Source organism: Mucilaginibacter gossypii (genome assembly GCF_017569325.2).
GTDB classification, from domain to species: Bacteria; Bacteroidota; Bacteroidia; order Sphingobacteriales; family Sphingobacteriaceae; genus Mucilaginibacter; species Mucilaginibacter gossypii.
Window position 1 is genome coordinate 230687 of sequence record NZ_CP071878.2, and the last position, 57671, is coordinate 288357.

The 57671-nt window shown below is 43.9% G+C and carries 54 protein-coding genes (2 of these 54 running past the window's edge); 31 read left to right on the forward strand and 23 right to left on the reverse strand.

Annotated elements, in window-relative coordinates; all coding sequences use genetic code 11:
- From J3L18_RS01110 to J3L18_RS01155, 10 genes are all read left to right on the forward strand, one after another.
- Positions 1-154, forward strand: partial view of a penicillin acylase family protein gene (locus J3L18_RS01110; protein ID WP_129571401.1) — the 3' portion only. It extends 2084 nt beyond the left edge of the window; only the last 154 of its 2238 coding nucleotides appear in the window; its start codon lies beyond the left edge, outside the window; it ends in the stop codon at positions 152-154.
- A gap of 27 nt (positions 155-181) precedes the next feature.
- On the forward strand, positions 182-670 hold the full coding sequence (locus tag J3L18_RS01115) for a hypothetical protein (RefSeq protein WP_129571400.1): 489 nt from the start codon (positions 182-184) through the stop codon (positions 668-670).
- Positions 671-1005: 335 nt separating this feature from the next.
- On the forward strand, positions 1006-1338 hold the full coding sequence (locus J3L18_RS01120; RefSeq protein WP_129571399.1) for an L-rhamnose mutarotase: 333 nt from the start codon (positions 1006-1008) through the stop codon (positions 1336-1338).
- Between the two features lie 11 nt (positions 1339-1349).
- Positions 1350-2702, forward strand: a complete 1353-nt coding sequence (locus J3L18_RS01125; RefSeq protein WP_129571398.1) for an alpha-L-fucosidase — start codon at positions 1350-1352, stop codon at positions 2700-2702.
- A 49-nt stretch (positions 2703-2751) separates the two neighbouring features.
- Positions 2752-4413 (forward strand): UxaA family hydrolase, encoded by a 1662-nt coding sequence (locus J3L18_RS01130; RefSeq protein ID WP_129571397.1) that lies wholly within the window; start codon positions 2752-2754, stop codon positions 4411-4413.
- A gap of 375 nt (positions 4414-4788) precedes the next feature.
- Positions 4789-5553, forward strand: a complete 765-nt coding sequence (locus J3L18_RS01135; protein WP_129571396.1) for an SDR family NAD(P)-dependent oxidoreductase — start codon at positions 4789-4791, stop codon at positions 5551-5553.
- Between the two features lie 12 nt (positions 5554-5565).
- The gene (locus J3L18_RS01140) at positions 5566-6855 is read left to right on the forward strand and encodes an alpha-L-fucosidase (RefSeq protein WP_129571395.1); all 1290 of its coding nucleotides are present in this window, start codon (positions 5566-5568) and stop codon (positions 6853-6855) included.
- 12 nt (positions 6856-6867) lie between these two features.
- Complete coding sequence (locus J3L18_RS01145; protein WP_129571394.1) at positions 6868-7719, forward strand: fumarylacetoacetate hydrolase family protein; 852 nt, start codon at positions 6868-6870, stop codon at positions 7717-7719.
- Entirely contained in the window at positions 7706-8539 is an 834-nt protein-coding gene (locus tag J3L18_RS01150) for an amidohydrolase family protein (RefSeq protein WP_129571393.1), read from the forward strand. The genes J3L18_RS01145 and J3L18_RS01150 overlap by 14 nt, the downstream gene beginning before the upstream one ends.
- Before the next feature lie 522 nt (positions 8540-9061).
- Positions 9062-9268 (forward strand): hypothetical protein, encoded by a 207-nt coding sequence (locus J3L18_RS01155; RefSeq protein ID WP_090528232.1) that lies wholly within the window; start codon positions 9062-9064, stop codon positions 9266-9268.
- Positions 9269-9349: 81 nt separating this feature from the next.
- Here J3L18_RS01155 and J3L18_RS01160 read toward each other — a convergent pair whose 3' ends face one another.
- Positions 9350-9847 (reverse strand): DinB family protein, encoded by a 498-nt coding sequence (locus J3L18_RS01160; protein ID WP_129571392.1) that lies wholly within the window; start codon positions 9845-9847, stop codon positions 9350-9352.
- Positions 9848-10476: 629 nt separating this feature from the next.
- On the opposite strand from J3L18_RS01160, the gene J3L18_RS01165 reads away from it, so the two are divergent.
- The 6 genes from J3L18_RS01165 (at position 10477) to J3L18_RS01190 (ending at position 16183) form a co-directional block, all read left to right on the forward strand.
- On the forward strand, positions 10477-11274 hold the full coding sequence (locus tag J3L18_RS01165; RefSeq protein WP_129571391.1) for a HipA family kinase: 798 nt from the start codon (positions 10477-10479) through the stop codon (positions 11272-11274).
- The gene (locus tag J3L18_RS01170) at positions 11261-11635 is read left to right on the forward strand and encodes a DUF3037 domain-containing protein (RefSeq protein ID WP_129571390.1); all 375 of its coding nucleotides are present in this window, start codon (positions 11261-11263) and stop codon (positions 11633-11635) included. Before J3L18_RS01165 ends, J3L18_RS01170 begins: the two co-directional genes overlap by 14 nt.
- Before the next feature lie 183 nt (positions 11636-11818).
- Positions 11819-12313: an SMI1/KNR4 family protein gene (locus J3L18_RS01175; protein WP_129571389.1), complete on the forward strand. Its 495-nt coding sequence runs from the start codon at positions 11819-11821 to the stop codon at positions 12311-12313.
- 145 nt (positions 12314-12458) lie between these two features.
- Complete coding sequence (locus J3L18_RS01180; protein ID WP_208102525.1) at positions 12459-13307, forward strand: ThuA domain-containing protein; 849 nt, start codon at positions 12459-12461, stop codon at positions 13305-13307.
- 167 nt (positions 13308-13474) lie between these two features.
- Positions 13475-14365, forward strand: a complete 891-nt coding sequence (locus tag J3L18_RS01185; RefSeq protein ID WP_189549506.1) for an IS1595 family transposase — start codon at positions 13475-13477, stop codon at positions 14363-14365.
- 966 nt (positions 14366-15331) lie between these two features.
- Positions 15332-16183 carry an alpha/beta fold hydrolase gene (locus J3L18_RS01190; protein ID WP_129571383.1) on the forward strand — a complete coding sequence of 284 codons (852 nt, stop codon included), beginning with the start codon at positions 15332-15334 and terminating at the stop codon, positions 16181-16183.
- A gap of 60 nt (positions 16184-16243) precedes the next feature.
- Here J3L18_RS01190 and J3L18_RS01195 read toward each other — a convergent pair whose 3' ends face one another.
- The 5 genes from J3L18_RS01195 to rhaT all read right to left on the reverse strand — a co-directional run bounded on the left by J3L18_RS01195 (position 16244) and on the right by rhaT (position 23479).
- Positions 16244-17026 carry a polysaccharide deacetylase family protein gene (locus tag J3L18_RS01195; RefSeq protein ID WP_091175327.1) on the reverse strand — a complete coding sequence of 261 codons (783 nt, stop codon included), beginning with the start codon at positions 17024-17026 and terminating at the stop codon, positions 16244-16246.
- Positions 17027-17270: 244 nt separating this feature from the next.
- Complete coding sequence (locus tag J3L18_RS01200) at positions 17271-18659, reverse strand: FGGY-family carbohydrate kinase (protein WP_129571382.1); 1389 nt, start codon at positions 18657-18659, stop codon at positions 17271-17273.
- Positions 18660-18663: 4 nt separating this feature from the next.
- Positions 18664-19938: a sugar isomerase gene (locus J3L18_RS01205; RefSeq protein WP_091175323.1), complete on the reverse strand. Its 1275-nt coding sequence runs from the start codon at positions 19936-19938 to the stop codon at positions 18664-18666.
- A gap of 250 nt (positions 19939-20188) precedes the next feature.
- Positions 20189-22309, reverse strand: coding sequence for a bifunctional aldolase/short-chain dehydrogenase (locus J3L18_RS01210; RefSeq protein WP_129571381.1), 2121 nt, complete (start codon positions 22307-22309; stop codon positions 20189-20191).
- A gap of 33 nt (positions 22310-22342) precedes the next feature.
- Positions 22343-23479, reverse strand: coding sequence for an L-rhamnose/proton symporter RhaT (gene rhaT / locus J3L18_RS01215; protein WP_129571380.1), 1137 nt, complete (start codon positions 23477-23479; stop codon positions 22343-22345).
- Between the two features lie 234 nt (positions 23480-23713).
- On the opposite strand from rhaT, the gene J3L18_RS01220 reads away from it, so the two are divergent.
- Positions 23714-25207 carry a gluconokinase gene (locus tag J3L18_RS01220; RefSeq protein ID WP_129571379.1) on the forward strand — a complete coding sequence of 498 codons (1494 nt, stop codon included), beginning with the start codon at positions 23714-23716 and terminating at the stop codon, positions 25205-25207.
- Positions 25208-25226: 19 nt separating this feature from the next.
- On the opposite strand, the gene J3L18_RS01225 is transcribed toward J3L18_RS01220, so the two are convergent.
- On the reverse strand, positions 25227-25865 hold the full coding sequence (locus J3L18_RS01225; protein ID WP_223266279.1) for a phosphatase PAP2-related protein: 639 nt from the start codon (positions 25863-25865) through the stop codon (positions 25227-25229).
- Positions 25866-26010: 145 nt separating this feature from the next.
- Here J3L18_RS01225 and J3L18_RS01230 point away from each other — a divergent pair, with 145 nt between their 5' ends.
- The 3 genes from J3L18_RS01230 to J3L18_RS01240 all read left to right on the forward strand — a co-directional run bounded on the left by J3L18_RS01230 (position 26011) and on the right by J3L18_RS01240 (position 27897).
- A complete protein-coding gene (locus J3L18_RS01230; RefSeq protein WP_129571378.1) occupies positions 26011-26430 on the forward strand; it encodes a MerC domain-containing protein in 420 nt (139 codons plus the stop codon).
- Positions 26431-26644: 214 nt separating this feature from the next.
- Positions 26645-27091: a Fur family transcriptional regulator gene (locus tag J3L18_RS01235; RefSeq protein WP_090528187.1), complete on the forward strand. Its 447-nt coding sequence runs from the start codon at positions 26645-26647 to the stop codon at positions 27089-27091.
- Positions 27088-27897, forward strand: a complete 810-nt coding sequence (locus tag J3L18_RS01240; RefSeq protein ID WP_091175307.1) for an N-acetylmuramoyl-L-alanine amidase family protein — start codon at positions 27088-27090, stop codon at positions 27895-27897. The genes J3L18_RS01235 and J3L18_RS01240 overlap by 4 nt, the downstream gene beginning before the upstream one ends.
- 117 nt (positions 27898-28014) lie before the next feature.
- Here J3L18_RS01240 and J3L18_RS01245 read toward each other — a convergent pair whose 3' ends face one another.
- Positions 28015-28851, reverse strand: a complete 837-nt coding sequence (locus J3L18_RS01245) for an aminotransferase class IV (protein ID WP_129571377.1) — start codon at positions 28849-28851, stop codon at positions 28015-28017.
- Positions 28852-28926: 75 nt separating this feature from the next.
- A complete protein-coding gene (locus J3L18_RS01250; protein ID WP_129571376.1) occupies positions 28927-29961 on the reverse strand; it encodes an RluA family pseudouridine synthase in 1035 nt (344 codons plus the stop codon).
- Between the two features lie 75 nt (positions 29962-30036).
- On the opposite strand from J3L18_RS01250, the gene J3L18_RS01255 reads away from it, so the two are divergent.
- Positions 30037-30933 (forward strand): 1-aminocyclopropane-1-carboxylate deaminase/D-cysteine desulfhydrase, encoded by an 897-nt coding sequence (locus J3L18_RS01255; protein ID WP_129571375.1) that lies wholly within the window; start codon positions 30037-30039, stop codon positions 30931-30933.
- 155 nt (positions 30934-31088) lie between these two features.
- On the opposite strand, the gene J3L18_RS01260 is transcribed toward J3L18_RS01255, so the two are convergent.
- Positions 31089-33113 carry a PAS domain S-box protein gene (locus J3L18_RS01260; protein WP_129571374.1) on the reverse strand — a complete coding sequence of 675 codons (2025 nt, stop codon included), beginning with the start codon at positions 33111-33113 and terminating at the stop codon, positions 31089-31091.
- Between the two features lie 333 nt (positions 33114-33446).
- Between J3L18_RS01260 and lat the strand changes: the two genes are divergently transcribed.
- Both lat and J3L18_RS01270 read left to right on the forward strand, forming a co-directional pair.
- Positions 33447-34778, forward strand: coding sequence for an L-lysine 6-transaminase (gene lat / locus J3L18_RS01265; RefSeq protein WP_091175296.1), 1332 nt, complete (start codon positions 33447-33449; stop codon positions 34776-34778).
- A gap of 224 nt (positions 34779-35002) precedes the next feature.
- Positions 35003-35440, forward strand: a complete 438-nt coding sequence (locus J3L18_RS01270) for a hypothetical protein (protein WP_090528165.1) — start codon at positions 35003-35005, stop codon at positions 35438-35440.
- 102 nt (positions 35441-35542) lie between these two features.
- Here the strand turns inward: J3L18_RS01270 and bshB1 are convergent, their stop codons facing one another.
- The 3 genes from bshB1 to J3L18_RS01285 are packed head-to-tail and all read right to left on the reverse strand — an operon-like array spanning position 35543 to position 37407.
- Positions 35543-36268 (reverse strand): bacillithiol biosynthesis deacetylase BshB1, encoded by a 726-nt coding sequence (gene bshB1, locus J3L18_RS01275; protein WP_129571373.1) that lies wholly within the window; start codon positions 36266-36268, stop codon positions 35543-35545.
- Positions 36269-36281: 13 nt separating this feature from the next.
- Positions 36282-36788 carry a glutathione peroxidase gene (locus tag J3L18_RS01280; protein ID WP_129571372.1) on the reverse strand — a complete coding sequence of 169 codons (507 nt, stop codon included), beginning with the start codon at positions 36786-36788 and terminating at the stop codon, positions 36282-36284.
- Between the two features lie 4 nt (positions 36789-36792).
- On the reverse strand, positions 36793-37407 hold the full coding sequence (locus J3L18_RS01285; RefSeq protein ID WP_091175285.1) for a DUF4294 domain-containing protein: 615 nt from the start codon (positions 37405-37407) through the stop codon (positions 36793-36795).
- Between the two features lie 109 nt (positions 37408-37516).
- Between J3L18_RS01285 and J3L18_RS01290 the strand changes: the two genes are divergently transcribed.
- The 5 genes from J3L18_RS01290 to J3L18_RS01310 all read left to right on the forward strand — a co-directional run bounded on the left by J3L18_RS01290 (position 37517) and on the right by J3L18_RS01310 (position 45319).
- Positions 37517-39739 carry a RelA/SpoT family protein gene (locus tag J3L18_RS01290; protein ID WP_090529622.1) on the forward strand — a complete coding sequence of 741 codons (2223 nt, stop codon included), beginning with the start codon at positions 37517-37519 and terminating at the stop codon, positions 39737-39739.
- Between the two features lie 159 nt (positions 39740-39898).
- Complete coding sequence (locus J3L18_RS01295; protein ID WP_091175283.1) at positions 39899-40366, forward strand: Fur family transcriptional regulator; 468 nt, start codon at positions 39899-39901, stop codon at positions 40364-40366.
- Positions 40367-40412: 46 nt separating this feature from the next.
- Positions 40413-41690: an adenylosuccinate synthase gene (locus J3L18_RS01300; protein WP_129571371.1), complete on the forward strand. Its 1278-nt coding sequence runs from the start codon at positions 40413-40415 to the stop codon at positions 41688-41690.
- 90 nt (positions 41691-41780) lie between these two features.
- Positions 41781-43046, forward strand: a complete 1266-nt coding sequence (locus J3L18_RS01305) for an anthranilate synthase component I family protein (protein ID WP_223266278.1) — start codon at positions 41781-41783, stop codon at positions 43044-43046.
- A gap of 314 nt (positions 43047-43360) precedes the next feature.
- Positions 43361-45319: a M1 family metallopeptidase gene (locus J3L18_RS01310; RefSeq protein WP_129571370.1), complete on the forward strand. Its 1959-nt coding sequence runs from the start codon at positions 43361-43363 to the stop codon at positions 45317-45319.
- Between the two features lie 227 nt (positions 45320-45546).
- Here the strand turns inward: J3L18_RS01310 and fmt are convergent, their stop codons facing one another.
- On the reverse strand, positions 45547-46464 hold the full coding sequence (gene fmt, locus J3L18_RS01315) for a methionyl-tRNA formyltransferase (protein WP_176844577.1): 918 nt from the start codon (positions 46462-46464) through the stop codon (positions 45547-45549).
- A 33-nt stretch (positions 46465-46497) separates the two neighbouring features.
- Entirely contained in the window at positions 46498-47739 is a 1242-nt protein-coding gene (locus tag J3L18_RS01320) for an exo-beta-N-acetylmuramidase NamZ family protein (protein ID WP_129571369.1), read from the reverse strand.
- A 155-nt stretch (positions 47740-47894) separates the two neighbouring features.
- Here J3L18_RS01320 and J3L18_RS01325 point away from each other — a divergent pair, with 155 nt between their 5' ends.
- Positions 47895-49046, forward strand: coding sequence for an ABC transporter permease (locus J3L18_RS01325; RefSeq protein ID WP_311085185.1), 1152 nt, complete (start codon positions 47895-47897; stop codon positions 49044-49046).
- A gap of 2 nt (positions 49047-49048) precedes the next feature.
- Here the strand turns inward: J3L18_RS01325 and J3L18_RS01330 are convergent, their stop codons facing one another.
- From J3L18_RS01330 to mazG, 5 genes are all read right to left on the reverse strand, one after another.
- Positions 49049-49801, reverse strand: coding sequence for an outer membrane beta-barrel protein (locus J3L18_RS01330; RefSeq protein ID WP_129571368.1), 753 nt, complete (start codon positions 49799-49801; stop codon positions 49049-49051).
- Positions 49798-51315 carry a hypothetical protein gene (locus tag J3L18_RS01335; protein ID WP_129571367.1) on the reverse strand — a complete coding sequence of 506 codons (1518 nt, stop codon included), beginning with the start codon at positions 51313-51315 and terminating at the stop codon, positions 49798-49800. The genes J3L18_RS01330 and J3L18_RS01335 overlap by 4 nt, the downstream gene beginning before the upstream one ends.
- Positions 51308-51862, reverse strand: a complete 555-nt coding sequence (locus J3L18_RS01340; RefSeq protein ID WP_090528126.1) for an RNA polymerase sigma factor — start codon at positions 51860-51862, stop codon at positions 51308-51310. Before J3L18_RS01340 ends, J3L18_RS01335 begins: the two co-directional genes overlap by 8 nt.
- 166 nt (positions 51863-52028) lie before the next feature.
- Positions 52029-52454 (reverse strand): hypothetical protein, encoded by a 426-nt coding sequence (locus tag J3L18_RS01345; protein WP_091175261.1) that lies wholly within the window; start codon positions 52452-52454, stop codon positions 52029-52031.
- A 74-nt stretch (positions 52455-52528) separates the two neighbouring features.
- Positions 52529-53332, reverse strand: a complete 804-nt coding sequence (gene mazG, locus J3L18_RS01350; protein WP_129571366.1) for a nucleoside triphosphate pyrophosphohydrolase — start codon at positions 53330-53332, stop codon at positions 52529-52531.
- 138 nt (positions 53333-53470) lie between these two features.
- Here mazG and J3L18_RS01355 point away from each other — a divergent pair, with 138 nt between their 5' ends.
- On the forward strand, positions 53471-54301 hold the full coding sequence (locus J3L18_RS01355) for a hypothetical protein (protein ID WP_091175255.1): 831 nt from the start codon (positions 53471-53473) through the stop codon (positions 54299-54301).
- A 243-nt stretch (positions 54302-54544) separates the two neighbouring features.
- Here J3L18_RS01355 and mnmC2 read toward each other — a convergent pair whose 3' ends face one another.
- Both mnmC2 and J3L18_RS01365 read right to left on the reverse strand, forming a co-directional pair.
- Positions 54545-55222, reverse strand: a complete 678-nt coding sequence (gene mnmC2 / locus J3L18_RS01360) for a tRNA (5-methylaminomethyl-2-thiouridine)(34)-methyltransferase MnmC2 (RefSeq protein ID WP_129571365.1) — start codon at positions 55220-55222, stop codon at positions 54545-54547.
- Between the two features lie 112 nt (positions 55223-55334).
- On the reverse strand, positions 55335-56684 hold the full coding sequence (locus J3L18_RS01365) for an MBL fold metallo-hydrolase (RefSeq protein ID WP_129571364.1): 1350 nt from the start codon (positions 56682-56684) through the stop codon (positions 55335-55337).
- A 121-nt stretch (positions 56685-56805) separates the two neighbouring features.
- On the opposite strand from J3L18_RS01365, the gene J3L18_RS01370 reads away from it, so the two are divergent.
- On the forward strand, positions 56806-57228 hold the full coding sequence (locus J3L18_RS01370; protein WP_129571363.1) for a hypothetical protein: 423 nt from the start codon (positions 56806-56808) through the stop codon (positions 57226-57228).
- A 49-nt stretch (positions 57229-57277) separates the two neighbouring features.
- Here the strand turns inward: J3L18_RS01370 and J3L18_RS01375 are convergent, their stop codons facing one another.
- A protein-coding gene (locus J3L18_RS01375) for a DUF1569 domain-containing protein (RefSeq protein ID WP_129571362.1) crosses the window boundary here: on the reverse strand, positions 57278-57671 show its 3' portion. 53 nt of this gene lie beyond the right edge of the window; only the last 394 of its 447 coding nucleotides appear in the window; the start codon falls outside the window, past its right edge; it ends in the stop codon at positions 57278-57280.

The window sequence follows — 57671 nt, forward strand, 5'->3', positions numbered from 1 at the left end:
AAACGGCGGCAGCTCTTTTGACCCTGCATCAAAAAATTTCACCGATCAGGAGCAGGGTATTATTGACGGTAAATTTAAAGATGTGCTGTTTTACAAAAAAGATGTTTTAAAGCACGTGCAGCGCACCTATCATCCCGGCGACGGTTTTAAATAGTAAAAAGTATATTTGGTAAGTTAAAAAATGAAGAGAACCCTGTTAATTGCCTTATTGTTGTTTTGCAGCGCAACGTTGTTTGCCCAAAGCATAACCATTAATGATCTGGCAAATATCTCCAATCTTTCAAACGCCGAAGCACACAACTATCTTACCCTCGGGAAAAAATTCAAGCGCCGGTATCTCCAGGATGTTAACGGCAACAGCATTGAGCACCTGAACAGGATAGGGCCGGATAATAAGGAAGAAACCATTGTAATAGGCGTTAGTAGCAAGCTTAGCAGCGGAGCTGTACTGCGTACCGTTACCTATACCACTTCTACACCGCAACACATCATTAATTTAATAGGCCAGGCTAAACACATGGGTCTGATCATGAAACTCCACGGCTCTGATGTGAAAAACGATATCTATCTTTTTGATAATGATTTTTTCCATATCGTAATATTCCTTAATCACGATAATATCTCCGGCTCGGTAGAAGTGCACCAGAAGGAATATTTAGGTTTTGATTGATTCTGAACCATGATTTTAGGGACTTAAGGATTGCCGGGATGATAATCGAAATATCCCTGGCTATTTAAAGCCTGTCCATCTAACAAATTCAAAAAACAGTTCAGACAAAAATCCTGTCCATCTAATAGATTCCTTAAAAATCCCGTTTCAGAAAAAAAACTGACAATCCCCAATCTCTAAAAATCAAAGTTCAAAATCAACGCTATCAGCGTAATCAAAACACATCAACGGTCTATGCCAAAATAGTTGAACATTTTGTTTAATTCCCGATAACTATTTACCTGCAAACCTTATTTCTTTGTATTACCGATATAAACTTTTTTGAGAGCTATTCTATGAGTAAGCGATACTGTTTAACCCTCGATCTGAAAGACGACGCGGCACTCATTGCCGAATACGAAAAATATCACCAGGCTATTTGGCCCGAAATTCATGACAGTATTATCGCCAAAGGAATCACCAAAATGGAGATCTACCGTTTCGATACCCGCATGTTCATGATCATGGAGGTTGATGATACTTTCAGTTTCGAAAAATCGGCAGCTTTAGATGCGGCAAACCCTAAAGTAAAGGAATGGGAAGATTTGATGTGGGGATATCAGTCGCCGGTAAAAAATGCGCCCGCGGGTGCAAAATGGGTTTTAATGGACAAAATTTTCTCCTTATAAATAGAATAGTTATGCTAAAGAAACTACAATTACTGCTGATGTTTGTGTTGCTGATGGCCCCATCGGTATTTGCGCAAAAAATGATAGGCACCGAAACCGATGCCCAGAAAGAGAAACGCATGGAATGGTGGAAGGACGACCGTTTTGGTATGTTCATTCACTGGGGCCTATATTCGCAGGCTGCCCGCCACGAATGGGTAAAGCATAACGAAAAAATTGATAATGCAGGTTATCAGAAATATTTTGATCAGTTTAACCCTGATCTTTTTGACCCGCAGAAATGGGCAAAGCAGGCCAAAGCAGCGGGGATGAAATATGCTGTGCTAACCACCAAACACCACGAAGGATTTTGCCTGTTCGATTCAAAATTCACTGATTATAAAGCTCCCAATACCAAAGCCAAGCGCGATCTGGTACGCGAATATGTAAACGCTTTCAGGGCACAGGGTTTAAAGGTGGGCTTTTATTATTCGCTGTTAGACTGGCACCATCCGCAATATACTATTGACGAGATCCACCCGCAGTCACCTGCTGATAAAAGTGATGCCTCATACGCTAAACTGAACAAAGGACGCGATATGGCCAAATACCGCCAGTACATGCGCGATCAGATCACCGAACTGCTAACCAAATACGGCAAAATCGATATCCTTTGGCTTGATTTTTCTTTCCCCCGTAAGGATGGGCACGGTAAAGGTAAAGATGATTGGGGATCAGTTGAATTGCTTAAGCTGATCAGGAAGTTACAGCCGGGCATTATTGTAGATAACCGCCTTAACCTGGAAGAGTATAAGGACGGCGCTGATTTTGAAACCCCTGAGCAGGTAAGCACTGCCGAACTGGCTAAATACCGCGGTAAAACCTGGGAAACCTGCCAAACCTTTTCGGGCTCATGGGGGTACTACCGTGATGAAAATACCTGGAAAACCCATCGTCAACTGCTCGATCTGTTAATTACTTCGGTAAGCAATGGCGGCAACCTGATCCTGAATGTGGGGCCAACCGCCCGCGGCGAGTTTGACTATCGTGCTACCCGCGCGCTGGATAGCCTGGCTTACTGGATGCACGCCAACAGCAAATCGGTATATAACTGCACGTTTGCCCCAGACACCTATAAAATACCAGAGGGAAGCAAGCTTACTTATAACAAAGCGGCCGGTAAACTGTATATACATTTGTTTAACTATCCGCAAGGCAAACTGGTATTGCCCGGCTACAAAGGCAAGATTAAATACGCGCAGTTTTTAAATGACAGCTCGGAGCTTTTATATAAGGATGGCAGCGGTGACGACCTGGAGTTAACGCTCCCCGCACAAAAGCCGCCGTATGAAATTCCGGTAATTGAACTTACGCTTCAGCAATAAGCAAAAAAATATTGTCCTTACTAAAAAAAGGACCGATCATATACAAATAATGTCAACACAAAAGGAAACATATTTAAGGATCCATCCGCATGATAACGTACTGGTAGCCTTACAGGACCTGCCGCAAGGAACCGTTATCACGTTTGATGGACAAACTTTTACACTGGTAGATAAAGTAGCAGCAAAGCATAAATTCGCCATTAACGAACTGCCGGTAGGCAAGGAAATTTACATGTACGGCGTACTGGTAGGCAAAGCCTCGGCCGTCATACCGCAGGGTGGTTTGTTAACTACCGAAAATGTACACCACGCAGCCGAAGGATTTCATCTTGGCGAGCGTAAACTACAATGGCACCAGCCCGATACGACTAACTTTGAAGGCAAAACCTTTATGGGCTACCACCGTGCCGATGGTTCGGTAGGTACAGGTAACTACTGGATTGTGGTACCGATGGTTTTTTGCGAAAACAGGAATATCAACGTATTAAAGGAAGCACTGGTTGATAAGCTTGGCTACAAAAAAGCCAAAAGCTACGAGGGCGATGTGGAGCAGTTGATGGAACTTTACCAGGCCGGTAAATCTGTTGAGGAAATTTTGAATGCCGATATCCAGGCATCCGAGGATAAGCCAAACTCTAAACGCCTGTTCAAAAATATCGACGGCATTAAATTTTTGAGTCACAGCATGGGTTGCGGTGGCACCCGCGAAGATTCAGATACCCTTTGCGGACTCATTGCAGGCTATATTACCCACCCCAACGTGGCCGGAGCAACTATATTAAGCTTAGGCTGCCAGCATGCGCAGGTAAGCATTTTGCAAAATGAAATTGCTAAACGTGATGCGAATTTCAGTAAACCGCTGGTTGTACTGGAACAGCAAAAAGTAGGTACTGAAAGCGAATTGTTAAAACAAGCTTTGAAGCAAACCTTCGCCGGTTTGGTAAAAGCCAATGAAACTACCCGTCAACCTGCACCATTGTCAAAACTGTGTGTTGGCTTGGAGTGCGGCGGTTCGGATGGTTTTTCGGGCATTTCGGCTAACCCTGCATTGGGTTACCTGTCTGATCTACTGGTTACCATGGGCGGATCCGTGATCCTGTCGGAATTCCCTGAGCTTTGCGGTGTGGAGCAGGAACTGAGCGACCGTTGTATCGATGTAGAAACCGCTAACCGCTTCATGCACCTCATGACTACTTATAATGCGCGTGCAGAAGCCGACGGCTCAGGCTTTTACGCTAATCCATCGCCGGGTAATATCCGTGATGGATTGATCACAGATGCCATTAAATCGGCAGGTGCAGCAAAAAAAGGCGGTACATCTCCGGTAACAGCTGTTTTGGATTATCCTGAAAAAGTAACCAAACCTGGTTTGAATTTACTATGTACCCCCGGAAGCGATGTGGAAAGCACCACTGCCGAAGTAGGCGCAGGCGCAAACATCGTACTATTCACTACCGGTTTGGGGACGCCTACAGGCAACCCGGTTACGCCGGTTATCAAGCTGTCAACCAATACGGCTATGTTTGAGCGTATGCCTGATATTATAGATATTAACTGCGGTACCATCATTGAAGGTACTGAAACCATTCACCAGGCCGGCGAGCGGATCCTGGATTACGTAATAAAAGTAGCCAGCGGCGAAGCAGAACCTAAATCGGTAAAACTGGGCCAGGATGATTTTATTCCGTGGAAAAGAGGAGTGTCGTTATAGGCAGCCCCACCCAACCCTCCCCGAAGGGGGGAGGACTTTCGATTTGCGTGGAGGCATAAAGTTGTAGGTGACAACACCAACAACGGCGAAGAGGAGAGTGTCGTTATAACATCAATAAAAGCCGGGGCTCGTGCGATTCCCTCCCTCGGGGAGGGTGTAGGGAGGGGTTTCTTCGATATGCTTAATCGGCAAGCATGGTGTATAAACCCCTCCCTGCCACCGCATAGTCCAACCGCACCCCTCCCGAGGGAGGGAATTGAAAAAAGTTGTTGGTGACAATATCAACAACGGAATTGAGAGATAAATTAATAATAACCATAAAAACAAAAAGTCTCCCCTTCCGGGGGAGATTTAGAGGGGGCCCGGCCCATACTTATGTTCAAACTAACCAATAAATCAGTAATTGTAACCGGTGGCGGCAGCGGCATAGGCAAAGCTATGGCCGTGTTATTTGCACAGCAGGGTGCCGAAGTTCATATCATCGAATTAAATGACCAGGCGGCAGCCGATACCGTAACTGAAATAACTTCGGCAGGTGGCAAAGCAACCGGCTATGCGTGTGATGTTAGCAACCAGCAACAAGTGGTTGATACTTTTACCAAAATAGGTAAGATAGATATCCTGATCAATAACGCGGGCATAGCGCATATTGGCAGGGCAGATAATACCAGTACCGAAGATTTTGAGCGTGTGTTTAACGTGAATGTTAAAGGCGCTTACAACTGCCTTTACGCGGCCCTTCCGGCAATGAAAGCCAATGGCGGCGGCGTGATCCTCAACACGGCTTCCATAGCGGCCAGCGTTGGTATTACCGACAGGTTTGCTTACTCCATGAGTAAAGGCGCTATCCATGCCATGACTTTATCGGTAGCGCGTGATTTTCTGCATGATAACATCCGTTGCAACTGTATCTCGCCGGCAAGGGTGCATACACCTTTTGTGGATGGGTTCATCGCCAAAAACTACGCCGGTCGTGAGGATGAGATCTTCGAAAAGCTCTCAAAAAGTCAACCGATAGGCAGGATGGGCAAACCGGAAGAAGTAGCAGCTTTGGCGCTTTACCTATGTTCGGACGAGGCTGGTTTCATTACCGGTACCGATTACCCTATCGATGGCGGCTTTATCACCCTGAACAATTAAACCTGACTTGATATGATCAAAAAGCTATTATTAATGGGTATACTGCTTGGCGCCGTACGCGCGGGCGCTCAAACCTACACGCCAACGGCCGACAACCTTGCTGCAAGGCAAAACTTCCAGGATATGAAGTTCGGTTTGTTTATTCACTGGGGTATTTACAGTGAGCTTGGCGCGGGCGAGTGGGTGATGAACGAAAAACATATCCCCTATGATAGCTATAAACGCCTGGCCGATTTCTTTAACCCGCAGGCTTTTAACGCCCACGACTGGGTGATGTTTGCAAAAAAAGCCGGCATGAAGTATATCACCGTTACTTCGCGTCATCATGACGGGTTCAGCATGTTTGGTACTAAAGCATCGCCGTACAATATTGTTGATGCTACGCCTTACCATAAAGATCCTTTAATGGAACTGGCACAGGAATGTGTTAAGGAAGGTATTGAACTGCATTTTTATTATTCGTTGCTGGATTGGGGGCGCAAAGATTACGCTTATGGCAGTCCGATAGTTGACGGCAAGCCCGCAAACGGCGACTGGGACAGCTACATCAATTTCATGAAAGCGCAGCTTACGGAGCTCATTACCAAATACCCCGGCGTTAAAGGCATTTGGTTTGATGGTCATTGGGAACGCGACGTTAATTGGCATTATGACGAGATCTATGGGTTGATCCATAAACTGAACCCTGCTATACTGGTAGGCAATAACCATCACCTTGAGCCAAAAGAGGGCGAAGATTTCCAGATGTTTGAAAAGGATTTGCCCGGAGCTAATACTACCGGCTTCAGCGGTAAATCGAAAATTGGTGCCCTGCCCCTGGAAACCTGCGAAACCATCAACAATAGCTGGGGCTTTAACATTACCGACAGGAGTTTTAAATCATCTAAACGCATTATCCATTACCTGGTTAACGCGGCCGGTCTGAACGCCAACTTTTTATTGAACATAGGCCCGATGCCTAACGGAAAAATTCAGCCTGAATTTACCGATACACTGGCTGTTGTAGGCGCCTGGGTACAAAAAAATGGCGAAGCGATTTACGGTACCCGCGGCAGTGGTATTCCGGCACAGCCATGGGGAGTTATCACTCAGAAAGATAAAAACCTGTATGTGCATGTCATGACAGCACCGCAACAACCCTACGTTTTCATTCCGCAATTAAAAGGAAAAGTAACTAAAGCCGCTTTACTGGCCGATGGCAGCGCGGTGAAATTTAAACAACAAACCGAGGGCGTGTTTGTATATCTTAGCGGCGTGGCAACCGACCCTAACGATACAATTATTAAACTGATAACAAACTAATACAACGACAATATGAAACTTATACGATTTGGCGAGATTGGGAAAGAGAAGCCGGGAATTATACAAAACGATAAAAGATATGATGTATCGGCCTTTGGCGAAGATTACACCGAACAGTTTTTTGAAACTGACGGACTTAGCCGCCTTGCTGATTTTATAAAAGATAACTTACTGCCCGAAGTTGCTGATGATGTACGCTTAGGCAGTCCTATCGTGCGCCCTTCAAAACTGGTTTGTATTGGCCTTAACTATGCCGACCATGCCAAAGAAACCAATGCGCCGCTGCCGCCCGAGCCGGTGATCTTTATGAAAGCAACCACCGCTATTGTTGGTCCGTTTGATGACATCATGATCCCTAAAAACTCTGTAAAAACGGATTGGGAAGTGGAACTGGCTGTGGTTATCGGCAAAAAAGCATCGTATGTGGAAGAAGCCGAGGCTATGGACTACGTAGCCGGTTACGTGCTGCATAATGACGTAAGCGAGCGCGAATTTCAACTGGAGCGTAATGGTACCTGGGATAAGGGTAAAGGCTGTGATACCTTTGCGCCGCTTGGTCCGTTTTTAGCTACACCTGATGAAATTGCCGATCCGCATAACCTGCGGCTGTGGCTAAAAGTTAACGGCGAAACCATGCAGGACGGTACTACCTCAAACTTTATATTTAACCTGCCGCACCTGATCTCATACACCAGCCAGTTCATGACCCTGCTGCCGGGCGATATTATCTCGACAGGTACACCTGCAGGTGTTGGATTAGGGATGAAGCCGCCGATCTACTTAAAAGCAGGCGATGTGGTAGAATTAGGTATTGAAGGCCTGGGTGAATCAAAACAAAACCTGATAGCTTATGCTAAAAATTGATGCACATCAGCATTTCTGGCAATACAACCCGGTAAGGGACAGCTGGATCACTGAAGACATGCAGGTAATAGGGCGGGATTTTTATCCCGAAGACCTGTTACCTGTATTGCAAAAACACGGCATGGATGGCAGTGTCGCCGTTCAGGCCGATCAGTCGGAAAAGGAAACAGAATTTCTGTTAGATCTGGCATCCGTTAACCCCTTCATCAAAGGGGTAGTAGGCTGGATAGATTTGAAAGCCGATGACCTGGAAGACCGTCTGCATCATTTTAAAAAATACGAAAAGCTTAAAGGCTTCCGGCATATCCTGCAGTCGGAGCCCGACGAGCAATACATGCTCGACCCGCAATTTAAAAAAGGGATTGCCGCTTTGGGTAAACACGGCTATACCTATGATATCCTCATCTTTCCTAACCATTTGCCATATGCCGCGCAATTGGCAGCTGAATTTCCGGATCAAAAGTTTGTGCTTGACCACATGGCCAAGCCCTACATCAAAGCCCGGGAAATAGATGGCTGGAAACAGGATGTCGAAAAGCTGGCAAGCTATCCCAATGTATCCTGCAAGGTATCGGCCCTGCTCACCGAAGCGGACTGGGACAACACCCCGGCAGTTGATTTTATCCCTTATATCGATATTGTATTCAACGCTTTCGGTATCAACCGGGTAATGTTTGGCTCCGACTGGCCAGTGTGCCTCCTGGCCGGAGGCTATGAAAAAACAATGGAGGTAATGGACCTGTATGCTGAAAGACTTTCCGCTACAGAGAAGGAGTTGTTTTTTGGCGGGAACGCGGCTGCTTTTTACGGTTTAGGGTAAATTCCAGATACTTAAAAGTACCTAAAATGTCATTTCGATAGAGCATTGGGGCGCTGAGCGCCGGGGGCGAAAGAGAAATCTTATACGACTAACAAGAACGCATGTTCGGGACAGGGCGCATAAGATTTCTCCTCACGCCATCACTATCTCCCTGCCCGCCTTCGTCGAAATGACAATTCTTTTTATTCATTTCACGTTCCATAATCTCATCAAATTCCGCGTTTTTACGATACTTCGCCACTGTACTAAAATCACTAAACTGTACTGTATATTATTTATTTCAAAACGATAGGCTCTATTATCAATATGATAGCGCAGTGTTTGGTACATTTAATTATAAATCAATTAAATATCAGCATAAATGTAATATTAAGGTAACACAGAGCGTCAGATATAAGTATGGCACACATTTAGCTATATGGACACATGATGGGTATAAAATAACATTAAAAAGGCGAACCATTTCTCTCCCGATAACGTTATATGGATACCAATCAGACTTAAATTTTTATGTTAGACGTTATGTACACAACCCTGTTACAAGTTGTAGTCCTGCTTGCGGTTTTCATTTTGCCGATGTTCATATTTGGCAAAAGGATCAGGAACAAAAAAGTAAAGACCGTTAATTACAAGATAGATACCGATACCTCTGAGGCCCGATATGCTATTAATGAAAATGGCTTCCTTGAAGAAATAAACACAGGCAAGCTGTCAAAGCACCGTAGTTGAGTGCAAAACATACAAAAGCAAAGCACGCTTTTGCCTGCTTTGCTTTTGTATTTAAAAACTGATCTTATTACTCCTGTTTTTTCAGAAACCCTGCTCATCCGCACTTGGGCCGTAGCTGCCCGGTATCGGGATATCCAGTAAACGTAAATAAACTCCCAACTGTGCCCTGTGGTGCACAATCTGGCAATAAGTCATCCTGATTACTTCTGCTTTTGTACGCTGATTAAGAATCTGTTCTCCGTTACGTAATGTCCAGATTTTATCAAACGTGCTGATATCAGCTTTTTGCAGGCTCGAATAGCCGTCGGCCAGTGAGTCTTCAAATAATTTCAGCAAATCGGCAGTGCCGCTTACCTTTTTAGGCTCGTAAGGTACAGTGGCAAAATCCAGTTCGTCGGTATTTAAGGTAATAGTAACCCAGGTAGGTAATTCAGCAATGTGGGTCGAGAGATGTTCAATGGTCATGCTTTTAGGGTGCGGCTTCCACTGGTATTTATCGTCGGGGATGCGGCTCAGCATTTTTTCGGTGGTTTGAGCTTCCTGCTCCATCTCCTGCAATAACGATTTCAAAGTGTCCATAAGTGTTGTTGTTTGTTTTATGATGTAAAGTAACGGAGGGGTAATGACAGCCCTATGTCAGCAGGGACCGGGGAGGGTAATATTATTTTTCTGAACCATGATTTTTAGGATTTGAGGATTGACAGGATGGTTTATTTTTGACTCCCGCTGCTTTTATAAAATAGTGTTTCTCCGTCAGCAGATAAGTTTCGGGTGAAAGCAGGCAGAACAATGTTGGGCTTGTGTGGTCGCAAGGGCATTAGCGAATTTTGCCGGGAGAGGAAACGGGTAAGGCCAGGCAAAATTTAGCAGCCGTGGTTCCGCCTGTTTTGCAGGGCAAAGGCATGGAGAGGGCATGGAGGGCAGACTGTGGGCAAAGAAACCTCTCTGCTGACTTGATTTATTCGTTAAGTATTATGTTTTAATAGGTACTCATGAGCTCGTTTCATTCGGTTTTTGGTTACTTTTGTATCAAGACAAAAGTAACAGCCACCGCGGCAATTGAGCGGCGAATGTATGTTGGTTAAAACCTAAGCCCAATTAAAGAATAATTTGGGCGTTGGCCGGGCTTTCCGCTCATACTGCACAGGCATTAGCCACAGGCCGGTATCCGCTGCAATTCCTAACGCTGGCTTTTGCTAATTTAAACTATGAACTATACACCACCACAGCTCCGCACTGTTAACGTAACCCGTTACGTAACGCCGTTGCGCGAGGGCGGGTCGTTACCGGCTATTGCCGAAGCTGATGACGAATTTTTATATGTACTAAAGTTCCGTGGAGCAGGCCAGGGGGTAAAAGCCCTCATTGCCGAACTTATCGGCGGCGAAATAGCGCGCCTGTTAGGTTTCAAGGTTCCTGAGCTGGTATTTGCCAATTTAGACGAAGCATTTGGCCGTTCAGAGGCTGATGAAGAGATCCAGGACCTGCTGAAGTTTAGTGTGGGGCTTAACCTGGCGCTGCATTATTTGTCGGGCGCTATTACTTTTGATCCGGCGGTAACTATTGTTGATGGCAAACTGGCTTCGCAAATAGTTTGGTTCGATTGTTTGCTTACCAATGTGGACCGTACCGCCCGTAATACCAATATGCTGATATGGCATAAGGAACTATGGATGATTGATAACGGCGCCGCGCTGTATTTTCATCACTCATGGAACAACTGGCAGGAAATGGCTACCCGCCCGTTTCTACAGGTGAAAGACCATGTGCTACTGCCCCGCGCCAATCAACTGGACACGGTTGATGCTGAATTCAAAGCAATCCTAACGCCCGAAAAGATCCGTGATATAGTTGCGTTGATCCCCGACGAATGGATCACCTACCGCGATTTTGAAGAAACGCCTGACGAAGTGCGGAATATATATGCCGAGTTTTTAATAACCCGGCTGGCCGCTTCAGATGTATTTGTTAACGCCGCAAAACAAGCCCTATATGCAGGTATTTGAGTACGCCATAATCCGCGTTGTACCAAGGGTGGAGCGCGAAGAGTTTATCAATATAGGGGTGATCCTGTTTTGTCCCAAACAAAAATTTTTAAAGGTATTGTTCAAGGCTGATGATGCAAGGTTAGTTGCTTTTTGCGGTGATTTGGATTTGGATTGCCTGAAGGAAAATATCAATTCGCTTGAGCGCATCTGCAATGGCGAAAAAGATGCAGGGCCAATAGCCCGGTTAGATCAGCCTTCACGCTTCCGTTGGCTTACGGCTACACGCAGTACGGTGGTGCAAGCTTCAAAAGTACATCCTGGCATGACTACTGATGCGGAGGCTACGCTGAACAGGTTGTTTGAGCAGATGGTGTTGTGATGATATTTGCCCGTGAGGACACAGGCAAAGGGGAAGACAAAAAACTCGCGCTCGTTTGTAACGAGTGCGTAGCTGGGTTTGCGTTTATAACGCACAGGCGATACAATTGCCAAACCATATTAAGCGCTTGTTGCAAACGAGCGCAAGGAGGGACTAATTCACGCCAGTTTATATTAAAATAACATGATTGAAAAGCTTAAGTCAATTGGAGGAGTTGAAAAGAATCTCTTTTGTGCCGATCATAAGCAACGAGTGGAAAGCGCCTTTCTAAGTATAGAGGCAACATTTAATTCGCTTTTGCCGCAGTCTTACAAAGACTTTTATATAGATATAGGTGCTTTTTCCTTTTTAGAACTTATTTGCGCGAAATGTATTGACGTAAATCCAATTATGCTAAAGGGAAATAAAATAAGTGTTGGCGATTTTTATTGTATTATCGGGAATGATGGATTGTCAATAACTCAAGTTCTTTCAACTTTTCAGGAACAAATACCCGTTGGCCTATTACCTATCTGTGATGGCGAATTAGGAGATATTATATGTATGAGCCTTCGGCAGGATGACTACGAATACATTTATTATTTCCATCACGAAAGTCCGCCTGGTAATGATTTATTTCTAATTGCAACAAACTTTGTAGCTTTTGTAATGAAATTGGAAATTTATGAAGAAGTTTAGCGTCTCAAAGAGCATTGATTACTTCGTCGATGTTGGTGATAACACCACATCTAATCACCCCTACATTACCTCTCATCACACTATTTCTCCATCATCATAAAATCAAATCCGTTAGTTTTATAAACACAATTATAAACGCAGGGATATGAACATCAACCGAAATCTGATCAACAGAGTCATGCTGCTTGCTGTCGTTTTCATTATGGCAGTTTTTACAGCCATAAGCACCAACGCCCAAAACCATAAAAAATTCAAAGTAATAGCCTTTTACACCGGCCGGAGCGACCTGGCGCATATCAGCTTTGTGCACGAGGCTAATCGCTGGTTTCCTAAAATGGCTGAAAAATACAATTTTACCTACGACAGCACCAACAACTGGGCTAACATGAACCCTGAGTTTTTGGCCAAATACCAGGTAGTAATATTTTTAGATACCCGCACTGATAGCCCCGAACAACGTGCGGCTTTTGAACAATATATGAAAAAGGGCGGCGCCTGGATGGGGTTTCATTTTTCGGCCTTCGCGCTTACGCCCTCGGACTTTCCGCAAAACTGGGACTGGTACCATAACGAGTTCCTTGGTTCGGGACAATATGTGAGCAATACCTGGCACCCAACTTCGGCGATTTTAAGAGTTGAGGATGCTAATCATCCGGTAATCAAAGGCCTGCCCACCATTTTTAAAACAAACCCTAACGAATGGTACCGCTGGGAACACGATCTCCGCAAAAATCCGGATATCGATATCCTGCTTGCGGTTGATTCAACAAGTTTTCCCTTGGGTACAGGCCCAAAGCAACACGAGATCTGGCATAGCGGTTACTACCCCGTAGCCTGGACTAATAAAAATTACCGCATGGTTTATTTCAACATAGGCCATAATGATATGGACTATGACGGCGGCACCAACAAAGAGCTTTCTCAAACTTTTGAAAATGCTGATGTTGATAAGCTGATCATCAATTCGCTGCTTTGGTTAGGCAGAGGAAAGTAGTGGCACCAGCCCCCTGAAGAGGGCGTTTTATTTTTACGCGGGTTTAGGCGTCCACGCTTGAACCGTTAACCTGATGAAAAACTCTTCAAAAGCGGGGGTGGTGCGATTCCCCTCTTGAGAGAGTAATAGCCCATGAAAAGGCAGGAATAATTTGTATATTTATGATAATGAATATCATAGAGACGATTAAGCGTTTTCCAGATCAGTCCAGTTGCATAGACTATCTTGAAGGATTAAGATGGCAAGGATTGCCAGAATGCCCGTATTGCAACAGCAAACGGAGCAGCAAGCGCCAGGAAAGCCAACGGCATATTTGCAATAGCTGTAACCGCAGCTATAGCGTTTTGGTCGGCACTGTTTTCGAGGGCACCAAACTTCCTTTGCCGCAATGGTTTTTGGCTATTTCATTAATGCTGAATGCGAAAAAGGGGTTATCTGCACGTCAGTTAAGCAGGGATCTGGGATGCAATCGTAAGACAGGCTGGTATTTGCAGATGCGGATACGGGAAGCCATGCGGGACGGCGGGGATGGCGGTTTGTTTAAGGGTATTGTTGAGGTAGATGAGACTTATTTAGGTGGTAAAAAAGCCAATCACTCAAAGAAAAAGCGGCAGGAAAGGCGCGATAATAATTTGCAGGTCACCGGCATGCAGGATAAACAGCCCGTGATTGGGTTATTGGAGCGGGATGGCCGTCTAAAGCTTCAGGTCATAGATAAGGCACATGGGAAAACGCTCAAACCCATTGTTGAACAATCAGTGAGCACAGATGCTACTATTGTAACGGACGGCTTTGGTGGATATGCCGGTTTAAATAAAATATTCCGTGAACATCAGGTATTAAACAAGGAAAAAGAAGAGTATGCCCGGGGAGAGTATCACACCAATACGATTGAGGGCTTTTGGACATTGTTAAAACGGGGGATATATGGTCAATACCATAAAGTATCGCTCAGACATTTGCAATCATACCTGAATGAGTTCACATTTAAATATAACAATAGAGGCAATAACCAGGTGTTTAACTTTTTAATTAACAAAATGGCTACTGCCTCTTGATGGGCTATTACTCTTGAGAGGGGCGGAGGGGTGTGTTATTCTACGTACAGCTTATCGCTTGTATAACACACCCCGGCTCCCGCTCTTTCCCACCGCGCCCCCCTCTCAAGAGTAATAGTCCCTGAATTAACATAATTAAAGAATTAACCGCCAAGTCTACTCACCCCGACATCGCTGCGCTTGTCACCCCTCTCTACGCAAGCGTAAAGAGGGGGATTTATCTGTATTTTTTCTTTACCCTCTTTCCGCCAAAGGCGAAGAGAGGGTGGTCCAGCGTAGCGCAGACTGAGACTGAGTCAACTGTACGGCATGTCATTTCCCGGCACTGTCTAATCACGGGCTATTGCTCTCTCAAGAGGGGATTTTAAAGCGCTTACGATAAATTAATCCCTTAGGTTAATGTCATGGCGTCCACGCCTGAACATGGTCATGTATGGAGCGTTTATCGCTCCCGGTCACAGGCAAGAAATTCTTGCGTATCCGGGCGCTAAAAATTATCCGAAAAACACACCATAAAAATGGTGTCGCTACTTTGTCAGCATGCAAGACAAATAAAGCCGCCAATTGGTTTTTTCTCAAAAAAATCCTAAAAATCAGCAAAAATTACATTGGTAAATGCTGTCGTTTTTAATCTTTCGAAAAAAAGTATTTTAAACTCTTTATAGTTTTAAGCGTTGATTATCAGTGTTTTAATACTATTTCACCTAAATGTTTAAAATATTGAATATCAGCGTGTTTCAGGAAAAAGGTGTCCCGCGTTTTTACATTCAGAATTTGGAACACCCCAGTTTTCCGGAAAAAGAACGCCGGCAGGATTTTTAAATTTTTATGGGGAATCAAAAATTTGGGACACGCGTTTTGTTACAATTGGAATGCAAGGCTTCGTCGGGATAATGTAAATAAAATACCTATTGGTATATTTTGAAGGCGCTTTTGCTTATTTTGCCGGCGAAATCCTGCCTGCTTATGAAAAAGTTAAAAACGGTATTTAATCAGGTAAAATCTCTTAATGGCGCCGAAGGTACTGATATGATCGATCTGCTATGGCAACTCATCTGTTATTCGCCTAAAATGCCGGTACGCCTGCAGCAGCAACTTTTGCTTGATGAAGCCAAACCTTTTACGCTTGAAGTCGACGACCCTCATTTTGCCAAATCTACTTTAAAGTTCCATGGGTTTACCTGGGGAGAGGGGAAACGCAAAATACTTATTACCCACGGCTGGGGCTCAAAAGCCGCCGACTTTGCCGAGCTCATCACAGCTTTAAAAAGTGTTGATGATGTGCAGGTAATAGCTTTTGATGCACCGGGTAACGGCAGCTCGGAAGGAGAGCTGTCAAACCTACTGCTCTTTGCCAAAGCTGCGACAACTGTAATCAAAACCTTTGGCGCGCCCGATGTGCTCATTGGTCACTCGTTAGGGGCAATGGCCAATGCCATCGCTATTAAGGAAATAGCTATTCAGCCTGGCTTGCTCATCAGCATTGCCCCGCTTATTAATCTGAAAGAGAATTTTATAGCCAGCCTGAAAGCGGCCGATGTAGCCCAGGGTTTACAGGATCAATTCTTTACTGATTTTGAGTCATTGTTTGATATAGAGGCTTCGCATTTTACACTTCATAATTTATATCCTGCCGGTTTGGTCAGGAGGCATTGGTTAGCCTATGACCCGGAAGATAAAGTTGCACCCTTCGCATTTCTGGAAAACTTCCTTATCGCTCATCCCGAAGTTGAAACCAAAGTATACCAGGGCCCCGGTCATGAACGCATTATTAAAGATGAGCTTGTTATATCAGATCTCGTTAGCCTGATAGCTTAATTTTTATATATAGTAATTTGGCTTTAAGCTTTTAGCCTTCTGCTTTTAGCTTTTATAAAACTATTTAGCGGCCATCACCTCATCCATGGCTTTCATAAAAGTTGTTACTTCAATTTCGTTCCGGTGCGCCTTTAAATAAGCTAACAGCTTCCTGTGCGCATCTGCGGGTGTAACCAAATAATCGCCGCCTACGCCGTGAAACATGAAGATGCCCAGTCCGCCGCTTTGTTGTACTTTCTTTACAAAATCTATCAGGGCATCGCCGGTTACCGGGTTGCCTGTTACGCCCCACGAGGGCACTTTTAACGGGTCGAGGTTTTTAAAATCAGTGATCACAGCATCCGGTCCGCCGCCTATACGGGCGTATTTTGCGAGGCCTGCTTTACGCAGGGTATCAACATAGTTCACGCCGCCAACTTCAACCTCGGTACATGGATATGCATAGGTTCGGCTGCCTGTTTTTCCATCAACAGCAAAAAGCAGCGTGTTCATTTCATTGATCTCGCGCAGCATCATGTACGGTGTATAAATAGCCGAATTGTTAGCCGGATTAGCTTTTACATTAGTGAGCAGGCAAGGGTGATATAAAGTGTGATTGGCCAGTTCATAACCTTTTTTGCCTACCTCGCGCCAGCGCGGCAAGGTAGCTTCGGTCATGTTGCCCATTAAAAAGAAGGTGGCGGTAAGGTGTGCAGAATCGAGCTGTGGTATGGCTATGTTTAACTGTGAATTGATGCCGTCGTCATAAGTAAGCACAATAATGGCTTTTTTATGCTTAGCTTGTTGGGCGTTGGCAATAAATGCAAAATTGAGCAATAACAGAAACAAAGCGAATCTTTTCATGAGAGGGTTTTTGATTGGTTGCCCTAAAATAAAAAAATCCGGCTGATAACCGGATTTTTAAATAAGAGTTTCGTTTATAAAAATGTCATTTCGATAGAGCTGGAACGGATGGTGTGCGGGCGCGAAAGAGAAATCTTGTACACCTTGTTGAGCCTAAATGCATGGCGTATAGGATTTCTCCTCACCCCAACCTTTAGCCCCCCGCCATTCGTTCGAAATGACATCGGTTTTTACCGAAATAGAGCTATACAACCTCGCTCTGCACCCCCGAATAATATTTCAGCTCGATCAGGTCATGCGGTAGTGTTTTGGTATTCCAGGCATGATGAATAGCCAATGCCGTACCTACGGCAGTTGCCTGCGCCATTGATGCGGCGTAAACTTCCAAATGAGGGAAGGACAGCGCCAGCAGGTGCATGAAAACACTGTTTTTACTAAAGCCGCCATCTACAAAAATGCGCTTTACCGTACAGCCGTTTAAAACATAATTGGTTGATATGGTTTGCTGGGCAACAATATCAATCATGAGTTGGTGATAAGCTTCAACATCATCAACAAAACTGTTTAAGTCGCGCTGCTCAAATGCCGATTTCTGTAACTGGCCTTCATTTTCGTCGGCCTGTAATGAGGGCTGATTATTTAGCCGGGCTGCAATTGCAGGATCATAATTTATGGTACGATACCTGATCTCGTCCTGGTTAAAGTGGGCGGCTATTCTTTTTACTTGCTGCTCATATTCATAACCCGTAAACAAACGTGAGGCTTTTACCGGGCTGCCTTTATATTGCAGGTAGTTAAGACAATCATGCTTCAGTTCATCAGCCGTAAGCGGTGTTTGGTTAAAAGGGTTAAGACTGATTGACCAGGTACCCGTAGAGATCAGCACAAAAGGCATATTAAAGCTTACCAGGTAAGGGATCAGCGCTGCCGAACTATCGTGCAACCCAATACCAACCTTGTAAGTACTGCCCGGAAACTCTGCCGGAAGTACACTATCCGCGGGATGCAGCGGAGCCATTTTGGGTAGAATCTCTTCAGCATTAAGCCAGTTGTGATAGGTGTTTTTAGCAAAATCCCAAAGGGCAGTATGGCAGCCGATACTGGTTAAGTCGCTCACCATTTGCCCGCTGATAAGATAGCTCATATATTGGGGTAAGTGTAAGGCATACTTTATCCGCTTAAACACTTCGGGCTGTTGATATTTAAGCCTGTATAACTGCAATCCCGAATTAAGGTTGCCCAAAACCGGCGAGGCGGTTTCTAAAGCAAACCTGGTTTCGTCGCCATAGTTTTCATAAAACTTCCTGCCCAGTTCAGGCGGATATGGCTTAAGGTAATTATACAGTGGGGTAAGCGGTTTGCCGTGTTCATCAACATAAACAAAGCTGGCGCCGTAAGTTGAAAAGTTGACCGCTTTAAGATCAAACTCCTTATGCTTAAAAATTTCGCGCAATGAATCAAACACCGATAACCTGAGGCTGTCGAGGTTTTCACATGTGTCGCCATCTTCGTCGTGAGTTTCCAGGAAGCGGGCTGTCCGTTCAAAAACTATCTTGTAGTTCTCATCGAACAGGAACAGCTTCTTGTTGGTTTTACCCACATCAAAAACGGCTATAACAGGTATCGGCTCCATAGGCTTACAATCCGGTTGATACTGCTTTAGCTCCTCTTTCGTTTATCAGTTGCTGCCTGATAGTTTGCTGCCTGTAAACAGCCAGCGGGTTTAACGCGCCGCCTGCTCTTAAGCGTGCTTCGGCCAATAACGAACGGACGTCGGTGCGGTAAGCCTGCTGCAATATTTCCTGGGCAAGTACTACATCATTATCCTGTTGTGCCTGTACCAATGCTGGAGTATCTACTAACAATGCCTGTGCATAGGCTATCTTAATGGCTTCTACTGATTGTAACAGGTCCTCAATCGGATCTTTTACATTGTGTGAAGCATCGATCATCCAGCCTATAGAAGTGGCGTGTGTCATGCCGCGGGCGTCCATACCTTCAACCAGTTCGTTAAAGATCAGGAACAACTGGTATGGGTTGATGCTGCCTACGGTGAGGTCATCATCACCATATTTTGAATCGTTAAAGTGGAAACCGGCCAGCTTGCCTTCCATCAGCAGTAATGAAACTATCTGCTCAATGTTTACCCCCTGTAAGTGGTGACCAAGATCAACTAATGTCTGCGCTTTTTGGCCCAGTTTTGATGATAGCAGGTAAGATTGACCCCAATCGCCAATAGTGGTTGAGTAGAAGTTAGGCTCATAAGGTTTATACTCAACCCAAACTTTCCAGTCATCGGGCAAGGCCTCATAAATTTCCTGCAAGCTTTCTAAAGTGCGTTCAAACGCGCCGCGCATATTCAACTGACCGGGGAAGTTTGATCCGTCCGACAGCCAAACAGATAATGCTTTTGAATCAAGCTCAACACCGTATTTGATCACCTCAATATTGTGGGCAATAGCCTGTTTGCGTACCGCTTTATCTACATGGTGCAATGAGCCAAATTTGTAGCTCAATTCCTGATTAGGCTGATCCTGGAAGGTATTTGAGTTAACCGCGTCAAAATGCAAACCCAATTGTGCCGCATGGGCTTTGATAGCTGAGGCATTGGATGGGATATCCCAGGGAATATGTAATGATATAGAGTTGCTGCTACGGTTAAGTGCATGGATCAAGCCCACGTCTTCAATTTTTTCTTCCAGACTACGGGGCTCACCACCGCCCGAAAACCTGCCGAAACGTGTACCGCCGGTACCTAAAGCCCAGCTTGGTATAGCAATATTAAAATCAATCAGTTTTTGCAGGATAGTATCCAGGTTTTTTACGTCACCGGCAACAAAATCAAACTTGCGCTGGTGATCTTTCAGTTGCTGATGATTGGCTTCATCAATTTTATATTTTTCTAACTGCATAATTGGTATTGGTTTAAAGCAAGTTCAAGCGTGGACGCTTAAACTTGCTAAGTTTATTTTGTTCCCTCCTTCGGGAGGGGCGCTTAGGGCTGTGCATTGGCAGGGAGGGGTTATACGCCTTGCTTAATTAATAAGCTTATCGAAGAAACCCCTCCCTACACCCTCCCAAGGGAGGGAATCGCGCAACCCAACGCTTCTTAATTTATCTTAAGCGATGACCATGAACCATGATCTATCAACCATGAACTAACTACCGCACAAACGCCATCGCTACGCCGCCATCAACATTCAACACGTTACCGGTTGATTTGTTGAGCAGGCCGCCGGTAAAGGCGAAGCAGGCATTAGCGATATCGGCAGGTAAAATTACCTCGTTTAGTAAAGTACGTTTTGCGTAATAAGCTGGTAACTCGTCAACAGTAACACCGTAAGCTTTAGCACGGCCTTCGGCCCATCCGCCGGCCCAAATGTTACTATCGCTGATCACGGCATCAGGATTAACTACGTTTACGCGGATCTTGTCGGTACCAAGTTCGGCCGCATTTAACCTGCTTAAGTGTAATTGCGCAGATTTAGCTGAGCCGTAACCTGCGTTGTTTGGTCCGCTAACTAAAGCGTTTTTACTTACAATATTGATGATATCGCCGCCGATGTCTTGTTTTTTCATAACAGCTACTGCAGCCTGTGTAATGAAGAACTGGCCTTTAACCAATACATCATACAATAAATCCCAATCCTTTTCGGTATGGTCGGCAATGGATTTAGAGATGGATAAACCTGCATTGTTTACTACAATATCAACTCCGCCGAAGGCTAAAGCAGCAATTTCAAGTGCCTCGTTGATTTGGCCTGCATTGGTTACGTCAAGCACAGCGGTAGTATACGAATCCTTGCCATATTGTTTTTTAAACTCTTCGCCGGCACCTTCTAAACGCTCAGCATTCATATCATTTAAGATAACTACTGCGCCTTCATCAACAAATTTTTTGGCGATAGCTTTACCTATGCCACCTGCACTACCGGTGATCAGGGCAATTTTACCTGATAAAGCTTTTGGCTTAGGCATACGCTGTAATTTGGCTTCTTCCAGTAACCAGTATTCGATATCAAAAGCTTCCTGGCGCGGGAGGGAAGTATATTCTGAGATAGCCTCAGCGCCTTTCATTACGTTGATAGCGTTGGTATAAAACTCGGCAGCAACGCGGGCAGTTTGTTTATCTTTTGAAAACGAGAACAAACCTACACCCGGATACAGGATGATTACCGGGTTGGTATCCCTGATAGCCGGACTGTTATCGTGTTTGCAAGTGTTGTAATAGTCGGTATACATTTGGCGGTAGGCCTCAAATGCCGGAGCTAAACGTGCTTTTAAAGCGGTAACATCGCTCAGGTCTTCACCCGGTGCAAGGTCAAGTACCAGCGGACTTATCTTAGTACGCAGAAAGTGATCGGGGCAGCTGGTACCTAACGGTGCCAAACGGTCAAGGTCATTAGAGTTGATGAACTCCAATACACGTGCGTCATCAGTAAAATGACCAACCATGTGCCTGTAGCTTGAGCAAAAACCACGTAATACAGGCGCAAGGGCAGCCGCTTGTTTTTTACGGCCATCCTCGTCCAAACTTTCAACTTTTTGGCCGCCAAAAACGGGCGCCTTTTTGCCATAGTTTTCTTCCAGATATTCGGCACAGCGCTCAATAACCTCGAGGGTGTTCATGTAGCTTTCGTAAGCAGTATCACCCCATGTAAATAAGCCATGCGAACCCAGCATAATGCCGCGGATACCCGGATTTTCATCAAGGCACTGTTTTAATTGAAGGCCTAATTCAAAACCTGGTTTTTTCCATTCAACCCAGCCGATGGTGCCGTTAAAAAGCTCCCGGGTTATTTTCTTACCGTCTTTTGCGGCAGCAATAGCGATAGCAGCATCAGGGTGCAGGTGATCGATGTGTTTGAATGGCAGGAAACCGTGAAGCGGCGTATCAATTGATGGCGCTTTTGAGTTAAGATCATAGATGCAATGATTAAATAACTCCACCATTTCATCTTCAAATTCAACCCCACGATAAATGTTTTTGAGGCTGCGAAGTCGATCAATATACAGGGCGGCTAAACCGCTTTTTTTCAGCGTACCAATGTCACCGCCTGAGCCTTTGATCCACATTACCTCAACATCATTGCCGGTAAGCGGATCTTTACTCATCAGCTTGCATGATGTGTTGCCGCCCCCATAGTTGGTAAGGCGCAGATCGGCACCCAAAAGGTTGGAGCGATATATGAGCAGGGCTACTTCATCGCCCGCCAGTTCGGCGGCTTTTGCTTCATCCCACAAATAGCTTACGTGTTTAAATTCAGTTGTTTTCGACGACATATATTTTAATTGTTGAATTATTGAGTTAATGAATTATTGATTTGTTTTTATCGTTGGCTTATTTAGCTCGGCTTTTACTGTCGGTTTTTCGGGTTTTATCTTATTCCCATATCCCACAACCAGTACCGATATTACAATTACAGCTATACCGGCTATTACCGTTGCGAATGCTTTTTTACTTACGCCTTTCCACTCTTTAAGTACCAGGCCCCACGTATTAGCAATCAGGATAATGAAAGCCATGTGCAGGATCCAGGAGCTGGCGCCATTACCCATTTTGCTTTCGCCCATACCGTAAAAAAAGAACTGTAAAAACCAGGTTGTGCCGGCCAGTGCCGCAAACAGGTAGTTTTTAAGGAGGGGTGTTTTTTTATCGGTATAATTATCAAACGTTTTATTGCGGGCATTTAGCACCATACACCATATAAAGTTAGTGGTTAAGCCGCCCCATAATATAATAATATAGGTTACATTGTTTGAAAACAGGAAGTTACCTTGCCCCGGATGTGCCGCCTGCCAGATCTGGTTAGCGGTATCGGCCATTGGTTTCCCGGCTTCAATACCGAAGTTGAAACAAGCGCTCAGGATCCCCGAAACTACCGCCACCATTATACCTAAACCAAAGCGGTAATCCTTATTTTCCTGGGCTATGGTTTTATCGGCCGAGAGTTCTTTCTCTTTCATCATACCTGCTTTACCGCATATAATAATGCCCACTACACAAAGCACAATGCCCAATAAAACCATCTGCCCCCATTCGCTGTGCAGCATCAGCGTAAAAGTATCTTTCCCTTCTTTCGGGAAAAGGTCATAATACACCGACGGAATTATTGATCCAAAAACCGAGCATAAGCCCAGTATAATGGTGCTACCCAGCGATACTCCCAAGTAACGTACCCCTAATCCATACGTTAAACCGCCAATGCCCCACAGCAGTCCCATAAGGTACGTCCAGCCAAGGGTAGCAATATCCGTATGGCTTATAATATCGGCAAAGCCGGGAATAGTAAGCCATGCTGCCAGCGGTGGTACAATGAGCCAGGAAAAAATGCCGCCTACTATCCAGTAGCTTTCCCAGGCCCAGCCTTTTATTTTTTTGTAGGGGATGTAAAAGCTCCCCGAAGCAAAGCCACCGATAAAATGGAAGATGACCCCTAAAATTACTTGCATATTCTCTAATTGGTTTATATTGGTATGGCTAATGTAGATAATTTAAATGCCGGAACTGTCCTTTGCTGTCATGGATGTAACCGTAATTGCGTCTTAACCGGGATTTTAAGGATTAATGGGATGGACAGGATTTCATAAGCAGTTTTACGCTAAACTGTTAAAGAAATCCCTTAATCCTAAAAATCCCCCCAAATCCCGGTTCTGTTTATTATTTTGGCAATCAAATACATCTCCATGCAGGCATATATTTTAGGTATTGATATTGGCACCGGCAGTACAAAGGCTGTAGCAGTAAGTTTAACGGGCGAGCCATTAGGTACAGTATCCAATCATTACCCCATTAGTAGCCCCGAGCCCGGTTACAGCGAACAGGACCCGCTGTTGATTTGGGACGCTTTTGTAAAATGCCTTGCTGGTATTACTGCTAAATTGGGCGCCGCCCCGCAGGCCGTGAGCCTGAGCAGCGCTATGCATAGTATTATTCCGGTTGATGAGCATGGCGAAGCGCTGCTGCCTATGATGACCTGGGCAGATGCGCGGAGCGAGAGCATCGCGCAGGCATTGCGTGCAACGGAAAAAGGTGAACGCCTTTATCATAACTGCGGCACTGCGATCCATGCCATGTCGCCCTTAAATAAGTTGCTGTGGCTGCGTGATAATCAAAGTAACATCTTTGAAGCCGCCCATAAATTCATTTCGATAAAGGAGTTTATCTGGTTCAGGCTTTTTGGTGTTTTTGAGGTTGATTATTCCATTGCGTCGGCTGCAGGATTGTTTAATATTGTAACCAAAGAATGGAATGATGAGGCTCTTAAACTCACCGGTATTACTGCTTCAAAATTATCAGCCCCGGTTAATACCACTTATTACCGTAACAATATCAGGCCTGAGGTAGCTGCATTAACCGAGATAAATGCCGGTACCCCGTTTGTTATAGGGGCAAGTGATGGGGCATGTGCTAATTTAGGCAGCCACACTACCGGCCCGGATGTAGCGGCGCTTACTATAGGCACCAGTGGCGCGGTGCGCATTACCAGCCCGAAACCGGTTTACAATTACGAAGCCATGGTTTTTAATTACCTGCTTGATGAGCAGACTTATGTATGTGGCGGAGCGGTAAATAACGGAGGTATAGCGGTAAACTGGCTGCTCAAAAACTTTTTGCAAAAGGATAACCTTACCGCTGCTGATTATGACGCTTTATTTAATGAGATAGCAACAATGCCTGCCGGCAGCAACGGGCTTATATTTTTACCCTACCTGTACGGTGAACGCGCCCCGCTCTGGGATACCAAAGCCTGCGGCACATTTTTTAATATCAAGCCGGCACATACCCGGTCGCACTTTTTACGTGCGGGGCTTGAAGGTATTTGCTTTGCACTGAACGATGTGCTTAAAACATTGGAAGATGCATCGGGCGGGATTATACAAGTTAATATCAGTGGTGGTTTTACCAGTTCGGCAGTATGGACACAGGTACTGGCAGATATCACCGGGAAAAGGCTCGCAGTGCTTCAGTCTGAAGATTCATCGGCGCTCGGCGCTATTTATCTCGCGGCACGGGTATTATATCCTGAAAGTTATGACAAGCTTACCCGTGTTGAACAGCAGGATTTTATCGAACCAAGTGCTAAAAACCATGAGGTTTATAGCAGGATGTTCCCTGTATTTAAAAAGCTGTACGGTGATTTAAAGGACAGCATGCATTTGGTGGATGGATGGGAGTGAAGACTGATTAAAAAAGTCATCATTCCAGCCCCAGCCATTTAACCAATCTCCAGCAACCATATACAAAAAATGGCGCGGCCACTACATCAATAGTATAATGAATATGCTGTATCAACAGTAATACTACCAATACAATTGCACAGGCCAGGGCGATCAGTTTGTCTGTTCGCTTTTGCAGGTGGAGGTACACAAGTACCATGGTTGCTGTGTGGCCCGAAAAAAACAGGTCTTTGGTGATAAACGTATGCCCGTAAAAAACGCTTGTGCTTGGGTCAATAAGCGGGACAAGGCCCGCTGGCGGATTGAGCTTGACCAGGCCGATGGTAATAAACCGGGCAATACATACAAAATTCAGTGTCCAGATATAAGTGATACATATCCTCGGGTTATAAAGCGCCCGCCACATCATCAGCACACCCATGCTCCAGATGAGTATAAAAATCGGGACGGAAAGATCGTAAGAGGGTAAATGGGCCAATACCCAATCATTAAGTACAACCCCGTCCTGCCTTTTTTCAATATACTTAAAAAAAGACGGTAGCAGGTTAATGATGATGACTATGACCAAAGTGGCGCCCAGTAACTTGAGCCTGCTGGCCTGGGTGTCGTAGGCGCTCTGCCAAAGCTGTTTTATATGATAAATGGAGGCTAAATTCAATCTGTGTTTTTTTATAAAGCCTGCAAAAATACAGTTTGCTGATTAATATTAAGTAATTGTCAGGTATTTGTTAATTTAATAAACTCAAATATGGGTAATGAAAACAAATGCAATTGTGTTGCATTAACTTGTTTATATTTGCGGCATGGATTTTCAAAAGCTTTCACCCCGGCTGGATAATATTGGTATCACCGCTTCAACGCTTTGTGCTATCCATTGTGCGGTAGTGCCTTTGCTGTTTACCAGTTTGCCGTTGGTGGGCCTTGGTTTTTTGGCTAACGTCTGGGTAGAGTGGGGGATGATCATTTTCGCCCTGGTGATAGGAGTGTATTCTATAGGCTTATCTTACCGGCGTACGCATCGCCGTTCAGTTCCAATATTTATGCTTGTATCAGGTTTTGTTATCATAATGGGAGGGCACGCGTTTACAACAACAGGAAAATACGAGGCTATGATAGTTCCTGTTGGGGGCTTGCTGATAGCCGCCGCGCATTATATAAATTATAGGTATACCGGTGCCTGCAATCATGATCATAAAACATATAAACTTGAAAAGGTTGAGTAATGGATAAGCGCCACAGGAAATTCTTTTATGCATTTTTGCTGTTCAACTGCTTTTTGAGTCCGGCTTGTAATCATGAAAAGCATGGTGCCCCGGCTGTATCAAACCGTCATACTAAGCCGATAAAAAATACCGTTATAAAAGCCGGCAACTAATGGCGTATATTATACGTACCATTATTAAATTAGCGGCCTTATAATTATTACCCAATTGATACATGACACAAACCCGCGATATACATCATTTTGAGCACCTGCTTGATAAACATCACCTGAAAAAAACTGCGCCCAGGCTGCGGGTTTTATCTATGATGTCGTCAAGACATTCCGCTACCTCGCAGCCCGACCTGGAGAACCTGATGCATGATATCGACAGGGTTACACTTTACCGGATCCTCAATGCTTTTGAAGAAAAAGGGATCATCCATAAAGTATTTGATTTAAATGGTACGGCAAATTATGCCCTTTGCTCATCAAGCTGTAATGAGCATGACCACCATGACGAGCACCTGCATTTTAATTGTACCCAGTGCAAAAATGTATATTGCCTTAATGATATGAATCTGCCCGCTATAGATCTCCCTGCGGGTTTTGAGTCGCATGGCTTTACCCTGTATGCTCATGGCTTATGCCCCAGGTGCAGTAAAAAGGCGGTGAAAAAATGAAATACGTCGCTTTGCCCGGGATGATCATCCTGGTGTTCCTGTTTCAAAATTCATTCGCGCAGCAAAAAGATACTATACCTGCTGTTACAACTTTTAGGTTTAAAACGGTTGTTATTGATGCCGGGCATGGCGGTAAGGATGCCGGGGCGCGTGGTTCACATTCGTTTGAGAAAAATGTAACACTGTCCATAGCCCTGAAGCTCAAGGCAGCTCTTGATACGGCCATTACTGATGTTAACGCTATCCTTACCCGTACCGATGATACCTTTATCCCGCTAAACCAGCGCTCGGCTATTGCTAATCAAAACCATGGCAACCTGTTTATTTCCATTCACTGCAATTCATCGCCCGAGGGCACTGCCGCACGTGCACACAAGCAAAAAGGTGTACTGATGCTGGTATACGGTTTCCACCGCCTTAAGGAGCAGGAAGAGGCCGTACGCGAAAATGCTTCCATTTTCCAGGAAAAGGATTACAAACAGAACTACGAGAGCTATGATGAAAGCGATCCTTCAAACCTGATCGTACTGAATGCTTATATTCAGAAATACCGTAAGCAAAGTATCCGTTTTGGTGATTTGCTTGACGATGAGTTTACCGGGGTAGATGGCCGCGAAAGTAATGGTGTGAAAGAACAGGGGGTATTGGTGCTGGCCCATAGCGCGATGCCTGCTGTATTGATAGAAACCGGTTTCATTAATAACCCCGAAGAGGAGGAGTACCTTAATTCGGACGAAGGGCAGCACGAAATTGTAATGACAATCATCAGGGCACTTCGAAATTACAGGAAGGCAATAGGGGCATAAAAAAGCTGAATGCCTAAAGCTGAAAGCCCAGCCTTCCGTTACATGGGCTATAGGATTTTCTCCTCAATCCGGCGCTTTGCCCCTCGCTGTTCGTTGAAACGACGCTCTTATTAAAAATTACAATTTATTCAACTCATCCATCAGTACCTTGCTGTACTGATTAAAATAGCGCCTTACCCCAAAACCCATAACGGTTTGGATACCGCGGGTGGCGTTGGTTAAAAATACTTCATCGGCCTCGTATAAAATATCAGGATTGATCTGGGCTTCGGTGATATCAATGTTGTTTTCTTTTGCCAGTTTGATCACTACCTGGCGCATTACACCTTCAACGCAGCCCTCGCTTAACGCCGGGGTATATAAATGATTTTGGTAATTGATGAAAATATTGGAACTGCTGGCTTCGCACAGGTTACCGCTTTGGTTCAACAGAAAAACATCATCCAGCTTGTTTTGGGTTTTATACAAACCCGCCATTACATAAATAAGCGAGTTGCATGTTTTAATGTTCGACAGATAGTTGGACGGTTTGGGCAGTTCCGTAAACACATCCATGATCAGGCCCTTCTCATTCAAAAAATACCGGGGCTCTTCGGATGGGGTTAGCTCCAGGCAATAGCCCATTTTATTTTGAGTAGGGGTATACAAGCCTTCGGCATCGCGGTAGACGGTAAGGCGTAACCTGCCGTGTTTAACTTTATTTCGGCGGGCAAGCTCACTAACTATTTCGTTCAGGAACCAGGTATCCATTTGCGAATAACCATCAATTTTAAGAGCTTTCATGCCCCGCTGTAGACGGTCGGCATGCAGTTCAGCAAATTTCAGTTTCCCTTTCATTAGTCGCATACTTTCAAACAGGCCATCGCCATATTTAAAGCCCCTGTTGCCAATGGTAAGCAATGGGGTGTTTTGGGGGAGATATTCGCCGTTAAAATTGATGAATACGGGCATCATAGGACGGATAGATATTATAATTTGATCGTGTTGTTAATAATTACCGGGTATTGTTGCTCTTCTATCTAACGTCTGTTATTTCGTATCTGTATCGCTGTACTTTCGCCATTTTGCAAGTACGGCCTCAAAATCAGCCGGCAGCGGCGATTCAAAATGCACCTGCTTTTTTAATGTAGGATGTAAAAAGCCCAGTGTTTGTGCATGCAGGGCTTGCCGTGGCATCAGCTCAAAACAATTTTCAACAAACTGCTTATACTTGCTGAACATGGTGCCCTTTAAAATTTTATCACCACCGTAAGTGGCGTCGCTAAACAAGGGGTGACCGATATGCTTCATGTGCGCCCTGATTTGATGGGTACGGCCGGTTTCCAGCTGGCATTCAATCAGGGTAACGTAACCCATTCGCTCTAAAACTTTATAGTGCGTTACAGACCATTTTCCTTTTTCGGGGTCATCATATATCGACATTACCCGCCTGTCGGCAACACTACGGCCAATATAGCCGGTAACCGTGCCGTCTTCCGGTATATCGCCCCAGGCAAGTGCTATATATTTGCGGGTGATGGTATGCTCAAAAAACTGCTTAGCCAACCAGTTCATGGCACGCTCATTTTTGCTGATAAGCAGCAGGCCTGAAGTATCCTTGTCAATGCGGTGTACCAGCCCCGGCCTGCCATCGTTGCCCGGCAAGGTTGGCAATTGCTGAAAATGGTAAACCAGCGCATTAACCAGTGTACCCGTATAATTGTTATAACCGGGATGTACTACCATACCAGCTTCTTTGTCAACCACCAATACATCATCATCTTCATAAATAATATTGATGGGGATGTTTTCGGGATATACTTCTGTATCGCGCGGAGGGTGTGGCAGCACTACTGAGATCACATCAAGCGGCTTTACCTTATAGCTCGATTTGATAGGTTTATCGTTCACCAGCACATTGCCCAGCTCAATAGCATTTTGAATACGGTTGCGCGAAGCATTCTCCACGCGGTGCATCAAAAATTTATCAATCCGCAAAAGCGACTGGCCCTTGTCAACCACTACGCGTAAGTGTTCGTACAAGTCCTGTTCTTCCTGCTCAATAAGTTCGGGTTCGTGTGCCATTTGAGGCGCAAAAGTAATCGTTTTTTATGGTAGGTTAAACGTAATATTGCAATAGCATTAACGTCGTATTATTTTATGAACATTGAGCTTGAAATTTTTAGCCCGGTACAGCAAATCAACAGCTCATTGTTTGATAGCCACGGCGTAAAAGTTTTTATCAAGCGCGATGATCTCATCCATCCAATGATATCGGGCAATAAATGGCGCAAGCTTAAATATGTGCTTAAACAGGCTCAAGCCGAAGGCAAAACTCACCTCGTTACTTTTGGCGGAGCTTATTCAAACCACCTGATGGCTACAGCTGCGGCTGGTGCAAAGTTTGGCTTTAAATCAACGGGTATTGTAAGGGGAGAGGAAGTAGATAATGATACCCTGTTTTTATGCCACCTGCATGGTATGGAACTGCAGTTTACCGATCGTAACAGCTATCGTGATAAACTTGCACTGTTCAATCAGTATTTTGGTAATGATGAACAGGCTTTTTTTATTGACGAAGGGGGTGCATCTGCCGAAGGTGCCAAAGGCTGCAGCGAACTGGTTAACGAGTTAACAGAAAGCTATGACTATATCTTTTGCGCCTGCGGTACAGGTACAACAGCGGCAGGTATCATTAACGGATTAAATGGTCATCAGCTTAAAACAAAGTTCAACGCGGTTCCGGTATTTAAAAACGGTGGTTTTATTAAAGAGGAGATAGGCCGGTTCTTAACAGCCCCGGCAGATTATAACATACATACCGATTACCACTTTGGAGGCTATGGCAAAGCGAATGACGAGCTTATCAGTTTCATTAAACAATTTGTAGCAACAACAGGGATATTGATAGAACCTGTATACACCGGTAAAATGATGTATGCACTGTATGATTTAATAAGCAAAGGGCATTTTAAACCCGGCAGTAAAATCCTGGCTATTCATAGCGGGGGGATTTGGGGATTATTGGGGATGAAAGAAAAGTTTAATCAACACTAATTAATCAACACTAATTACACGAATGAGGTCGAATTTTCGCGAATTGGAATTAAATAGCACTAATTTCACAAATGCGTCCGAATTTACACGAACCAACTAATTCGTGTAATTCGTTCTAATTGCTCAATAATACGCTAAGCATTCGTGCATAAATTTCAATTCGTGTTTATTGGGATCTCAAAATGGAAGGTTGAGCCTACGCCGTAAGTGCTTTCAACCCAAAGCCTGCCCTGGTGGCGGTTAACAATTTCCTGGCAAATGTACAGGCCAATTCCTAACCCCGACATGTGAGAGGCGAGGTTCTCAACGCGGTAAAAACGTGAAAACACCCGATCCAGTTGATCGGGCTGGATCCCGATGCCAAAATCCTGCACCGATACCCTGAATTTGTTGTTGATAACAAGGGCTTCGATGATCACTTTATCTGCCTTTGGCGAATATTTAACGGCGTTGGTTACCAGGTTAATGACAACCTGTTCAATACGCTGGCTATCGGCATGGATAATTAGTTCCCCGGCAGGTAAATTTAAAAGGAGCTGATGGGAGGGGCCGGTTTGTTGCAGGATCTCCCTCAATTCGGTAAGCAGTTTGATCACATCGAAATCGGTATAAGTAAAAGGCAATTTACCGGTCTGGATTTTGGTAACATCAAGCAAATCCGATATCAGGATGGTTAATTTGCCTACTTGCTCCAATGCCCTGTTGGCCAGTACTTTGCTTTTATCATCCGGCGGGAGGTTACGGGCAATGATTTGCAGGTAACCCTTTAAACTGGTGACCGGTGTTTTTAACTCATGGCTTGCAAGCCCTATAAATTCATCCTTTTTTTCATTAAGCTCTTTAATATTTTCATAAAGCTTGGCGTTATCAAGTGCTACCGCGGCCTGGGCGGCAACAGCCAAAACAAGTTGCTCGTGCTCCCTGGTAAACCTGGCCGGTTGTTCGTGCCCAAAAAATAACCCGCCAATCACCTCGCCCGATTTGCCCCTTACCGGAACCGCGAGGTAGCTTACTACCGGGAGGTGCCCTTTAGGCTGGCCAAAATGTGGTGCATTTTTTCCGTAACGCGGGTCTTTGGTTATATCATCAACCCTTACCGTTCCCTCGCCACTGAAAGTTGGGTGAAAGACTGCCGTATTACGCGGCATACCAAATTTTTCAAATGCCTCACGCGGCGCGCCCGAAAGCGTGAACAGCATATATGATTCGCCCTGCTCATTAACCTGGTTGTGAAAAAAAGCGCCAAACTGCGCGCCGCAAAGCTGGGTAGTGGCATCGGTAACTTTTTGCAGGATATTTTGAATATCCAACTCGGCCGAAATAACCTGTCCTATGGAGTTTAAGATCTCCAGGCGTTCGGCATATTGTTGTAATCTTTCTTCTGATTTTTTTTGCCGGCCTATATCGCGGATTATTTTTGAAGCCCCTATTACCTTATTGCTGTTGTTTCTTATGGGAGATATGGTAAGCGAAATTTGTATTTCCTCGCCGCTTTTTGTTTTACGTATGGTTTCAAAATGTTCTATCCGTTCGTTGGCCCGTATTTTATTAATGATCATTTCTTCTTCATTATAACGGTCTTCCGGTATCAAAACCGTGATATGTTTGCCTATGATCTCATCTTCTGTATAACCAAATAAACGTTGGGCCGCGCCGTTCCAGCTGGTAATTACACCATCAAGGTTTTTACTTACAATGGCATCTTCTGATGATTCAATGATAGAGGCCAGCATCCATTGCTTTGATTCGGTATTTTTTTGTTCTGTAATATCTATCAGGGTATTGGCGGCGCCTGCCAGTTCGCCATTTTCATTAAAACGGGGTTTAGGGTTGGATAATATATAACTTACACTTCCATTAGGACGTTTAATAAGCATTTCCTGCTGCTTTACAGGCTTGCCATATTTTAATACTTTGCCCATTGGTGTTTCATCGGGAGTTAACAGTATACCATCGGATGTAAATATCTCCCAGTTTACATACCACTTGTCTTTATTAATGTGAGGCGTTTTGCCCCAAAGCGTTACCGCCGCTTTGTTAAATGAGGTTATGTAGCCCTCTTTATCGCAGGTGTAAACTGCAACGGGCAGGTCTTCAAGTAAATCCCAGTCGGTACTATTGGTAAATGTTAATTTTGGGACCGGTTTTGAGTTGCTGGCAGATAATGGTTCTTCTCCCATAGTTATAAATATCCCTTTTGGTTGTATCTGCCACTAATTTAGTATTAAAATAATCAACCTATGTCAAATTAATTAAAATGAAAATTTTATGAAGCTACCCCGGTACAATTCAGGTTCGCAGGAGGAGGAATTTGATGTTAACCGGGCAGAAAATGTAAATTTCGGCTGCATTTTTTTATGAATACTGTGGTTGAAGCAGGTGTACCGGTTTTGAGTTTGGTACAAAAAGTAACTTTAAACAATTTAAAGTTACTTTTTTGCCAATCGGTTCAAAAACCCCTTAAATTTTGATTTTAGGCGGTTTTTACTAAATTTGTAATAAACCAAATTAATATGTACAACCTACTTGTTTCTCCGCAGGATGTCCAGGCATCGCTTCAAAAGCATGTACTGGCCGATGGATTCGACCTCACTTTTGATATGGAAAAAAGTAAGGGTGTTTATATTTATGACGCAAAATATAACCGCACACTGCTTGACTTTTTTACCTGCTTTGCTTCGGTGCCTTTGGGCTATAACCATCCCAAAATGCTGAATGATGAAGAGTTTAAGAAAAACCTCATGCTTGCGGCATTAACCAACCCGTCAAATTCAGATATCTACACTACGCAATACGCCCAGTTTGTTGAAACATTTGACAGGATAGGGATCCCCGAATATTTACCGCATGCTTTTTTCATTTCCGGTGGTGCGCTGGCTATCGAAAATGCGCTGAAAGTAGCTATGGACTGGAAAGTGCAGAAAAACTTTGCCAGGGGCTATACTAAGGAAAAAGGTTTTAAAGTATTGCACTTTGAGCATGCTTTTCACGGCCGCTCGGGTTATACCCTGAGCCTTACCAATACCTTGCCTAATAAAACCAAGTGGTTTGCCAAGTTTGACTGGCCGCGGGTATCTGTGCCTTATATGAATTTCCCTTACAGCGATGCCAATCATGAAGACCTGTTAAAGAGAGAGCAATTATCGGTGGCACAAATCAGGAAAGCATTTGAAGATAATAAGGATGATATATGCGCCATAATAATTGAGCCTGTACAATCAGAAGGCGGTGATAACCATGTACGCAAAGAGTTTTTAGAGAAGCTGCGTGAACTTGCTGATGAGTACGAGGCATTGCTGGTTTACGATGAGGTGCAAACGGGAGTTGGTTTAACAGGCAAATTCTGGTGCCATGAACACTTTGGAGAAAAGGCGCGCCCTGATATCATTGCCTTTGGTAAAAAAATGCAGGTTTGCGGCATATTGGCTGGCCGGCGCATTGACGAGGTTGAAGATAATGTATTTAAAGTATCATCGCGCATAAACTCAACCTGGGGGGGCAGTTTGGTTGATATGGTACGCTCGTCAAAAATAATGGAGATTATTGAGGAGGATAAGCTTTGCGATAATGCGGCAGTAATGGGAGAGTACCTACAAAATGGTTTGAGTGAAATTGCCGAACGGCACCCGGTTGTAAGTAATGTGCGGGGGAAAGGGTTGCTTACTGCCTTTGATTTTCCGGACAAAGCAATAAGGGACAGCTTTATTAAAAAAGGTTTTGATAATAATATTATGTACCTTGGCTGCGGCGAAAGGAGTGTGCGTTTCCGCCCCGCGCTGATCATCGAAAAAAGCCACATTGACATAGGCCTTGACATGCTTGAACAGCTTTCGGTCACTTTATAATACAGTAAATAAAGAAAATTAATCCCGGCTACAGCTAAATCCGCTCATGAAACGGATGAAATTAACTAATATTTAATAAGGTAAAATCGACATCTATTATTTGCAAAAATGGAAAGATATTAATATACGCTACTTTTTTTCCAAAATACGCTATATTTTTTGTTATTATTCCGATTAGATTTGTTGCAACCCTATTAAAGTAACGTAGTTCTATTTCAAGCACCATGAGCAAACACATAGAGAAATTAAAGAAACAACTGGTTGAAGTTGCCGAGGTTGTAAACTCATTCAAATCTGAAGCTGTGCAGGTTCGAATAATTGACCGTTTACTGGAAGTTATGATCGAATCGGAGAAAGTAGATGCCGAGGGTGTTGAAATGTTTGGTAAAAAAGTAAGGAAATTACGCGTTGAAGATGAAGGCGGAGGTGTTTCAGGACGTAAAAAGCCCGGCGCTACCAAAATACTTAATCAATTGCTAAATACAGATTTCTTTGATAGTCAGCGGTCTATTTCATCAATTGCCAATTACTGTAAAGAACAGTATGATTCTGATTTTAAAACATCTGAACTTTCAGGGATCCTCTTAAAATTAGCTAATGAAAATAAGCTCAGAAGGGAGCGGAGCAATGAAAACAATCGCTTTGAATATATTAAAGCATAAGTATCATCATACTTGCTAAAATAAACAGGGAGCCTGATTTTCAGGCTCCCTGTTTATTTGGGGTGAAATTTATTATATATAACTTATAGTTAAATATAAATATTATTTAAGGTTAAATAAATTATCTACCCCTAAAATTTTTCTGCTTGTAAAGCCCTCGGCATATTTTACCTGGATGCTTTTGCCAAACTCGCGTGCCCGGCCGGTTACTATTTCAATAAAATTGGATGTTGAAATATAGGTTTGAGGCTCACCTTCCCAGCTTGGGTTATAAAACTGCGATCCGTAAGCGTTAATACTCTCTATCTTTTTATCCCAATGTTCGGTTATATCAATTAATATATCAGGGGTAATATAGTTATCCTGTATAAAATGAAGCACCATATCTGGCCTCCAGGCCTCTTGTGGTGTGCCATCAATACCAAATGTTTCTATTTTGCGAAGGCCCGCTAAAAATGCCGAGGCTTCAACAAGTTCATTTGCCCGGCCATGATCGGGATGGCGGTCATGGTAAGCATTGGTTATTACGATGGAAGGGCGAAATTTGCGGATGGCTTCAATAACCTTTACCTGGTGTTCGCGGGTATTTTCAAAAAAGGCATCGGGCAGGCCAAGGTTTTCACGTACGGCTAAACCTAATATTTCGGCGGCGGCGGCGGCTTCCTGTTTACGGATCTCGGCCGAGCCGCGGGTGCCCAGTTCTCCGCGGGTAAGGTCAACAATACCAACTTTATAGCCAAGGGCAATATGTTTTAAAATTGTACCTGAACAACCTAATTCAGCATCATCAGGATGTACCGATAAAACTAATATATCTAATTTAAGCATGCGCAAAAGTAATTCATTGGTTAGATGCCGCTGTCAGCAGGCGGTCAATCTTTCGCCTGATTTTTGAGGAGTTGGGCTTGGTAAATGGATAGTAAAAATCAACCACATGACCTTCTTTATTGATCAAAAATTTATGAAAATTCCAGCGTGGAACCGACCGTACATTACCATTCTCCTTTTTATCGGCAAAAAATTGATACAATGGGTCGGCATATGGGCCGCGTACCCTTATTTTTTCAAATATGGGATAATTTGCTCCATTGGCTTCACAAAAAACGGCAATAGCTTCGCCATCTAAAGGTTCCTGGCCGCCAAAATCATTTGAAGGGAATGCAAGAATTTCAAAATCCTTGCCGGCAAGCTGCGTTTTTAAAGCTGCCAATTCTTTTAGTTGAGGTGTAAAGCCGCATTGCGATGCCGTGTTTACAATTAAAAGAACTTTGTTTTTATATTCGGAAAGACTGATCTCTTCACCGTTTAACTTTTTAACGTTAAACCGGTAAATGCTTTTGTTATCCATTAAACTAATTGCTGTATGAATTATATCCGGCCTGATTTAATATGGCCTCGATATCCTTCTGTTCTTCAGGGTCGTAGGTTTCTTTGAGGTTATGACCAAATATGCTTGCTACCGACTGGAACATGAAAGCCTTAAAGCCGCCTTTTAATTCTTTAACCATAGCAAAGCTGGTTTGCCCGGTTTCGCGGTCAATAAGCTTAATTAAAACCTCTCCCTGACTAATTGTCAGGTTTTTTATTTCTTTATTGAACAGGTTTTTTATTTCACCCTCGCAGGTGCTTACCAGTTCTTTTTGTTTTTTCCTGTCGGCAGTAACGGCAAGGTCGCGCTGTAACTGGCGGTACCTTTGCCCTGCAAAACGTGCGTAGGGCAGTACTTTCATTACATTATAACGCAAACGGCGGTAGTTTAGCCTGTCGGCCTCGCTCGCAAAAATACGGGTATCTACAATTCTAACCTCCGGCTCAACTATCCATGGTACAAGCTCACCATCAAGGTTGGTCATCGCTGTTTTGATGGTATCATTTTTGCCAAGAGTTACGGGTGCAGGCGTAGCTGTTTGGGCCTTTGCAGCGCCCATTAAGCAACATAACAGCAGCGTAAAACCAATAAATTTCATATTTTTACTTAATACAAAAATAATGTAATTTTTTTTGGTATTTTACTAATACCTGCAATAATATTTATTTGCTGCATGTTTATGATTGAATACCGCTAATACCCCGTACATGAAAGACTTAGTGATAGACCTGGAAGCCGAGAAGAACGAGATACTAAAAAGATACCGTGCTTTGTTGCGTGCCTGTAAATCAACCCTGCAAAAGGGCGATAAACGCATGATACGCAAGGCATTTGATATGGCCCTTGAAAGCCATAAGGATATGCGCCGTAAAAGCGGCGAACCTTATATATACCACCCTATTGCCGTTGCCCAGATAGCCGCCGAAGAAATTGGCCTGGGTACCACCTCAATAGTGTGCGCCCTGCTGCACGATGTGGTTGAAGATACCAACATGACGCTTGATGAAATTGAGATGGAATTTGGTAAAAAGGTAGCCAAAATTATTGACGGCCTTACCAAAATATCAGGTGTATTTGATACCAACAGCTCATTGCAGGCCGAAAACTTCCGTAAAATGCTGCTTACCCTTGCCGACGACGTAAGGGTGATACTGATTAAGCTTGCCGACAGGCTGCATAACATGCGAACCATGGAGTTTATGCCCAGGGATAAGCAGCTTAAGTTATCATCAGAAACGGTTTACCTGTATGCGCCCCTGGCACACCGCCTGGGTTTATATGCCATAAAATCTGAGCTGGAAGACCTCTCCATGAAATATATGGAACGCGAAACCTACCAGTTCATCAAAAATAAACTGAACGAGAAAAAGGCCGAACGCGAGCGTTTTATCCGCGATTTTATCGAGCCAATTAATAAATCGCTGCAAAGCCAGGGACTTGAGGCTGATATTTTTGGCAGGCCGAAATCAATCCACTCTATCTGGAATAAGATGAAAAAGAAATCGATACCTTTTGAAGAGGTATATGATCTTTTCGCCATCCGGATTATATTGGATAGCGCCCCTGAACATGAAAAGGCCGACTGCTGGAAAGCTTATTCGATAGTAACCGACCAGTACCGCCCCAATCCAGACCGGCTGCGCGACTGGATCTCTTCACCCAAAGCCAACGGTTATGAATCATTGCATACCACGGTAATGGGCCCGCGGGGGCAGTGGGTTGAAGTACAGATCCGCACCAAGCGCATGAACGAGATTGCCGAAAAAGGTTTTGCCGCGCATTGGAAATACAAGGAAGCCAGCACCGACAGCGGCCTTGACCAATGGGTACACAAAGTGCGCGAAATGCTCAAAAACCCGGATACCAACGCGCTCGATTTCATCGATGATTTTAAGATGAACCTCTTTAGTGATGAGATCTTCATTTTTACGCCAAAAGGAGCGCTGATCCAGTTGCCATTGAATGCTACGGCGCTCGACTTTGCCTTCGAGATCCATACCGATGTAGGCGCAAGCTGTATCGGTGCTAAAGTGAATCATAAACTGGTGCCGCTAAGCTACAAGCTCCAAAACGGCGACCAGGTAGAGATCATTACCTCAGGCAAGCAAACCCCTAAGGAAGACTGGCTTAATTTTGTAGTTACCGCAAAGGCCAAGGCTAAAATCAAGTCGGCTTTAAAAGAAGAAAAACGCAAGATTGCCGAGGATGGCAAAGAGATCCTGGAGCGTAAAATGAAATCGCTTAAGATCACTTACAATTCCGAAAACCTGCAAAAAATCAGCTACTTTTTCAAGCTGCAGGCCACTCAGGATCTTTTTTACAATGTTGCCAAAGGCATTATTGATATGAAGGACCTGAAAGAGTACCAGGCATCTGAAAAAGTGATTGACAATAAGCCGCAGGATAAAATTGACCAGGAGCAGGTTCAAAACCTCATCAAAAATATCAAGGCTAAGGACAGCGATATCCTGCTTATTGGCGAGGATATGCAAAAGATTGATTACAAGCTGGCCAATTGCTGCAATCCTATCCCCGGCGATGATGTTTTTGGTTTTGTTACCGTAAGCGATGGCATCAAGATCCACCGTACCAATTGCCCTAATGCGGCTAAGCTTATGGCCAACTATGGCTACAGGATAGTAAAAGCCCGCTGGACAAATCAGCAGGAGCTTGCCTTCTTAACCGGTTTGCGTATTACCGGTATTGATGAGGTAGGGCTGATCAATAAGCTTACTACGGTAATATCAAATGATTTTAAAATAAACATCAGGTCTATCACTGTTGATAGTGATAATGGTATATTTGAAGGCTCGCTGATGTTGTATGTGAACGACACCAGTCACCTTGATACCCTGATTAAAAACCTAAAACAAGTAAAAGGCGTAACCGCGGTTAACCGTTTTGATTCGGCGATTGAAAAAGCATCGTGAGGATAGAAGCAGGAAGTCAAGAGTCAAGAAGCAAGAAAGAAGCAGGAAATTAAGAATTATGAGGCAAGACAGAATTCACCAATCTTGATTCTTGACTCTTGACCTCTTGTCTCTCTAATCCATAATTTATTAATAACTTTGCCCCGTTAATACATCATTATGTCACAGCAGGATACCATACCAATGGTTAAAAAAATTTTTGAGGCCTACCTCGAAAATAAAAACCTCAGGAAAACCCCTGAACGTTTTGCTATACTCGAAGAGATATATTCCCGTACAGATCACTTTGATGTGGAGTCGTTGTACATCCACATGAAAAATAAAAAATATCGTGTAAGCCGTGCAACGGTTTACAATACGCTTGAGCTGTTGGTTTCGTGCGATCTGGTCACTAAACACCAGTTTGGTAAAAACATGGCCCAGTTCGAAAAATCATACGGCTACAAACAGCACGACCATATCATTTGCATCGACTGTGGTAAAGTGGTTGAGTTTTGCGATCCGCGCATCCAGCAGATCCAGAGTATGATGGGCGATATATTAAAATTTGACATCAAACACCACTCTTTAAACCTTTATGGTAATTGTGCCAAATTAAGAGAGGGTTTTTGTGACAGAAAAATTTAACTTTGCCCCCTTTCATAACACATATTCTTGAACTTACGATAAATTAATGGCTGTTGACGTATTATTAGGCCTCCAGTGGGGCGATGAAGGAAAAGGAAAAATTGTTGATGTGCTTAGCGCGGGTTACGACCTGATTGCACGTTTCCAGGGCGGGCCAAATGCAGGTCACACGTTGGAGTTTGACGGTAAAAAGTTTGTTTTAAACACCATTCCTTCAGGTATATTTTTTGAAAACACCATGAACCTTATTGGTAATGGTGTGGTGATTGATCCTATCACCCTGAAAAAAGAACTGGATAAATTAAAAGATGCGGGGCATGACCTGTTGGCCAAAAAGAATCTTTTAATTGCTAAAAAAGCACACCTGATATTACCTACCCACCAGTTGCTTGATGCCGCCAATGAAAAAAAGATGGGTGAAGGCAAAATTGGTTCAACGTTAAAAGGTATTGGTCCAACTTATATGGATAAAACCGGTCGTAACGGTTTACGTATTGGTGATATCACCCTGCCCGATTTTAAGGAGCGTTACCAGAAACTGGTTGATAAACACGTATCAATGCTGCAGCAGCTTTACGGCGAGGTAGCAGATTTTTCAGAACGCGAAACATTGTTTTTTGAAGCTCTCGATGTTTTACGCCAATTCCCGCTTGTTGATTCTGAACATTTGGTTAACAACTATATTAAAGAAGGCAAAAAAGTTTTAGCAGAAGGTGCTCAGGGCGCTATGCTTGATATTGATTTTGGTTCATATCCGTTTGTAACTTCATCAAATACTACCGCTGCCGGCGCTTGCACAGGTTTAGGTATTGCCCCACAGCAAATTGGCGAAGTAATAGGTATTTTCAAAGCTTATTGCACCCGTGTAGGTGGCGGTCCGTTCCCAACCGAACTGGAAAACGAAACAGGTGAGGAACTACGCAAAGTAGGCCATGAGTTTGGTGCTACTACAGGCAGGCCACGTCGTACCGGCTGGATCGATCTTCCTGCTTTAAAATACGCTATTATGCTTAATGGCGTTACTCAACTGGTAATGACCAAGGCTGATGTATTAAGCGGTTTCGATAAAATTTATGCTGCTACTCATTACAACTATCTGGGCGAGCAGATTGATTATATGCCTTACGATATTTGCTCAGTTAAACCAGAGCCGGTATACAAGGAAATTGATGGCTGGAACGAAGACTTGACTGGTATTACCGAACTGTCTGAGATCCCGGCTAAGCTGCAATCATACATTGATTATCTTGAGGCCGAACTTGGCGTACCAGTGAAATATTTATCTGTAGGCCCGGACAGGAAGCAGACTTTAACATTACATTAATAGGTTATCCCCTATATTAATTAGGGTTAATAATAAGAATAAAAGGCCGGGCATCCCGGCCTTTTTCATTTACTTGGTTATTTTTGCAGGGTGATAGTACAGGTTAATGATCTGCCGGGATTCAGAATAAAGGCGTTGCAATGGGCTGCAACTTTTGACACACTGTGTTATCTTGATTCGAATGGATTTAATGATCCCTATTCCAAATTTGATACGCTGATAGCGGTCGGCTCCCGTACCTCTCTGAATGCTAACGCCGGTAATGCTTTTGATAAGCTTGATGATTTCAGAAAAAGTAACCCCGGATGGATGACGGGTTTCCTGGGCTATGACCTCAAAAATGAAATTGAAGCGCTTACATCCACCAATCCCGATGGTTTAGAATTTCCAGACCTGTATTTCTTTGTTCCTCAGCATCTGATTTTGATAAGGGGGGAGGAGGCTGAAATTATTTCAGATAATCCCGAACTGGTTATAAAAGCGATAGACGGGCAAGATCTGCCCCCGTATGTTCAACAATCCGCCGTTAACCTATCCCCACGCTTCAGCAGGCAGGAATACATTGACACGGTAAACAAAATAAAAGAGCACATTACCCAGGGCGATATTTATGTCACTAACTTTTGCCAGGAATTTTTTGCAGAGGATGTACTTCTTGATCCGCTGGAGATTTTTACGAGACTGAACGAAGTTTCGCCCAATCCGTTCTCCACTTTTTTTAAATGGAATGGGAATTATATTCTCGGCGCCTCGCCCGAACGATTTTTGGCTAAACGGGGAAGTAAACTCATCTCGCAACCCATAAAAGGTACGGCTAAAAGGATGGATGATATTGAAGCCGATGAACAGGCTAAACAGAGCCTGCGCAGCCATCCCAAAGAACTGCAGGAAAACGTAATGGTTGTTGACCTGGTAAGAAATGATTTAACCAGATCGGCTAAATCCGGCACGGTTAAAACCGAAGAACTTTTTGGTATCTACAGCTTTAAGCAGGTGCACCAGATGATCTCTACGGTGGTTTGTGAAATAAAGGACGGCCTTTTAAACGTACAGGCCATCAAAAACACTTTCCCGATGGGCAGCATGACAGGTGCCCCGAAAGTTAGCTGTATGCAGTTAATGGAGCGATATGAGCGCAGTAAGCGTGGCGTATACTCAGGTGCAATAGGCTATTTCAGTCCGGATGATGATTTTGATTTTAACGTAGTGATCCGCTCATTGCTTTATAATTCCTCCAATAAATACCTTTCGTTTCACGCAGGTGGAGCTATAACTTATCACGCTATCGCCGAAAATGAATATGAAGAATGTTTGTTGAAGGCGCAGGCGGTTATGGAAGTTTTGGGAGGGAATTGATTGCCTGGTTGGAAATTAATACATCTGAAAACGGGTGTCATGCCGAGCTCGTCGAAGCATGGCGGGTAGGCCTCTGCGCTCGAGGCTTCGACGAGCTCAGACTGACAGGCCTGTTTTTTCTATAACGTTTCTCATTTGGGGCCCCCGTTTCGTTCAAGTGTTGTGTTGCGGCCTGAGGGTAGCTCATTTGTGCCGCTCAAAAAACAATACAAGCCATTGTTCCTTCCCAATAGGTTATACTTTTATAGCAAATCATCAATTTTCTGTTATATTAGCTGTAAAAGTACCATCACTCTTCTCTTTTAATTGTGAATATGTTAAGACCCCTACAAAACATACAGTTAATTATCACCGGACTGTTTTTATTAACAACAAATATTGCTTCGGCCCAAACCAGGTATCGTCCCGCTGATCTGTTTCCGGCCCAGCCGTTATTACCTCCGGGCAACTCATATCGTACCGCTGCCGGTGAACCTGGCCCTGCCTACTGGCAAAACAAGGCCGATTATGTAATTGATGTAGCGCTTGATGATAAAACCAACGTCATAACCGGTACAACTACAATTACTTATACCAATAATAGCCCCAAAGCCCTTTCGGCACTGTGGTTGCAGCTGGAACAAAATGTGTTTAAAAAAGATTCGCGGGGGATTCAATCCAAGCTATTTCTTTACCAGGATCCTGAAAAAACTACTCCTGATGGGGGATACCGGGTAGAAGGCGTGCAGCTTGCCGGAAATAAAGTTGGAAACATTAAATATCATATTTATGATACCCGGATGCAGCTTGAGCTGGCACAGCCGCTGTTAAGCGGGCAGGCCATAACCTTTAGTATCCGGTACAGGTACAACTTCCCGGTCAATTATAAAAATGCTGATTTCCTGGTTAACCGCACCGATATCCTTCCAACAAAAAATGGCAATATTTATGCTGTAGCACAATGGTACCCCAGGATGTGTGTTTTGGATGATGTAGAAGGATGGAACACGCTGCCGTACTTAGGTAACGGTGAGTTTTACCTGGAGTATGGTAATTTCAGGGTTAATATCACAGTGCCATCGGGACTTATTGTGGAAAGCTCTGGAGATCTGCTCAATCCTGAAGAAGTACTAACACCAACCGCACTCAAGCGCTGGCAGGCTGCCAAACAAAGTGATGTGCCCGTGCAGATTCGTACAGCAAAAGAAGTAACCGACCCTTCATCAAGGCCTGCAAAAGCTACCTGTACGTGGAAATTTAAACTGGATAATGCAAGGGATTTCGCGTGGACGGCCTCGCGCTCATTTGTTTGGGAAGGCTTGAGTTTTAAACTTGCTGATGGTAAACGGGTAATGGGTAGTTCGGTATACCCGGTAGAATCGGAGAAGCAAAACAGCTGGAAACGCTCGTCGGAGTATATTAAATTTACCTTGCAGCATTTTTCCGAAAAATGGTTCCCATACCCTTATAACAAAGCGGTTAACGTGGCTTCAAACCTGGATGGTATGGAGTACCCCGGCATGGTTTTTTGCTCGGCAAAAGATACCGGCAATATGTACTTTGCAGTAGTAAACCATGAGCTGGGCCATACCTGGTTCCCGATGGTAGTGGGCAGCAACGAGCGTAAATACGCCTGGATGGACGAAGGGTTTAATATGTTCATTGACAAAATTGCTACCAAAGCTTTTAATAAAGGTGAGTTTATAGGTTATGTAGAGATCGATAGTCCGCTTGATTCGTTGTTTGCGGAAAAACTATTGCCTATCGTTACCCGCCCCGATGCTTTGCCTGGCAACCAGGTATATCCGCTGCAGTATCAAAAGGTGGCTTATTCCCTTGGGCTTTTGCGCAATCAGATTTTAGGCCCTGAACGCTTTGACCGCGCTTTCAGAAAATATATTCGCGACTGGGCTTATAAACACCCAACTCCCTGGGACTTTTTTAGGAGTATGGATAGCTCGGCAGGCGAAGACCTGACCTGGTTTTGGAAATCGATGTTCCTCGAAAACTATCGCCTGGATCAAAGGATAACCAAAGTAGAAAGTGCGGCGGGTTCCCAGCCTATTATTACAGTCGAAAATATGGACAAAGCAGCCATGCCTTTGGTTGTTGAAATAACTTATGTTGATGGCTCAAAAGAGCATCGTGAATTCCCGGTTGAGATTTGGGAGTATAGCAGCGTTTATTCCTTTACCGGTGATAAAAAAGCAGCTGTCGCCAAAGTAGTTATCGATCCTGAAAAGATCTACCCGGATGTGGATAGGAGCAATAATGGTTATGAAGTAAAAAATTAAAAATCAACTCATATAAACAAAAATGTCATTTCGATAGAGCGAGCGGGGGAATAAGCGCAGGAGCGAAAGAGAAATCTTATACGCCCTGCCTTGTTATAGGGCTTATAAGATTTCTCCTCACGCCCTGCAATACCCTTTCACTGTTCGTCGAAATGACAATCGTAGATATTAACTTCCCGTCCCATCAGGGTCTCTCGCATAGAGCCCTGATGCTCAACGAAATGTTCTTACAACTTCACGCCCCTCAAAAAGTCCTCAATACCCATGCGTTTCTTGCCTTCTAACTGGATATCTTTTAGCAACACAAAACCATCCTTAGCCGCAAATTTCAAATAGGTTTTATTGTCGGTTAAAAAGCCGCCGGGTTGTATGGCCGGTTCTGATAATTGATATTCAGATGCATAAACTTTTAGGCTTTTGCCGTTAAGCTCGGTATATGCGGTGGGTACAGGGCTTAGGCCGCGAATTTTGTTATAGATCGACAAAGCTGGTTGTATCCAGTCAATCCGGCAATCATCCTTAAAAATCTTTGGTGCGTGTTTCAATTCTGTCCCCTCAGCTAATTGCGATTGCGGGTGTTCGTTGTAACGTCCGCTCTCAACCGCTTTAACTGTTTTAACCAGCAGCCCTGCGCCTTTGTTCATGAGGCGGTCATGTAATTCGCCGGCATCTTCATGGCCGGTAAGGGTTATTTTTTCGGTGAACAGGATGTTACCGGTATCAATATCGTGTTTTAAAAAGAAGGTGGTTACGCCGCTTTCTTTTTCGCCGTTAATCAGCGCCCAGTTAATGGGGGCCGCGCCGCGGTATTGAGGTAATAATGAGGCGTGTAAATTTATGGTACCTTTGGCAGGCATGTTCCAAACAGCTTCGGGCAGCATCCTGAAGGCTACTACAACCTGCAGATCGGCTTTCAATGCTTTCAATTCGGCAATAAAATTCTCATTCTTAAGTTTTTCGGGTTGCAGCACTTTTAGGCCGTTAGCTACGGCATATTGTTTAACAGCCGATTCGCTAACTTTTTGTCCCCTTCCGGCCGGTTTATCGGGCGCTGTAACAACAGCAACGATATCACTGCCGGCTTTAATTAAAGCGTCTAACGAGGCAACGGCAAACTGGGGGGTACCCATAAATATAATTCTCATAGTATGTTTAGGTATTAGATGTGCTTTATTCTATTATTCGTATAGTAAGTACTTTTTGCGTGTGGCTTTAAACTTAGTTAGTCCGGGTTGCCAGCCAGCACGGATCTCATCTTCGGTTTTGCCGGTTTCAATTTGTTTCCTTAGTTCGGCTGTACCCGTAAGCTTTATAAAATAGGCATTAAAGAAATGGTCCTTATCCGGAAATGCGTTATATAACTCCAGGAGCCATTTCAAATTAATAACACCTGTACCCGTGATATCAGTTGGCGGAATATTTTGCAGATTAATGCCAAAACATTCCTGGTCTTTCTGCGGCGGGTTCTCGCTCATACCCGGGATACTTTTGGGTGTAAACGAAAAACTGTATTTACCTTTCAAGGCCGGGTGCCCCAGTACGGCAAAGGGAAAGAGCGTACCCCTGCCCAAACTAAATGTTGTGCCTTCAAATAAGCAGGTACTCGGATATAATAAAATTGATATAGGCGTATTTAAGTTAGGTGAAGGGTTTACGGGTAAGGTATAAGGCAAATTATGCTTGTAATTAGCCACTTTAATAATCTTCAGTTTACATTTAATCCCATTTTTTAACCAGCCTTCACCGTTTATCATTTGGGCATATTCGCCAATAGTCATACCGTGGGCGATGGGTATGGGGTGCATGCCCACAAATGAACGGTTAACCGTATCCAAAACGGGGCCATCAATTAAATAACCGTTAGGGTTTGGACGGTCAAATATCATCAGCTCTACATTGTTTTCGGCACAGGCCTCCATTAAGTAATGCAGGGTTGAAATATAAGTGTAAAAACGTACGCCAACATCCTGGATATCAAATATCATGAGGTCGATGCCCTTCAAATCGGCCGGGGTTGGTTTATAATGTTTGTTACCGTACAGCGATATTACAGGTAAACCGGTTTTAGGGTCTTGAGTGTCGCCAACAGTAGCGCCATTACTGGCATTACCCCTAAAACCATGCTCGGGGCCAAAAATCTTTTTTACGTTTACTCCTAAATGCACCAAACTATCTACGCTGGCAGTTAAATTTTTACCAATAACCGAAGTTTGATTAATCACCATCCCTATATTTTTTCCCTTAAGATAGTTAATATACAGCGGAATCTGATCAGCTCCGGGAATAATAGGGCTGTTTTTTTTGTTTTTTGAGATGGATGCCGTCTTGCAGCTTTTATAATTGGTTGCCTGGCTGCAGGCCGTGTTTGCAAGTAAAACTGTTATCAGGGCAAATCGTAAAAAAGCACAAATCTTATTCATAAAATTTTGAGTTGAAACAATTTTAAAAGTAGCAGGTTTAACAGCAAAACCGCATATTTGCGAAGGTACAAAAAATCAGTCTGCCATTGAGTTTCGCCTCCTTTATATCAGCCCGTATAACATTTAAATCAAAACGCACATTTTCAAAACTGATAGTGCGTATTGCAATAATAGGCATTATGCTGGGCCTTGGTGTAATGATACTGTCACTTGCTATCGTTAAAGGGTTTAAACACGAAATCCGCAATAAAGTTCGGGGCTTTGCCGGCGACATCCGTGTGGTTAAGTTCGACCTGAATAACTCTTACCAAAGTTCCTCATTTCCTGCTGATAGTGAATTTGTTAAGCGCGCGCTTAAAAGCCCGTTTATAACCCATGTAATGCCGGTGGCCACCAAACCAGGCATTGTTAAGGCTAATAATGAAATTGAAGGAGTGGTACTTAAAGGCGTTGACAAAAATTACGACTGGAGCTACTTTAAAAAAATGATGGTAGCCGGCGAGGTGATCAGCTTTGCCGATTCGGTTGAGGCGCAAAAGGAGATCATGATTTCGCAAACAACAGCCGACAGGCTTAAACTGAAAGTAGGGGATAAGCTGCTGATGTATTTTGTGGAAGATGATCTGCGCAGGCGCCAGTTTAAGATCAAAGGTATTTTCAATATCGGGGTTGAAGAGGTTGATAAAACCTTTGTGATAGGTGCCTTATCGCTCATTAACCGCCTTAACAACTGGAAGCCGAACGAGATAGGCCAATACGAACTACGCGTAGCCGATTTTGATCATATTAATGAAGCCGCCTATGCGCTCGAGACTGTTTTGCCGGTAAAATTGAAAGAGTATACCATTGAAGAAGATTATCCTACCATATTTGAGTGGCTCAACCTTTTGGATGTAAATTCGGTAGTGATGCTGGTGCTGATGGTGGCCGTCGCTGTTATTAATATGATATCGGCCCTGCTGATCATGATCCTTGAACGAACCGCTATGATCGGGATGCTCAAAGCCATGGGCGCATCTAACTGGGCCATCCGCAAAATATTCCTGATCAATGCCAGTTACCTGATAGGATTTGGGCTGCTATTGGGCAATTTACTGGGGATAGGCCTCGGCTATTTCCAGATGTACACTCATTTTTTCCAACTGGACCAGGCTTCCTATTATATGACCTTTGTGCCGGTTGAGTTTAATATTTTTGATATTGTTGTCCTCAATATTGGTACGCTGATCATTTGCCTCCTTGTACTTATTATACCATCAACGCTGGTGAGCCGGATCTCGCCTGTAAAGGCTATCCAGTTTAAGTAAGTTTAAAGCAACCGGTAACTTAATCCCAGTCTAAAATATTCACTATGCGCGTTAAAGGAGGCATCGCCTACCATGTCTTTCATATAGTTGGTAAGGCCGTGGGCAAAGCTTGCATTTAAGCCATAGCGGCCATAACTGGCGGCCGCGCCAAGGCGCAATCGAACATCAGTTGGGGCCTCGCTTCTTTTGTAGTCAACTTTATAAATCCTCCCTTCTTTGTCTTTTACCTCGCCTTTATCTCTGGTATCCAGTATCAGACCAATATCCATCCCCGGTAAAATATCAAGCTTAACTTTATTAAGCTGAAAGCGATAACCTATATACGGGTTAAGGTTGATACTCTGGTTTTGGAAAGCAACATGACCAGTTACTGCAAACCTGGGATCATTTGCTGTTATAGGTAAATAGTCACCGTACAAGACAGTTGTAATCGGTGAGTATTTATCGATATTAACTTTACTTCGTAGTAATTCATATCCCCCCTGCAGCCCGACTATAAACCCGCCTTTTGACACGGTTTGAACCTGGATACTACCACCATAGCTAAAGCCATTTTTGCTGCCGTATGGGTTATTGGCACGGTTCATCGGATCTCCGGTGATTGAGCCTTGTAATACCTGGGTGGTAGCCGATGATGATTTACCCGCAAAATGAAATAAACCGGTGTTGGCCTGTACAGTAACTTCTAACTTTTGAGCACGGAGCTGCAACCCACTAATCAACAATGGGGCAAGGATAAGAATGTACTTTTTCATTTTTTATGTGTTGTAAAGTTCAGTTTCAGGTTTAAGCCGCCTGCCCCAAATTTTATCTGCTGCGAGCCAAGGCCGTCAAGCGGGTATTTCAAAAATGGTTCAATAATTATCCTGTTGCTTTTGCCAAGCGGATAGCCAACACCAAATGCTACGTTCAGGGTTTTGGCAAAATAAAAGCTATTGAAGCTTTTGTGCGTTGTTTCATCGGATGTTTGCGGTTGTACACCTGCAGCCTGTGCCAGCCCCGGGTAACTGTAACTTGCCGTGTAGGCTTCATTTATAAACGTGCCCGAACTTAAACCTGCAGAAATATAAGTGTCATTTTTTTGCGGGTTAAATTCATACTTAAGGTTAACAGGAATATCCAGGCCGATCAGGTTAGCACTGTAGTTTTTAAATGAAGGTGTAGACGATACTTTACTAAAATCGGCCAGCGTGTTATAAGCTGTGCTTAATGATGGCGAAAATGACACCGCAGCCGCAACATTTGAGGGTTGGTTTTTATTGTAATTAAGCGTGTTTTGGGCCAAAGCTAAACCGGTAGAAAGTTTGAGATTTTTGCTTAGCTTAATATCAGATGTAAAGCCGGCGCCGGCATTTACCTGGTTTTGGCTGCCCTTGGCATAGTTAAAGAATGTAGCCGCGTAAACACTGAATTTTACCCTGCGTTCGTTCATGTCCATATCAGGTTTTTTAGGCTGATCCTGATCACTGGCAAGTAAAGATTCCATCGAGTTGATCTTTGGTTTTACTTTTACTACTGATGGAACAGCAGGCGGGTTTGCAGTAACAGGTTTGGTATTTGCCGGAGGCTGTACAGCAGGGTTATTAGCGTATTGCTGCGCGTTGGTTTGCTGCAATACAGATTTTACACTATCAGCTTTTTTAGCCGGAGTTACGTTGATTACACTGTTATTAGCCGGTTGAACTGTAGAGGACACGTTGGTTTTGGCAATACCGTTAACTGGGTTTGCAGTTACAGGATTTGCCGGCACAGGTGTAAACGCTGGTACGGTTGCAGCCGGTTGATTTACGATTGCGTTGCCCGCCGGTTTATTTAAAGCGCTATTGTTTGCAAGTACGTTTGATTTATTTGCCGGGGTGTTGCCTGCCGGATTCAGTTTTGTTGCTGAGGATTGGGTGCTATTGTTGCCCGCAAGGTTTGTTGCAGGTGATTGCTTAGTTGTTACAGGAGGCTGTGCCGGGGTAACGTTTTGAACATTGCTATCTGCCGTGTTGCTTTGCGGCAGCGCAGGTTTTACCGGTTTAGCCGAAAATGTTTGGCCATCATTAACATTATTTTTGTTCGATGCTATCCATAAGCCTATACTCAAAAACAATAACAGGACAGCAGCGGCGCTTGCCCACCATAGGTAAACCGGGCGGCGCTGTTTTTCCTGAACAGGGAATCTCTCCCTGAGCAGCAGCCAGCCTTCATCAGCGGTAGTGTCTTCGTAATTATCAAACACTTCCCTGATGCGGTCTCTTAAGTCGTTATCCAACTGGTCATCCATGGTTTTGTGCTTCTTTTCTTAATATACTTCTTAATCTTTCTTTCGCCCTGCTCAGGTAAACGCGTGATGAGCTTACCGGGATGCCGAGCGTTGTGGCTATTTCGTCATGGTCATAGCCGTCTATCTCATACATGTTAAAAATAGTTCGTTGTATAGCCGGGAGTTCAACCATCAATTTTAAAATATCCTGTACGTTTAAATTATCAACCGGCCCCATATTACTCCTGATGGGGGCGGCATTTTCCAATTCAACATTAAGCTGGAATTTAAGGTCTTTGCGCCGGCGGTCGATGGCTGTGTTAACCAAAATGGTGCGGAGCCAGGCTTTAAACGGCTTATCGATATTGTAGCCGCCAATAGCGTTAAACACTTTTATAAAAGCGTCATTTACAGCTTCAAGGGCATCATCGCGGTTTAAACTGTAACGCAAACTTATACCCATAGCATAGCCATAGAACTGCTTATACAGCAATTCCTGATGTTTTAAGCTGCCTTTTTTGCATTGCCTTACGATCTCTTCTTCGGTAATGCGAGGGGGTGGATGCATTAAATGTACTTAGTTCCGCTAAATGTTGTTTTAAAGCCTTTACGCAGCAAAAGAGTTAAATGATACAAAATAAAAAAAATTCTGCCCGGATTATTTGCTGTAGTAATCAAAAAAAGCCGGTACCCTCAATGTGGCACCGGCAACGTAATAAAACAATAAAAAGTAGTTAATTAGTTTTCTTCAAATTGTATTGAACAGTTAACGTATCGCCGTTGCTGTTACGCTGCATTTGAAGTATAGTGCCATCATAGTAATACTGGTAAACACTTTTAAGGTGAAATTTATTAACACCCGGTACTACTGCTGATGAATCGTTAAACTGAATATAATATCCGTTGTAAGCAAATGAGCCGTAGCTTGCTACGTGTTTCCTGGTATCGGCAGCTACTTTAAATGAAGTTGCAGTAAGTTTTAAAGCTATGGTATCCCGAATGGTATCATAACCGGTACCAGTTGTTTTTTTAACAAGCGCGCCAAATACGCCTGTAAAATTGCCCTGTGGCTGAGCAACCGGAACAACCTCATTTTTGGGCGAGCAGGCTACGCCTAATGTTAACAGTAATGGAAGCAGGTAAAATAAATTACGTTTCATATAATCTTATCTCGTTATCAATTTTTAACCATTACGCACGTTTTTAACTAAACGCTACAGCCGGGCTGTATTATTTACAGTTTTTTTGCCTCGTCCCAAAAAATATCCATCTCAGCAAGGCTCATGTCATGCAGCTGTTTGCCGTTTTCCTGCGCTTTAAGCTCCAGGTATTGAAAGCGCTTAATGAATTTTTTATTAGTTTTTTCGAGGGCGTTTTCCGGGTTGATATTAATAAAACGGGCATAATTGATCAGTGAAAACAGCAGGTCGCCAAATTCGGCTTCGGCCCTTTCATGGTCGATAGTGCTTTCATCTTCAGCATTAAATTCGTTTTTAAACTCCTGCATCTCTTCCTCAACTTTTGCCCAAACCTGGCTTTTCTCCTCCCAGTCAAACCCAACGCCGCGCGCCTTTTCCTGTATGCGCGATGCTTTTACCAGTGCCGGCAATGAAGAGGGTACGCCGCCTAAAACAGATTTGTTGCCTTCTTTAAGCTTGATCTGCTCCCAGTTACGTTTTACATCTTCTTCGTTTTGCACCTCAATGTCGCCATAAATATGCGGGTGGCGGTTAATGAGTTTGTCGCAAACGCTGTTCAAAACATCGGTAATGGTAAAGTCGTTGGTTTCGGAAGCTATTTTGGCATAAAAAACCAGGTGCAGCATAATATCGCCAATCTCTTTTTTTATTTCGGGCATATCGCCGCCTAAAATGGCATCGCTTAGCTCGTAGGTTTCTTCAATGGTAAGGTGGCGCAGGCTTTCCAGCGTTTGCTTTTTATCCCATGGGCAATTGGCCCGCAGGTCGTCCATTATTATGAGTAGCCTGTCGAACGCGATGGAGGCGGTAGGGGCAGTTTCAGGGGCTTTTAGAGGCATAAATTATTTATAATGAATACTTATGCTGCAAAGGTATGATAACATCTTTAATGAAAACTTACTGTATCATTAATTTTAAACTAACATTAATTAATTTTATTAGCCAATTGTTAATGCTACCCATAAGCACATTTTACCATGAAAAAAACTTACCTGTTTATCCTTCTTTTTGTTTCGATAATTAAAGCAAGCTATGCTCAACAGCAGCCTGCCGGCGATGTGGCCAATAGCACCTTCAGCCAACCGCAGCCTTTTTTGTTTACTATAAGCACACTTAATCCGCAAGGGCGCAACTGGAGTTTAAATTATTCGGGCGGATATGGTGAGCACACCGTTACGCCTTTAGGCTTTGATGGTGTTGATCAAAATTTTTCGGCCAGGGGGTACCTGGGCAATAAGTTTACCTTAATGGCCATGCTGGGTACAGGTTTTAGTAATAACGGCGGTGTGCGTACCCTGCAGCAAGCCGAGGTATTGCGTGATTTTATTGGTGGCACTCAGCCAATGGGTTTCAGGGCGGGGGCGAGCCTGGGTTTCAGAAGGGAGTTTAACAGTGATGCTGTAGCGTTCAGCCGCATAACCGCGGCATATGAGGTATCAAAATGGAAGCTTGGCGCTAATCTTCGCTTTGAAAAAGCGTTTTCAACTCACCGCGATGGTTTGGATTTGATAACCAGCGTTGGTGTGCATCGTCATATCTCGGGCCAGCTTTTCGGCGGTTTTGAAGCGGTAGGGCAGGACCTGGAAGGTTTTTGGGAAGCCGATGAAGCCGAAGGCGGTGCTCGCTTATTGATCGGTCCATCGTTAAATTACGCTCCTGTAAATTCGCGGCTGGCGTTTTCACTTTGCGGCGGCCCCATTATTTACGCTACCCGCAGCGCGGCAACCCAGGGCCAGTTTGCTTATCGCGAATTGCCGACTACCAATGGTTTCACACTGAAATTCAATGTAGGCTTCCGGTTTTTATAAGCTATTATATGGACACACCTTTAAGAAAATGTCATTTCGATAGAGCGGCGGTGGGCTGAGTGGTGGAGCGAAAGAGAAATCTTCTACGTCAGGCTCTTCAATTATACCTGTAAAAGCAGGGCGTACAAGATTTCTCCTCACCTCTAATGCGCACCCCTGCAATGGTTCGTCGAAATGACATTTTTTATTTAAGGATAAAATTAAAAAAGATTTATCCACGCGATGGTTTTTATAACAGGAAAGTTAAAGTTTTACCGCCCTGAGCATTTCGCGTTTGCCGGGTGCTCCGGGTGCTTTCTCCACTTTAAAGCCCTGGCTTTTGAGCATGCGTTTCAGGTTGCCGGTAATAGCATAGGTAACAAACACACCACCCGGTTTTAAAAAGCTAACAGTATGACTGATGGCCTCTTCATCCCACATTTCGGGTTGATGGGCTGCGGCAAAGGCGTCGAAATAGATAATATCAAACTGCTCGTCTGTGTTAAAATCAAGCAGCTTGCTGTGAGCGATATATAGCTGGTTTGTGGCATCGATTTGAACTCTACCTGTTAATGCAGCAGAATAATTATTGTTGAATTGTTCCCAAAGCAGCCCCGGGATGTATTGCTGGTAGCCGGTTTGCGCCATCATTTCGGCGCTTACGGGGTAAGCTTCGATACCGGTGTAATCAAGTTTTATTTGCGTGCCAGTACAAGCATCGGCCGTTAACAGAAAGTTGAGTCCGGTGCCGAAACCAACTTCGAGGATACTAACCCCGCTGGTGTTATTCCGCTCCAGGAAATATTGTAAGCCTGATTTAACAAATACATGCAAGCTCTCCTGCAATGCTCCGTGGCGCGAATGGTAATGCTCACCTACTTCGGCATTGTAAATTGTATTGGAGCCATCGGCTGTGGGGACTATGGTTAGTTCATTGTTCATGGATGATAGTTCATAGTTTTGGGTGGTATACTTAGTTCATGGTTTATGGATGATAGTTCATAGTTTCCAAGACCTTATTGGCCATGAACCATGAACTATAATCCATGAACCATTAACCATGAACCTCTTTCATCATCTCAGTCACCACCTCACCCAGGTCATAAACCGGTACGGCATTTATTGCAGCCGAAACAATGCTCACACCGGCAGCCGAACGATAACCTGCAGCACAATGCACTACGACAGGTTTATCGGCAGGGATCTCACTAACGCGTTCGCGCAGTTCGGGCAAAGGTATACTAACGGCATTTTTAAAGACCTTGCCTGCCGCAACTTCTGCCTGATTGCGTACATCAACTATCGTGTAATCATTTTCATTTGCCCTGAAGGCGTCTAAATCAAGATCGGGGGATACTTCATTGGCGTTTACAGGAACCAACAATGCGCCTTTGATATTTTGTTCGTAGCCTATTTTGGCTGCTTTTTTAATCAGGATATCAAGCTTATCATCATTTTCGGCAATGAGGTAAAACTGCTCATCAGGGCTGATAATGGAACCCAGCCATGTTTCAAATTTTTCACCATCCTGCAGGTTAATAGCGCCATGAAGGTGACCGCTCCTGAACTGTGCTTTGGGACGGCCATCAACTACTAAAATGTCAGCTTCCAACGCGCTGCCTTCCTCCATACGGGGTACAGCAGTAATGCTGTCTTCAAAGCCCGGTACCCCATTTTTATTCAACAGCACATCACGGCCGAAGTATTTGGGCATAAAAGGCTGATCGGTGGTAAGCGTTTTAACAAATTCCAGCTCATCCATCAGTTGTAAGGCATAATTTTCGCGCAGTTCGCGGCCAATGGTGCTTTCCAGCTCGGGGCTCATGTTTTTACCGCATAACGAGCCCGGGCCGTGCGCCGGGTAAACCACTACGTTTTTGGGCAGGGTCATGAGCTTTTGTCGGGTGCTTTGAAACATCTGGCGGGCAAGTTCCTCTTTTTTTGCAGTAATATTACCCACATTTTCCCGCAGGTCTGGTCGGCCTACATCGCCAACAAATAGTGTATCGCCGGTAAAGACGGCGGTTTCGCGGCCTTCTTCATCTACCAGTAAAATACAGATAGAATCGGGCGAGTGACCGGGAGTATTGATGGCTTTTAGTTTAATATCGTTAAGCTGGATAACGTCACCGTCATCAAACGTTTCGTGAGGATATGTTGCGCCGGTTAACTTGCTGCAATAAATTACAGCGCCTGTGGTTTCATGAATTTCGAGGTGCGAACTTACAAAATCTGCATGCGGATGGGTTTCGATAACACCCACAATATCGGCATCGTGCTGGGCTGCGAAATCATAATAAGGCTGCGGGTTACGGGCCGGGTCAATAACTATCATTTTGCCCGTACGGATCACGGCATATGAACCATGCGCCAGGCCTTTATCGTAAAATTGCTGAATGATCATATTTTGCCTGCAAAGATAATGCTTAGGCGGAATGTTTTATTCGTGCAATGTTTGAGTGGTGTAAATATTGATCGCTTTGTGTAAATCTGTGAAGGATATTATCTATATAAAATAATTAAGTTTGAATATAGCACTATTTAATATAAAAACTATGATATTCTCCGATTTTTCAAGCGAATTTAAAATGTTGGATTATCTTGTAACGCATAGCCAATTATTAATCAGGAGCATGAGAAGCCGTGAAAGAGAATATAACATCGATATCATTTTTAAAGGGGTGAGAACACTGATTATTGATTCGGTTTTTGAAGGATTGGAAATATCATTAGCCGATGAAAATCAAAACATTAAATTAATTGAAGATCATGGTTTTGTAGTAGATTCTAACTATAAAGTGTTTTTATTGGAAAATGGAAGCGGAAAAAAGCATTTTATAAATGCAATGGCTTTCGGCATATTTCATAATAAGCTGGATATCCTTGAAACAAGTTTGGAGAGGTATGATTGGGGTGACTTGAACGAAATGGTTTTATGGTACAAATAAAACAGTATCGATTCTTAGCCGTACTGTAAATATTTACTTCTCTCCGCCGTTAATTACTAAACTGCCTCAAATGATGGTCAACATGCTTGTAAGCTAACTGGCCAATCTGCTCCCTGGTCATTTTGCCAAAAAAAGTATGTTCAAAGTCGGTTTTTGAAGTTTTGCCATATTCCTCAACCAGTTCAATCCATCGTTTTTTTTGTGCTTCTACATCGCCTCCTGTTTCAGTTACTTTACATTGCGGAACAGTAGGGCTATTTTTTGCTACGGGGCTATCATCCTTTATCATGCTTTTCAAAGCTACCTTACCAAACAGGCGACCGATGAATGAGCGTTTATAGACTGTTATGCCCAGGTACATTTCGTCCGAAAGGGTGCAATGTTTCAGCATTTGATAAACATTCATTTTACCCCATTGTGGCTGGCTGTTTTCGTTAATTAAA

Bases quoted from the DNA above. Each gene is read 5' to 3' on its own strand.
- J3L18_RS01115 (WP_129571400.1), top strand. From the start codon at position 182: ATGAAGAGAACCCTGTTAATTGCCTTATTGTTGTTTTGCAGCGCAACG.
- J3L18_RS01120 (WP_129571399.1), top strand. From the start codon at position 1,006: ATGAGTAAGCGATACTGTTTAACCCTCGATCTGAAAGACGACGCGGCA.
- J3L18_RS01125 (WP_129571398.1), top strand. From the start codon at position 1,350: ATGCTAAAGAAACTACAATTACTGCTGATGTTTGTGTTGCTGATGGCC.
- J3L18_RS01130 (WP_129571397.1), top strand. From the start codon at position 2,752: ATGTCAACACAAAAGGAAACATATTTAAGGATCCATCCGCATGATAAC.
- J3L18_RS01135 (WP_129571396.1), top strand. From the start codon at position 4,789: ATGTTCAAACTAACCAATAAATCAGTAATTGTAACCGGTGGCGGCAGC.
- J3L18_RS01140 (WP_129571395.1), top strand. From the start codon at position 5,566: ATGATCAAAAAGCTATTATTAATGGGTATACTGCTTGGCGCCGTACGC.
- J3L18_RS01145 (WP_129571394.1), top strand. From the start codon at position 6,868: ATGAAACTTATACGATTTGGCGAGATTGGGAAAGAGAAGCCGGGAATT.
- J3L18_RS01150 (WP_129571393.1), top strand. From the start codon at position 7,706: ATGCTAAAAATTGATGCACATCAGCATTTCTGGCAATACAACCCGGTA.
- J3L18_RS01155 (WP_090528232.1), top strand. From the start codon at position 9,062: ATGTACACAACCCTGTTACAAGTTGTAGTCCTGCTTGCGGTTTTCATT.
- J3L18_RS01160 (WP_129571392.1), bottom strand. From the start codon at position 9,847: ATGGACACTTTGAAATCGTTATTGCAGGAGATGGAGCAGGAAGCTCAA.
- J3L18_RS01165 (WP_129571391.1), top strand. From the start codon at position 10,477: ATGAACTATACACCACCACAGCTCCGCACTGTTAACGTAACCCGTTAC.
- J3L18_RS01170 (WP_129571390.1), top strand. From the start codon at position 11,261: ATGCAGGTATTTGAGTACGCCATAATCCGCGTTGTACCAAGGGTGGAG.
- J3L18_RS01175 (WP_129571389.1), top strand. From the start codon at position 11,819: ATGATTGAAAAGCTTAAGTCAATTGGAGGAGTTGAAAAGAATCTCTTT.
- J3L18_RS01180 (WP_208102525.1), top strand. From the start codon at position 12,459: ATGAACATCAACCGAAATCTGATCAACAGAGTCATGCTGCTTGCTGTC.
- J3L18_RS01185 (WP_189549506.1), top strand. From the start codon at position 13,475: ATGAATATCATAGAGACGATTAAGCGTTTTCCAGATCAGTCCAGTTGC.
- J3L18_RS01190 (WP_129571383.1), top strand. From the start codon at position 15,332: ATGAAAAAGTTAAAAACGGTATTTAATCAGGTAAAATCTCTTAATGGC.
- J3L18_RS01195 (WP_091175327.1), bottom strand. From the start codon at position 17,026: ATGAAAAGATTCGCTTTGTTTCTGTTATTGCTCAATTTTGCATTTATT.
- J3L18_RS01200 (WP_129571382.1), bottom strand. From the start codon at position 18,659: ATGGAGCCGATACCTGTTATAGCCGTTTTTGATGTGGGTAAAACCAAC.
- J3L18_RS01205 (WP_091175323.1), bottom strand. From the start codon at position 19,938: ATGCAGTTAGAAAAATATAAAATTGATGAAGCCAATCATCAGCAACTG.
- J3L18_RS01210 (WP_129571381.1), bottom strand. From the start codon at position 22,309: ATGTCGTCGAAAACAACTGAATTTAAACACGTAAGCTATTTGTGGGAT.
- rhaT (WP_129571380.1), bottom strand. From the start codon at position 23,479: ATGCAAGTAATTTTAGGGGTCATCTTCCATTTTATCGGTGGCTTTGCT.
- J3L18_RS01220 (WP_129571379.1), top strand. From the start codon at position 23,714: ATGCAGGCATATATTTTAGGTATTGATATTGGCACCGGCAGTACAAAG.
- J3L18_RS01230 (WP_129571378.1), top strand. From the start codon at position 26,011: ATGGATTTTCAAAAGCTTTCACCCCGGCTGGATAATATTGGTATCACC.
- J3L18_RS01235 (WP_090528187.1), top strand. From the start codon at position 26,645: ATGACACAAACCCGCGATATACATCATTTTGAGCACCTGCTTGATAAA.
- J3L18_RS01240 (WP_091175307.1), top strand. From the start codon at position 27,088: ATGAAATACGTCGCTTTGCCCGGGATGATCATCCTGGTGTTCCTGTTT.
- J3L18_RS01245 (WP_129571377.1), bottom strand. From the start codon at position 28,851: ATGATGCCCGTATTCATCAATTTTAACGGCGAATATCTCCCCCAAAAC.
- J3L18_RS01250 (WP_129571376.1), bottom strand. From the start codon at position 29,961: ATGGCACACGAACCCGAACTTATTGAGCAGGAAGAACAGGACTTGTAC.
- J3L18_RS01255 (WP_129571375.1), top strand. From the start codon at position 30,037: ATGAACATTGAGCTTGAAATTTTTAGCCCGGTACAGCAAATCAACAGC.
- J3L18_RS01260 (WP_129571374.1), bottom strand. From the start codon at position 33,113: ATGGGAGAAGAACCATTATCTGCCAGCAACTCAAAACCGGTCCCAAAA.
- lat (WP_091175296.1), top strand. From the start codon at position 33,447: ATGTACAACCTACTTGTTTCTCCGCAGGATGTCCAGGCATCGCTTCAA.
- J3L18_RS01270 (WP_090528165.1), top strand. From the start codon at position 35,003: ATGAGCAAACACATAGAGAAATTAAAGAAACAACTGGTTGAAGTTGCC.
- bshB1 (WP_129571373.1), bottom strand. From the start codon at position 36,268: ATGCTTAAATTAGATATATTAGTTTTATCGGTACATCCTGATGATGCT.
- J3L18_RS01280 (WP_129571372.1), bottom strand. From the start codon at position 36,788: ATGGATAACAAAAGCATTTACCGGTTTAACGTTAAAAAGTTAAACGGT.
- J3L18_RS01285 (WP_091175285.1), bottom strand. From the start codon at position 37,407: ATGAAATTTATTGGTTTTACGCTGCTGTTATGTTGCTTAATGGGCGCT.
- J3L18_RS01290 (WP_090529622.1), top strand. From the start codon at position 37,517: ATGAAAGACTTAGTGATAGACCTGGAAGCCGAGAAGAACGAGATACTA.
- J3L18_RS01295 (WP_091175283.1), top strand. From the start codon at position 39,899: ATGTCACAGCAGGATACCATACCAATGGTTAAAAAAATTTTTGAGGCC.
- J3L18_RS01300 (WP_129571371.1), top strand. From the start codon at position 40,413: ATGGCTGTTGACGTATTATTAGGCCTCCAGTGGGGCGATGAAGGAAAA.
- J3L18_RS01310 (WP_129571370.1), top strand. From the start codon at position 43,361: ATGTTAAGACCCCTACAAAACATACAGTTAATTATCACCGGACTGTTT.
- fmt (WP_176844577.1), bottom strand. From the start codon at position 46,464: ATGAGAATTATATTTATGGGTACCCCCCAGTTTGCCGTTGCCTCGTTA.
- J3L18_RS01320 (WP_129571369.1), bottom strand. From the start codon at position 47,739: ATGAATAAGATTTGTGCTTTTTTACGATTTGCCCTGATAACAGTTTTA.
- J3L18_RS01330 (WP_129571368.1), bottom strand. From the start codon at position 49,801: ATGAAAAAGTACATTCTTATCCTTGCCCCATTGTTGATTAGTGGGTTG.
- J3L18_RS01335 (WP_129571367.1), bottom strand. From the start codon at position 51,315: ATGGATGACCAGTTGGATAACGACTTAAGAGACCGCATCAGGGAAGTG.
- J3L18_RS01340 (WP_090528126.1), bottom strand. From the start codon at position 51,862: ATGCATCCACCCCCTCGCATTACCGAAGAAGAGATCGTAAGGCAATGC.
- J3L18_RS01345 (WP_091175261.1), bottom strand. From the start codon at position 52,454: ATGAAACGTAATTTATTTTACCTGCTTCCATTACTGTTAACATTAGGC.
- mazG (WP_129571366.1), bottom strand. From the start codon at position 53,332: ATGCCTCTAAAAGCCCCTGAAACTGCCCCTACCGCCTCCATCGCGTTC.
- J3L18_RS01355 (WP_091175255.1), top strand. From the start codon at position 53,471: ATGAAAAAAACTTACCTGTTTATCCTTCTTTTTGTTTCGATAATTAAA.
- mnmC2 (WP_129571365.1), bottom strand. From the start codon at position 55,222: ATGAACAATGAACTAACCATAGTCCCCACAGCCGATGGCTCCAATACA.
- J3L18_RS01365 (WP_129571364.1), bottom strand. From the start codon at position 56,684: ATGATCATTCAGCAATTTTACGATAAAGGCCTGGCGCATGGTTCATAT.